The 56,030-nt window shown below is 71.0% G+C and carries 53 protein-coding genes (2 of these 53 running past the window's edge); 9 read left to right on the top strand and 44 right to left on the bottom strand.

Annotated elements, in window-relative coordinates; genetic code table 11:
* Positions 1–94, top strand: partial view of a dynamin family protein gene (locus ACQP0P_RS19245; RefSeq protein ID WP_433378628.1) — the 3' portion only. Its footprint begins 1,832 nt before the window's first position; only the last 94 of its 1,926 coding nucleotides appear in the window; its start codon lies beyond the left edge, outside the window; the stop codon is at positions 92–94.
* A 120-nt stretch (positions 95–214) separates the two neighbouring features.
* Here ACQP0P_RS19245 and ACQP0P_RS19240 read toward each other — a convergent pair whose 3' ends face one another.
* The 3 genes from ACQP0P_RS19240 to ACQP0P_RS19230 form a co-directional block, all read right to left on the bottom strand.
* Positions 215–2,923, bottom strand: a complete 2,709-nt coding sequence (locus ACQP0P_RS19240; protein ID WP_433378626.1) for an Hsp70 family protein — start codon at positions 2,921–2,923, stop codon at positions 215–217.
* A 207-nt stretch (positions 2,924–3,130) separates the two neighbouring features.
* Positions 3,131–4,075, bottom strand: a complete 945-nt coding sequence (locus ACQP0P_RS19235) for a hypothetical protein (RefSeq protein ID WP_433378623.1) — start codon at positions 4,073–4,075, stop codon at positions 3,131–3,133.
* 39 nt (positions 4,076–4,114) lie between these two features.
* On the bottom strand, positions 4,115–5,038 hold the full coding sequence (locus ACQP0P_RS19230) for a S66 peptidase family protein (RefSeq protein WP_433378620.1): 924 nt from the start codon (positions 5,036–5,038) through the stop codon (positions 4,115–4,117).
* Positions 5,039–5,068: 30 nt separating this feature from the next.
* Here ACQP0P_RS19230 and ACQP0P_RS19225 point away from each other — a divergent pair, with 30 nt between their 5' ends.
* Complete coding sequence (locus ACQP0P_RS19225) at positions 5,069–5,959, top strand: sulfotransferase family protein (RefSeq protein WP_433378617.1); 891 nt, start codon at positions 5,069–5,071, stop codon at positions 5,957–5,959.
* Positions 5,960–5,992: 33 nt separating this feature from the next.
* Here the strand turns inward: ACQP0P_RS19225 and ACQP0P_RS19220 are convergent, their stop codons facing one another.
* From ACQP0P_RS19220 to ACQP0P_RS19195, 6 genes are all read right to left on the bottom strand, one after another.
* Complete coding sequence (locus tag ACQP0P_RS19220; protein WP_433378614.1) at positions 5,993–6,322, bottom strand: transposase; 330 nt, start codon at positions 6,320–6,322, stop codon at positions 5,993–5,995.
* A 70-nt stretch (positions 6,323–6,392) separates the two neighbouring features.
* Positions 6,393–8,267 carry an ABC transporter ATP-binding protein gene (locus ACQP0P_RS19215; protein ID WP_433378611.1) on the bottom strand — a complete coding sequence of 625 codons (1,875 nt, stop codon included), beginning with the start codon at positions 8,265–8,267 and terminating at the stop codon, positions 6,393–6,395.
* Between the two features lie 217 nt (positions 8,268–8,484).
* Positions 8,485–9,288 (bottom strand): enoyl-CoA hydratase/isomerase family protein, encoded by an 804-nt coding sequence (locus ACQP0P_RS19210; RefSeq protein ID WP_433378608.1) that lies wholly within the window; start codon positions 9,286–9,288, stop codon positions 8,485–8,487.
* A gap of 135 nt (positions 9,289–9,423) precedes the next feature.
* Positions 9,424–9,639 (bottom strand): helix-turn-helix domain-containing protein, encoded by a 216-nt coding sequence (locus tag ACQP0P_RS19205; RefSeq protein WP_030904785.1) that lies wholly within the window; start codon positions 9,637–9,639, stop codon positions 9,424–9,426.
* A 114-nt stretch (positions 9,640–9,753) separates the two neighbouring features.
* Positions 9,754–11,352: an ABC-F family ATP-binding cassette domain-containing protein gene (locus ACQP0P_RS19200; protein WP_433378605.1), complete on the bottom strand. Its 1,599-nt coding sequence runs from the start codon at positions 11,350–11,352 to the stop codon at positions 9,754–9,756.
* Positions 11,353–11,528: 176 nt separating this feature from the next.
* A complete protein-coding gene (locus ACQP0P_RS19195; protein ID WP_433378602.1) occupies positions 11,529–12,185 on the bottom strand; it encodes an acVLRF1 family peptidyl-tRNA hydrolase in 657 nt (218 codons plus the stop codon).
* A gap of 132 nt (positions 12,186–12,317) precedes the next feature.
* Here ACQP0P_RS19195 and ACQP0P_RS19190 point away from each other — a divergent pair, with 132 nt between their 5' ends.
* Positions 12,318–13,418: an EAL domain-containing protein gene (locus ACQP0P_RS19190; protein ID WP_433378599.1), complete on the top strand. Its 1,101-nt coding sequence runs from the start codon at positions 12,318–12,320 to the stop codon at positions 13,416–13,418.
* Between the two features lie 213 nt (positions 13,419–13,631).
* The gene (locus tag ACQP0P_RS19185; protein WP_433378597.1) at positions 13,632–14,474 is read left to right on the top strand and encodes a siderophore-interacting protein; all 843 of its coding nucleotides are present in this window, start codon (positions 13,632–13,634) and stop codon (positions 14,472–14,474) included.
* A 7-nt stretch (positions 14,475–14,481) separates the two neighbouring features.
* Here the strand turns inward: ACQP0P_RS19185 and ACQP0P_RS19180 are convergent, their stop codons facing one another.
* The 12 genes from ACQP0P_RS19180 to ACQP0P_RS19125 all read right to left on the bottom strand — a co-directional run bounded on the left by ACQP0P_RS19180 (position 14,482) and on the right by ACQP0P_RS19125 (position 27,248).
* A complete protein-coding gene (locus ACQP0P_RS19180; RefSeq protein WP_433378594.1) occupies positions 14,482–15,087 on the bottom strand; it encodes a response regulator transcription factor in 606 nt (201 codons plus the stop codon).
* The gene (locus tag ACQP0P_RS19175) at positions 15,084–16,244 is read right to left on the bottom strand and encodes a sensor histidine kinase (protein ID WP_433378591.1); all 1,161 of its coding nucleotides are present in this window, start codon (positions 16,242–16,244) and stop codon (positions 15,084–15,086) included. The genes ACQP0P_RS19180 and ACQP0P_RS19175 overlap by 4 nt, the downstream gene beginning before the upstream one ends.
* A complete protein-coding gene (locus tag ACQP0P_RS19170; RefSeq protein WP_433378588.1) occupies positions 16,241–16,975 on the bottom strand; it encodes an ABC transporter permease in 735 nt (244 codons plus the stop codon). The genes ACQP0P_RS19175 and ACQP0P_RS19170 overlap by 4 nt, the downstream gene beginning before the upstream one ends.
* Entirely contained in the window at positions 16,975–17,859 is an 885-nt protein-coding gene (locus tag ACQP0P_RS19165; RefSeq protein ID WP_350954464.1) for an ABC transporter ATP-binding protein, read from the bottom strand. The genes ACQP0P_RS19170 and ACQP0P_RS19165 overlap by 1 nt, the downstream gene beginning before the upstream one ends.
* 128 nt (positions 17,860–17,987) lie before the next feature.
* The gene (hisG, locus tag ACQP0P_RS19160; RefSeq protein WP_433378584.1) at positions 17,988–18,833 is read right to left on the bottom strand and encodes an ATP phosphoribosyltransferase; all 846 of its coding nucleotides are present in this window, start codon (positions 18,831–18,833) and stop codon (positions 17,988–17,990) included.
* Positions 18,834–18,894: 61 nt separating this feature from the next.
* On the bottom strand, positions 18,895–19,158 hold the full coding sequence (locus tag ACQP0P_RS19155; RefSeq protein ID WP_030904803.1) for a phosphoribosyl-ATP diphosphatase: 264 nt from the start codon (positions 19,156–19,158) through the stop codon (positions 18,895–18,897).
* A gap of 170 nt (positions 19,159–19,328) precedes the next feature.
* The gene (locus tag ACQP0P_RS19150; protein ID WP_433378580.1) at positions 19,329–21,695 is read right to left on the bottom strand and encodes a glycoside hydrolase family 2 protein; all 2,367 of its coding nucleotides are present in this window, start codon (positions 21,693–21,695) and stop codon (positions 19,329–19,331) included.
* Complete coding sequence (locus tag ACQP0P_RS19145) at positions 21,692–22,576, bottom strand: ATP-binding cassette domain-containing protein (RefSeq protein ID WP_433378577.1); 885 nt, start codon at positions 22,574–22,576, stop codon at positions 21,692–21,694. Before ACQP0P_RS19145 ends, ACQP0P_RS19150 begins: the two co-directional genes overlap by 4 nt.
* Entirely contained in the window at positions 22,576–23,517 is a 942-nt protein-coding gene (locus ACQP0P_RS19140) for an ABC transporter ATP-binding protein (protein WP_433378574.1), read from the bottom strand. The genes ACQP0P_RS19145 and ACQP0P_RS19140 overlap by 1 nt, the downstream gene beginning before the upstream one ends.
* Entirely contained in the window at positions 23,518–24,378 is an 861-nt protein-coding gene (locus tag ACQP0P_RS19135) for an ABC transporter permease (protein ID WP_433378571.1), read from the bottom strand.
* Between the two features lie 28 nt (positions 24,379–24,406).
* Positions 24,407–25,402: an ABC transporter permease gene (locus ACQP0P_RS19130; protein WP_433378568.1), complete on the bottom strand. Its 996-nt coding sequence runs from the start codon at positions 25,400–25,402 to the stop codon at positions 24,407–24,409.
* Between the two features lie 73 nt (positions 25,403–25,475).
* Positions 25,476–27,248 (bottom strand): ABC transporter substrate-binding protein, encoded by a 1,773-nt coding sequence (locus ACQP0P_RS19125; protein WP_433378565.1) that lies wholly within the window; start codon positions 27,246–27,248, stop codon positions 25,476–25,478.
* 154 nt (positions 27,249–27,402) lie between these two features.
* Between ACQP0P_RS19125 and ACQP0P_RS19120 the strand changes: the two genes are divergently transcribed.
* A complete protein-coding gene (locus ACQP0P_RS19120) occupies positions 27,403–28,422 on the top strand; it encodes a LacI family DNA-binding transcriptional regulator (protein ID WP_433378562.1) in 1,020 nt (339 codons plus the stop codon).
* Between the two features lie 126 nt (positions 28,423–28,548).
* On the opposite strand, the gene ACQP0P_RS19115 is transcribed toward ACQP0P_RS19120, so the two are convergent.
* The 10 genes from ACQP0P_RS19115 to ACQP0P_RS19070 all read right to left on the bottom strand — a co-directional run bounded on the left by ACQP0P_RS19115 (position 28,549) and on the right by ACQP0P_RS19070 (position 38,588).
* Positions 28,549–30,282: a DEAD/DEAH box helicase gene (locus ACQP0P_RS19115; RefSeq protein WP_433381974.1), complete on the bottom strand. Its 1,734-nt coding sequence runs from the start codon at positions 30,280–30,282 to the stop codon at positions 28,549–28,551.
* 368 nt (positions 30,283–30,650) lie between these two features.
* Complete coding sequence (locus tag ACQP0P_RS19110; protein WP_355553292.1) at positions 30,651–31,025, bottom strand: metal-sulfur cluster assembly factor; 375 nt, start codon at positions 31,023–31,025, stop codon at positions 30,651–30,653.
* The gene (gene sufU, locus ACQP0P_RS19105; protein ID WP_433378559.1) at positions 31,022–31,459 is read right to left on the bottom strand and encodes a Fe-S cluster assembly sulfur transfer protein SufU; all 438 of its coding nucleotides are present in this window, start codon (positions 31,457–31,459) and stop codon (positions 31,022–31,024) included. The genes ACQP0P_RS19110 and sufU overlap by 4 nt, the downstream gene beginning before the upstream one ends.
* A 118-nt stretch (positions 31,460–31,577) precedes the next feature.
* Complete coding sequence (locus ACQP0P_RS19100) at positions 31,578–32,840, bottom strand: cysteine desulfurase (protein WP_433378556.1); 1,263 nt, start codon at positions 32,838–32,840, stop codon at positions 31,578–31,580.
* The gene (gene sufC, locus ACQP0P_RS19095; protein ID WP_030904847.1) at positions 32,840–33,613 is read right to left on the bottom strand and encodes a Fe-S cluster assembly ATPase SufC; all 774 of its coding nucleotides are present in this window, start codon (positions 33,611–33,613) and stop codon (positions 32,840–32,842) included. The genes ACQP0P_RS19100 and sufC overlap by 1 nt, the downstream gene beginning before the upstream one ends.
* Positions 33,614–33,615: 2 nt before the next feature.
* Positions 33,616–33,933 (bottom strand): Rieske (2Fe-2S) protein, encoded by a 318-nt coding sequence (locus tag ACQP0P_RS19090; protein WP_326639038.1) that lies wholly within the window; start codon positions 33,931–33,933, stop codon positions 33,616–33,618.
* The gene (gene sufD, locus ACQP0P_RS19085; protein WP_433378551.1) at positions 33,930–35,051 is read right to left on the bottom strand and encodes a Fe-S cluster assembly protein SufD; all 1,122 of its coding nucleotides are present in this window, start codon (positions 35,049–35,051) and stop codon (positions 33,930–33,932) included. The genes ACQP0P_RS19090 and sufD overlap by 4 nt, the downstream gene beginning before the upstream one ends.
* Positions 35,051–36,463: a Fe-S cluster assembly protein SufB gene (gene sufB, locus ACQP0P_RS19080; protein ID WP_433378549.1), complete on the bottom strand. Its 1,413-nt coding sequence runs from the start codon at positions 36,461–36,463 to the stop codon at positions 35,051–35,053. The genes sufD and sufB overlap by 1 nt, the downstream gene beginning before the upstream one ends.
* Positions 36,460–37,269: a helix-turn-helix transcriptional regulator gene (locus ACQP0P_RS19075; protein ID WP_433378546.1), complete on the bottom strand. Its 810-nt coding sequence runs from the start codon at positions 37,267–37,269 to the stop codon at positions 36,460–36,462. Before ACQP0P_RS19075 ends, sufB begins: the two co-directional genes overlap by 4 nt.
* Before the next feature lie 86 nt (positions 37,270–37,355).
* Positions 37,356–38,588, bottom strand: coding sequence for a multidrug effflux MFS transporter (locus ACQP0P_RS19070; protein WP_433378543.1), 1,233 nt, complete (start codon positions 38,586–38,588; stop codon positions 37,356–37,358).
* A 246-nt stretch (positions 38,589–38,834) separates the two neighbouring features.
* Here ACQP0P_RS19070 and ACQP0P_RS19065 point away from each other — a divergent pair, with 246 nt between their 5' ends.
* The 3 genes from ACQP0P_RS19065 (at position 38,835) to ACQP0P_RS19055 (ending at position 41,629) form a co-directional block, all read left to right on the top strand.
* On the top strand, positions 38,835–39,743 hold the full coding sequence (locus ACQP0P_RS19065) for an ABC transporter ATP-binding protein (RefSeq protein ID WP_433378540.1): 909 nt from the start codon (positions 38,835–38,837) through the stop codon (positions 39,741–39,743).
* Between the two features lie 122 nt (positions 39,744–39,865).
* Positions 39,866–40,582 carry an ABC transporter permease gene (locus tag ACQP0P_RS19060; protein WP_433381972.1) on the top strand — a complete coding sequence of 239 codons (717 nt, stop codon included), beginning with the start codon at positions 39,866–39,868 and terminating at the stop codon, positions 40,580–40,582.
* Between the two features lie 144 nt (positions 40,583–40,726).
* Entirely contained in the window at positions 40,727–41,629 is a 903-nt protein-coding gene (locus ACQP0P_RS19055; RefSeq protein WP_433378537.1) for an EamA family transporter, read from the top strand.
* An 18-nt stretch (positions 41,630–41,647) separates the two neighbouring features.
* Here the strand turns inward: ACQP0P_RS19055 and ACQP0P_RS19050 are convergent, their stop codons facing one another.
* The 11 genes from ACQP0P_RS19050 to ACQP0P_RS19000 form a co-directional block, all read right to left on the bottom strand.
* Positions 41,648–42,340: a GntR family transcriptional regulator gene (locus ACQP0P_RS19050; protein WP_433378534.1), complete on the bottom strand. Its 693-nt coding sequence runs from the start codon at positions 42,338–42,340 to the stop codon at positions 41,648–41,650.
* A 141-nt stretch (positions 42,341–42,481) separates the two neighbouring features.
* Positions 42,482–43,189, bottom strand: coding sequence for an ABC transporter ATP-binding protein (locus ACQP0P_RS19045; protein ID WP_433378531.1), 708 nt, complete (start codon positions 43,187–43,189; stop codon positions 42,482–42,484).
* Entirely contained in the window at positions 43,182–44,045 is an 864-nt protein-coding gene (locus ACQP0P_RS19040; protein WP_433378528.1) for an ABC transporter ATP-binding protein, read from the bottom strand. Before ACQP0P_RS19040 ends, ACQP0P_RS19045 begins: the two co-directional genes overlap by 8 nt.
* Positions 44,042–45,004: a branched-chain amino acid ABC transporter permease gene (locus ACQP0P_RS19035; protein ID WP_433378525.1), complete on the bottom strand. Its 963-nt coding sequence runs from the start codon at positions 45,002–45,004 to the stop codon at positions 44,042–44,044. Before ACQP0P_RS19035 ends, ACQP0P_RS19040 begins: the two co-directional genes overlap by 4 nt.
* Positions 45,001–45,894: a branched-chain amino acid ABC transporter permease gene (locus tag ACQP0P_RS19030; protein ID WP_433378522.1), complete on the bottom strand. Its 894-nt coding sequence runs from the start codon at positions 45,892–45,894 to the stop codon at positions 45,001–45,003. The genes ACQP0P_RS19035 and ACQP0P_RS19030 overlap by 4 nt, the downstream gene beginning before the upstream one ends.
* Complete coding sequence (locus tag ACQP0P_RS19025) at positions 45,891–47,066, bottom strand: branched-chain amino acid ABC transporter substrate-binding protein (protein ID WP_433378520.1); 1,176 nt, start codon at positions 47,064–47,066, stop codon at positions 45,891–45,893. Before ACQP0P_RS19025 ends, ACQP0P_RS19030 begins: the two co-directional genes overlap by 4 nt.
* 273 nt (positions 47,067–47,339) lie before the next feature.
* Positions 47,340–48,341 carry a proline racemase family protein gene (locus ACQP0P_RS19020; RefSeq protein ID WP_433378517.1) on the bottom strand — a complete coding sequence of 334 codons (1,002 nt, stop codon included), beginning with the start codon at positions 48,339–48,341 and terminating at the stop codon, positions 47,340–47,342.
* Positions 48,342–48,377: 36 nt separating this feature from the next.
* Positions 48,378–49,271, bottom strand: coding sequence for a dihydrodipicolinate synthase family protein (locus ACQP0P_RS19015; protein ID WP_433378514.1), 894 nt, complete (start codon positions 49,269–49,271; stop codon positions 48,378–48,380).
* Positions 49,268–50,683: an FAD-dependent oxidoreductase gene (locus tag ACQP0P_RS19010; protein WP_433378512.1), complete on the bottom strand. Its 1,416-nt coding sequence runs from the start codon at positions 50,681–50,683 to the stop codon at positions 49,268–49,270. The genes ACQP0P_RS19015 and ACQP0P_RS19010 overlap by 4 nt, the downstream gene beginning before the upstream one ends.
* Entirely contained in the window at positions 50,680–50,982 is a 303-nt protein-coding gene (locus ACQP0P_RS19005; protein WP_433378510.1) for a (2Fe-2S)-binding protein, read from the bottom strand. The genes ACQP0P_RS19010 and ACQP0P_RS19005 overlap by 4 nt, the downstream gene beginning before the upstream one ends.
* A gap of 13 nt (positions 50,983–50,995) precedes the next feature.
* Entirely contained in the window at positions 50,996–52,159 is a 1,164-nt protein-coding gene (locus ACQP0P_RS19000) for an NAD(P)/FAD-dependent oxidoreductase (protein WP_433378507.1), read from the bottom strand.
* Between the two features lie 258 nt (positions 52,160–52,417).
* Between ACQP0P_RS19000 and ACQP0P_RS18995 the strand changes: the two genes are divergently transcribed.
* Positions 52,418–53,410: a COX15/CtaA family protein gene (locus tag ACQP0P_RS18995; protein WP_433378504.1), complete on the top strand. Its 993-nt coding sequence runs from the start codon at positions 52,418–52,420 to the stop codon at positions 53,408–53,410.
* Positions 53,411–53,781: 371 nt separating this feature from the next.
* Here ACQP0P_RS18995 and ACQP0P_RS18990 read toward each other — a convergent pair whose 3' ends face one another.
* Entirely contained in the window at positions 53,782–55,071 is a 1,290-nt protein-coding gene (locus ACQP0P_RS18990) for a PrsW family intramembrane metalloprotease (RefSeq protein WP_433378502.1), read from the bottom strand.
* Positions 55,072–55,383: 312 nt separating this feature from the next.
* Positions 55,384–56,030 carry the 3' portion of a heme o synthase gene (locus tag ACQP0P_RS18985; RefSeq protein ID WP_433378500.1) on the bottom strand. 307 nt of this gene lie beyond the right edge of the window, so the window shows 647 of its 954 coding nt (coding positions 308–954); its start codon lies off the right edge, out of view; the stop codon is at positions 55,384–55,386.

Here is a 56,030-nt window from a genome sequence, read left to right as displayed (position 1 = left end):
CACCCTCACCAGGCGCGGCCACGAACTCCGCAAGGAACTGGCCGGCGCGGTGGCCGCCCTGGGCACCGAGCAGCCGGTCCCCGCGGGAACCTGACCAGGCGGCCGCCCCCCTGCGGCAGCGCCGGTCATCCGAGTCCGGCGCTCTCATGGCCGGAACGACGACCGTTCTCGCCCCCGGCCGAGGCCAGGGGCGAGAACGGGGTGCGAGAACAGGTCAGAGCGGCAGGTGCACCAGGGTCGCGGGCCGGTCGCGGGTGGCGCCGGTGGCGTCGTCGGGGCGGTGCAGGCAGAGCAGGCCCGTGGCGACCCGGACGACCGGCTCGAACATCCCCGGCGTGCGATGCACCTCCCTCGCTCCGCCCGGGGTGATGTGCAGCAACCTGCTGCGGCCCGCGTCCTGCATGGTCATCCACATCGAGTCACCGTCGGCGACCAGCCTCGGCCGCTCCCAGTGGTGGCGGGAGGTGAGGTGGCCGGCCAGGGTCGCCGACTGCTTGCCCATCAGGAACTCCAGCGTCTGGGAGCGCTGGTCGAAGATCCCGACCGACCAGCCCCTGACGGGGCTCACCTGGTCGGTGCCGACCGCGTAGATCTCGTTGCCCGCGGAGAACCAGCGCAGCGCGCCGCCCCGGGGACGCGGCATGACCAGCCTGGTCCTGCCGTCCGCGGTGTCGGCCTCCAGCCCCGCCGAGCCGGAGGTGAACCACCTGCCCCGGTGCAGGACCACCTGGTGCAGCCAGCCGCGCCCCGGCTCGCGCACCGTCGGGCGCACCACGCCGCCGGGGTCGACCAGGCACAGCACCTGCCACGGCCGAAAGTCCTGGTGCCGATTCTGGAACATCGGCTTGTTGGTGCTGAACTGCCCGAGCACCACGGTGCAGCCCGGCGCGCCCACCGAGGAGGACGGCTCGGTGCCGCTGGGCGCCTCCTGGTCGAGCAGCCGGCGCAGCCTGTTGTCCTCGTTCAGGAACCACTGGGCGTAGGGGCCCAGATCGCGCGGCTGGGGGGCCTGGAAGGCGAAACCGCCGCCCAGGTCGAGCTCGATCATTGCCAGCTGGCCGGTCTCCCCCCAGGGCAGGCCCATCGAGGTGTCGACACCGACGACCTGGCGGGAGTGGAAGAAGACCCACGCCGTACGGCCGTGGGCGATCACGGTGGGGTTGCCCCACATCTGCAGCGGGTGGGTGGCGCGGATGGCGAGGTCGCGGGTGAGGGCGCGAACCAGCACCTGCGCGGGCCCGACCTGCTCCACCGCCACGACGCCCTCGCTGGAGGCGGCCCACTCCACGAGCCTGCCGAAGCCGAGCTCCCGGTCGTAGCGGCCCTCGATCCCGTCGAGTCTGCGCAGCAGGTGGCCGTGCTCGAAGGCCTGGTGGACGAAGACCTGGCCCGCCTCGATGCGCGCCTCCAGCACGCCGTCCATCACCTTCTCGATCCCCTGGACGCTGGGCCCGTCCCCGCCCGCCGCGCCCCCTCGGCCCGCGGGCCGGCCGCCGAGCCCCCGGTGCCCTCCGGTGGCGCCGTCGCCGGGACCGGTGAGCACCCGGTGGCCGCCGGTGGCACCGCCCTCGGGACCGGTGAAGGCCCGGTGCCCACCGGTCGGAACGGCCACCGGCGCACCGGGCACACCGGGCGTGTGGTGGCCCACCGCCGGTCCGGCCGCCACCGGGCCCGGAGGATTCGCCACCGGGCCGGTGAAGGCCCGCTGCCCCGTGCCGGCGACGCCGGGAGCACTGGGAGCCTGTCCCGTGCCGGAAACACCCGCCGCACCGGTGGGGATGCGGCTCGCACCGGGCTCGTGGTGCTCGACCTTGAGCTTCCAGGCCAGCTGCGCGGCGCCGTAGGCGACCACGATCTTCGGGTCGTCGTAGGTCCGCACCCGGTCGCCGAAGCGCTCGCGTACGGCCTTCTGGACCAGCGGCATCCGGCTGGGGCCGCCGGTCATGAACACCGCGGCCAGTTCGCCGGGCTCGACCCCCGCGCCGCGGATCGTCTCGTCCAGGATGTCGACCGTCCTGACGATCTCCTCACCGATGAGATCCTCCAGGTCGGCCCTGGTGATGTGCACGTCCTCGTTGATGCCGACCACGTAGTGCGAGGAGGTGTCGAACTTCGACAGCGTCTCCTTGGCCTCCCTGGCCATCTTGAGCAGGTCGGCGGCGTAGCTGACGTAGCGGCGCTCGGGGTTGGTGGTCACCTGCTGCCACCAGTCGGCGTCGAGCCGCTCGATCTGGGCTCCGAGGAACGCGAAGACCTGCTCGTCGAACCCCTCGCCGCCGATCTCGTCGCTGCCGCCCGGCTCGCCGACGACCGCGAAGTCACCGCCGTCCACGGTGAGCACCGCGGCGTCGAACGTACCGCCGCCGAGGTCGTAGACGGCCAGCCGCGACCCGCCGTCCGCCCGCCCGGCGGAGGCGAAGTAGCGGGCCGAGGCGACGGGCTCGTCGATGAGCACGATCCGCACGCCGCTGACGACCTTCCTGGCCGCCGCCAGCAGCACCGCCTTACGGTCGGCGTCCCAGGCCACCGGGTGGGTCAGCGCGATGCAGTCGGGATCGGCGCCGTCGAAACGCCGCCGTCCCTCGCTGACGAACAGCTCCAGCAGCGCCGCCATGGTGTCGGCCACGTCCACCGGGACACCGCCGAGCAGCATCCGGCCCCGGCCGACGTAGCGCTTGGGGTTACGCTCGACCCGCTCGGGGCTGATCGCGATGCCCCGCTGGGCGATCCTGCCCGCCACGAGCGTCCCCCGCTCGTCCAGCATGACGGCGGAGGGGATGCGCCGCTCTCCCTCGACCTCCAGGACGTCGAAGCGCCCTTCGGCCGCCATCACCCCGGCGGAGAAACTCGTCCCCAGATCGACACCGAGGCACCACTGCGCCATGTCCCACTCCTCGTAGATCCAGACCTCATCATGCCCCATCTCGCGACCACGGCCAGGGCGCGGGCGGGGGCGCCGGCCGATCCGGGAGGGGAGCGGCGGCCACCGAGGTGGGCGTGGAGGGGCGGGACACATCCTCTCGCGTCCGTGGTCGCCATGGCGAACGGTCGGCGGTTGACATCGTCCCCACGCCGGAACTCCCGGTGCCAAGGTGTGCTCACGCCACCTCGGCTTCGGGTGGCCGGCGGATCAGCCGGCGCCGGACTCGCCGTCGGGGTGGCTCTCCGGGCGGGCGGCCATGGCCGCCAGGACGCGCGCGAAGTCCGGCGGTGGCGCGACCACCAGCCGGGTCTGTCCGTCCTGGCTGACCAGGTCGGCCCTGATCAGGGAGAGGCGGCCACCGTGCCACCAGTAGACCTGCGGGCTGAGCGCCTCGGCGCGCAGATCGAACTCCCGCTGGGCGAACAGCCGGAGCCGCTCGATCGCGCGGACCACGCCGATGCCCTCGACCGGATGGACGATCAGCGTCGCCGGATCGGGCAGCGCGACGAGGACCCCGTCGGAGGGGACGGGCAGGTAGTCGCCCAGCCTGCGCAGGTGGGCGGCGGCACCGGCGGTGGGTCCGGTCAGCCTGCGGACCGCCACGCCACCGAGGTCGCCCTCCGTCACCGAGAGCCGCTCGTCCTGACGGGCGTTCTCCAGGGCCACATCGAGCGCCTGGGCGGCGGTGATCGGCCAGCAGCCGACCTCCTCGGGGCGGACCGGGCGGCCGGCGGGGCCGTAGCCGATGGTGAGCACCTCGACCAGGTCGGCGGTGAGATGACGGCCGACCACGCGGGCCGAGTCGAGGTCGTCGTCGAGCTGGATGCGGGTCCGCAACATCGGGCGCACCTGCTCCAGGTCGCAGGCGTCGAGCGGCTCGTCCGCCGTGGCCAGGACGTGGGCCAGGTGCTCGGAGACGAGCACCGGCCAGTCCTCGCGGGAGCGCCTCAGCGCCTCGGCGCGCAGCCCCGCCAGTCGCACCACGACCCGGCGCGGGCCGGTGAGCGTCAGGACGGCGCCGCCGGGGTCGAAGGCGCAGGCATAACCGAGACTGTCCGCGACCAGGGCGAGCAAGGAGTCGAGATCGACCTCTTCGATCGGGCGCGGCAGCGCCTCGATTCGCCGGTCACGGTGCCGCCGGAACAGTCTCACGCGTGCGCCCCCTCTGCCGGTTTCCTCCTAGGTTCGCACCTAGAGTGCCTTGTCGACGCCCCCTGTTGAGTAGGTCAGAGAGCACGATTTTGCATCAATAGCACCAAGTGCCCCAAGCAATACTGAAAATTGTGGCGCTCCATGCCCTACCGGCAGCCCCGCGATGACGGGTACCCCCAGTGGTGCGAGCAGCTCCTCCAGCACCGGATAGGGGTCACCGCAGTCGACCCAGGAGCCCAGGACGAACCCGGCCGCTCCGTCGAGCGCCCCCGCCTGCAGCAGCTGGGTGAGCATCCTGTCGATCCGGTACGGCGCCTCGTCGACGTCCTCGAGCAGGACGATCCGCCCCCGGGCCGACAGCGCGTACGGCGTGCCGCAGAGCGCGGCCAGCAGGCTGAGGTTACCGCCGGTGACCGGCGCCGTGACCTCACCGGGAACGATCACCCGGTCACCGGTGATCGGCGGCGGCGTCCCGGCGAGGGCGGCCGTGAAGTTCTCGAAGGTGCGCGGCTCGGGCCCCTCCGGGTCGCTGATCGTGGCACAGGCCGGCATCGGCCCGAACCAGGAGGCGACGCCCAGCTCCACGGCGAACGCGCTGTGCAGCGCGGTGACGTCGCTGGAGCCGACGAGCGCCTTGGGGCCGGCGGCCCGCATCGCCTCCCAGTCCAGCAGGCCGAGGAGCCGGGTGGCACCGTAGCCGCCACGGGCGCAGAACACCGCGCTCACCGCGGGGTCGCACCAGGCGTCCTGCAGGTCGCGGGCGCGATCGGCGTCGGAGCCCGCCAGGTAGCGGTCCCTGTCGAGGACGTGGGCCCCGGTGACGACCTTCAGGCCGAGCCCCTCCAGGACGCGGACGCCACGCGCCAGCCTTCCGGAATCGGGAGGTCCTGACGGGGCGACCACCGCCACGGTGTCACCCGGGCGTGGCGAGGGCGGGACCGGTGTGCCGGCCGGTTCGTTCACTCCCCAAACGGTGCCACACTGGGCTTTCATATGCGACCTCCGCCTCACATCCTGGTGGTCAACGGCATCAAGGTCCGTCACCCGGTGTTCGTGCTCGCCGCCCCGCACTCCGGCGCGGACCTGCTGGCCCGTGCCCTGAAACGCTCCCCCGGGTTCCACGTCACCATGGGACGTGCGGCGGTGGCGCACGTCGTCTACGCCTTCGCCCGGCGCCCCTCGATCGCGGGGCGGGGCATGGGCGCGACCCGCGTGCTCCGCGACGCCATGGCCGAGTCCTGGCAGATCGTCCCCGGCGCCTGCGAGGAGTGCACGGCCCCGTGCCGGGAAGCGGGCGGTGTGACCGGAGCAGGCCCCTGCGTGGCCTCGGGTTCGGTGGCCCGCTTCGGCGATGCCAGCCCCGACCTGCTCTACAGCGCCTCGGTGCTGTTGCAGGCCTTTCCGGACGCCCGTTTCGTCCAGTTGATCAGGGACGGCCGGGATGTGGCCGCCGACATGCTGGCCGACCCCGCCTCCCTGACGTGGTTCAAGCCGGCCATGCTGAGCGACGAGACGGAGTTCCCCAACCCCTTCCTCGGCGTCAGCTCCGGCGAGCACCGCGAACGCTGGAAGGCGATGCCCACGGCGGGAAAGTGCGCGCTGCGCTGGCGCAGCGCGGTCCGGCTCGCGGCCTCGCTCCACCAGGAGCTGCCCCGCGAACAGTTGCTGACCCTGCGCTACGAGGACCTGGTCTCCTCCCCGGCCGAGGCCACGGGCGAGCTCTCCCGCTTTCTGGAGACGCGGGTCCCCAAGATCGCCCTGCTGGGCCGGAACATGCCGAGGGTCGGCGTCTGGCGCACCCGCCTGCGCGGCCAGGACGCCGAACTGGTGGCCAAGGTCGCCCGCGAGGAGCTCACCCGCCTGGGCTACGTCCCCTCATCCTGACACCGGCCCGCGCTCCCCTCCGTCAACCGGTCATCAGTTGGCGACCTCGAACATCGCACCTGGACGGATGTCCCCGGGCGGGACCGGCCGCCGGGCGGGAGCGCTCGGCAGCGCGTCCAGGATCGCCTCCCAGGTGCCGTCCTGGCACCAGCGGCGATGCCGGTTGTAGATCGTCTTCCACTTGCCGTAGGCCTCGGGCAGCTTCCGCCAGGGGCAGCCGGTCCTGGTCCGGAAGAACACTCCGTCGATGATCGCGCGGTGATCGGCCCACCGGTTCCCCTGCCTGGCGTGAGCGGGCAGCAACGGCGCCAGCCGTGTCCACTCGTCGTCGGTCAGGTCATCACGTCTAAGCCGGTCTTCCACGCCCCCATGATCTACACCATCCGCGCTGGAAGAGCCACTCGAAGACGCGCCGCCGGCACCGCGGACGCGGTCAGGACGCCTGACTGAACTGAGTCCGGTAGAGCTCGGCGTAGACCGCCCCCCTGCTCAGCAGTTCCTCGTGCCTACCCCGCTCGACGATGCGGCCGTCCTGGACCACCAGGATCTGGTCGGCCTCGCGGATCGTGGACAGCCGGTGGGCGATGACCAGCGAGGTGCGCCCGGCCAGCGCGACCTTCAGCGCCTGCTGGACGGCGGCCTCGGACTCGGAGTCCAGATGCGCGGTGGCCTCGTCGAGGACGACCACCCGGGGCGCCTTGAGCAGCAACCTCGCCAGGGCCAGCCGCTGCTTCTCACCGCCGGACAGCCGGTGACCCCGGTCGCCCACCACGGTCTCCAGCCCCTCGGGCAGGTCCAGCACCAACTCTGCGATCTGGGCGGCCCGCAGCGCCTCCCAGATCTCCTCCTCACTCGCCTCGGGCCTGGCGTAGCGGAGGTTGGCCCCGATGGTGTCGTGGAACAGGTGGGCGTCCTGCATGACGACCCCCACGGTGTCGCGCAGCGAGGCCAGGGTGGCGTCGCGCACGTCCAGGCCGTCGATCCGTACCGCACCCTCGCTGACGTCGTAGAGGCGCGAGACCAGGCCCGTGATGGTGGTCTTTCCCGCTCCCGAGGGGCCGACCAGGGCGACCATCTGGCCGGGGCGGGCGGTGAAGGTGACGCCGCGCAGCACCTCGTGGCCCGGCCCGGTGTCAGGGCGGGCCACCGCCTCCAGCGAGGCCAGCGACACCTCCGAGGCCGTGGGGTACCTGAACCGGACGTCGTCGAACTCCACGGAGACCGGCCCCTCGGGAAGGGGCCTGGCGCCGGGCCGCTCGGCGACCATGGGCCGCAGGTCGAGCACCTCGAAGACCCTGTCGAAGCTGACCAGCGCGGTCATCACGTCCACGTGCACGTTCGACAGGCTCGTCAGCGGGCCGTACAGGCGCATCAGGAGGGCGGCGAGGGCCACCAGGGTGCCGAGCTCGAAGACGCCGGAGACGGCCAGCAGGCCGCCCAGGCCGTACACCAGGGCGGTGGCCAGCGCCGCCACCAGGCCGAGCGCGACCCGGAAGACCGTCCCGTACATGCCCACGGTGACGCCGACGTCGCGCACCCGCCCCGCCTTGCCGCCGAAGGTGGCCGCCTCGTCGGCCGGGCGGCCGTACAGCTTGGCGACCATCGCGCCGGCGACGTTGAACCGCTCGGTCATCATGGAGCTCATCTCGGCGTCGAGCTGCATCTGCTCACGGGTGAGCCCGGACATCTTCCTGCCGACCCACTTGGCGGGGAGGACGAAGATCGGCAGCAGCACGAGGGCGACGAGGGTGATCTGCCACGAGAGCACCAGCATGGCACCGAGAACCAGCACCAGCATGACCACGTTGGCCACGACCGACGACAGCGTGCTGGTCAGGGCACGCTGGGCTCCGATGACGTCGGTGTTGAGCCGGGAGACCAGGGCACCGGTCTGGGTGCGGGTGAAGAAGGCCACGGGCATGCGCTGGACGTGGTCGAAGACCTCGGTGCGCAGGTTGTAGATGAGACCCTCGCCGATCCGCGCGGAGAACCAGCGCTGGGCCAGGGTGAGCACCGCGTCCGCGACCGCCAGGCCCGCGATGACCAGCGCGAGGGCGATCACCACCCCCTGGCGCCTGGCGACGATGCCGTCGTCGATGATCGCCTTCATCAGCAGCGGGTTGGCGATCACGATGACCGAGCCGACCACGACCAGCGCGAGGAAGGCGGCGATATACCGCGAGAAGGGCCTGGCGTAGCGGGCGATGCGCCGGACCGTGCCCGGTGTCAGACGTTCCTTGGTCACCGAGCTGTCCCGCCGGAGCGAACGCATCATCTGGGGGCCGAAGCCCCCACCCATCATCGCCATCTGGCCTCCTCTCCCGATGCGAGCACCGGGAGAGGCGCGCTCATTCCCCCGTCAGCTTGAGGCGAACACCGCCGGCTCGCCCGAGAGAAGGGCGGCTTCTCGCCCCCCTGCCGAGACAGGCGACGGCCGGGCCCCGGCCGTTTCGCAGCGGGGAGGCGATTCACCTGCCCGGCGGTCTTCTCGCCGAACATGACGGATCGTCTGAAAGCTCGGTGACCTACCCGAAAACCGCCTTGATGCGCGCCTCCTGCTCGCGCGCCTCGGCCGCGGCCTGCTCCTCCAGCGTGCGCCCCGAAGCACCCTGAAGCAGCCGCTTGGTCGCCGTCGCGGCGTCGCGGTTGGTCGCCAGCAGCGCGGCGGTCAGGTCGCGCACGGCCTCCGTCAACTCCCCCGGTGCGACGACCAGTTCGGCCAGGCCGATCCTGGCCGCCTCCTGCGCCCCCACGACGCGGGCGGTCAGACAGATCTCGATGGCCCGGGACAGGCCCACCAGCTCGACCAGCGGCTTGGTGCCGGTCAGGTCGGGAACCAGCCCGAGAGCCGGCTCCTTCATGCACAGTTCGGCGTCGTCCGCCAGGACCCGCAGGTCACAGGCGAGCGCCAGCTGGAACCCCGCACCGACCGCATGGCCCTGCACGGCCGCCACGGAGACGATGTCGGGACGTCTCAGCCAGAGAAAACCCCGCTGGGCCGCCGCCACCCGGTCGACGAAAGCCGTCTCGTCGAGCGTCGCCAGGGACGTGAACGCCCCCTGCCCTGGCACCCCCTCCGGGGTGAACATCCTCAGATCGATCCCCGCCGAGAAGGACGGCCCCTCACCTCTGATCACGACGACCCTCACCTGCTGCGGCAGGTTGTCACCGATATGAGCCAGAGCCGACCAGGTAGCGAACGTCTGAGCGTTTCGCTTCTCCGGACGGTCCAGCGTGATCGTCGCGATCTCGCCGTCCACCTCGTAGCGCAGACCGACCTCCTTCAGAGAGATCTCCTCCGCACTCCCCCCGAACGCCACTTCCACCATCGCCCGTTCTCCCACCTTCCGTTTCCGCCTCGCCCGAGCCTATCGACTCTCCAGAATGAGGTTCTATAGGCTCGGGCGGGAACGGCTTCGGCGTGTGGGGGACGAGCGGCTGCGGTCGCGCGTTCCGAGGCGGAGTCAGCGCTTGGACTTGCCTCGGGTGGCGCCACCACGCCCGCGCAGAGTCACACCGGACTCGCTCAGGATGCGGTGGATGAACCCGTACGACCTGCCGGTCGAAGCGGCCAGAGCGCGGATGCTTTCACCCGCGCTGTAGCGCTTCTTGAGATCGGAGGCCAGTTTTTCACGGTCGGCCCCGGTAACCCGGGTGCCCTTCTTGAGAGTCTCGGCCACGAGTACCTCCTGTAGTGCCAGACTTCCGCAGCGTTACACACGCCATGATCAGTCATTTCAGCGAGATCGGCTACCTACTCCACGGGAAAAGATCCGTACCCGCTCAAATTAAGATCAGGCAAGTGCCACAAGATCGGAAAATTCGTCGCTCCATGCGTCTTCAACTCCGTCAGGTAGCAAGATCACCCTATCGGGTCGTAGAGCCTCTACAGCACCCTCATCATGCGTGACGAGCACAATCGCCCCAGAATAGGACTTTAGCGCCGAAAGAACCTGTTCCCGACTGGCCGGATCGAGGTTGTTCGTGGGCTCGTCGAGGAGGAGGACATTGGCCGCCGACAGCACCAGCGTGGCCAGCGCCAACCGCGTCTTCTCCCCGCCCGACAGCACCCCCGCGGGCTTGTCCACGTCGTCGCCGGTGAACAGGAACGAGCCCAGAACCTTGCGCAACTCCACGTCGGGGAGCTCTCCCCCGGCCGAGCGCATGTTCTCCAGCACGCTACGGCCGGGGTCGATCGTCTCGTGCTCCTGCGCGTAGTAGCCCAGCTTGAGCCCGTGGCCGGCCTTGACCGCCCCGGTGTCGGGCTCCTCGACACCCCCCAGAATGCGCAGCAGGGTGGTCTTCCCCGCGCCGTTCAGACCCAGGATCACGACCCTGCTGCCCCTGTCCACGGCGGCGTCGACGTCCGTGAAGACCTCCAGGGAGCCGTACGACTTCGACAGCCCCTCCGCCATGATCGGGGTGCGCCCGCACGGAGCCGGCTGGGGGAAGCGCAGCTTGGCGACCTTGTCGCCGCGCCGCTCCACCTCCAGGCCGGAGAGCAGGCGCTCGGCACGGCGCTGCATGTCCTGCGCGGCCTTGGCCTTGGTGGCCTTGGCACGCATCTTGTCGGCCTGCGACATCAGGGCGGAGGCCTGCTTCTCGGCGTTGGCGCGCTCGCGCCTACGGCGCTTCTCGTCGGTCTCCCGCTGGGCCAGATAGGCCTTCCAGCCGACGTTGTAGGTGTCGATCACCGCACGGTTGGCGTCGAGGTGCAGGACGCGGTTTACCGTCGCTTCAAGAAGCCCCACGTCGTGGCTAATAATGATCAAGCCGCCCTGGTGAGATCGTAAAAAATCACGAAGCCACCCGATTGAGTCAGCATCTAGGTGGTTTGTCGGCTCGTCAAGAAGGAGAGTCTCTGCCCCGCTGAAGAGAATTCGAGCCAGCTCCACCCGCCTGCGCTGCCCGCCGGAGAGCGTCTCCAGCGGCTGGCCGAGCACCCGGTCCGGCAGCCCCAGACTGGAGGCGATGGAGGCGGCCTCCGACTCGGCGGCGTACCCGCCCAGCACGTGCAGCCGGTCCTCCAGGCGCCCGTAGGCGCGCACGGCGCGGTCTCTGGTGCGATCGTCCGCCGAGGACATGCCCAGCTCGGCCTCGCGCAGCTCACGCAGCACCCCGTCGAGCCCGCGGGCCGACAGGATACGGTCGCGGGCGAGCACGTGCAGGTCACCGGTGCGCGGATCCTGCGGCAGGTAACCCACCTCCCCGCTGATGGAGACCGTGCCCGAGGCCGCCGCCCCCTCTCCCGCGAGCACCCGGGTCAGCGTGGTCTTCCCGGCCCCGTTGCGGCCGACGAGCCCGATCTTGTCGCCGGGGTTCACCCGGAACGACGCGCCCTCGATGAGCAGGCGGGCCCCGGCCCGCAGTTCGATGTCAGAAGCTACGATCATGGTTGGAGAACACTCCCAGCAGGAAATACACAGGCTCACTTCACTGTGGCCGAACCCGCCGCGCCCTGTGTCTCCCGGCTCTCGGCTCGGCCGTCTCGCCTTCATCGGGACGACGGTCAATCGGGAGTGCGCATACCGATCAGTGTACGGCGCGGCAAGGGCCCGGCTCTCCTCGATTACGTGGGATCGCTCACCCTGATGCGGACCGCGCGGAACTGGGCGGGGGTGTCCCGCAGGACCACCAGCCTCGGATCGGGAACCGTCAGGAAGGGCTCGGCCTCCAGCGCGAAGACCGGGGCGAGCCTGCGATCCGAGCGCAATGCGTCGACCGCGCGCCGGTCTCCACCGAGCACGACCGCCTCCAGCTCGTCCACCCGCGGCCCCAGGACGCGCAGCGCCACCTCGGCCGCCGCCTCGTGCGCCTGGTCCACCTGCTTCTCCCTGCGCCGGGCGAAGCGCCGCTGTGACCAGCCGCCCGCCGCGCTGCGCCCGTGCACCGGCCGCGAGCCGACCTTGGAGGAGAGCAGTTCCGCTCCCTGGAAGATCCCCGCCGCGTGTCCCCCCAGCCGCACCAGCAGCACCCCGACCCTGCGCTCGGTGCGCACGTGGGTGACCAGACGCGCCAGCGGACCGCCCCCGGCCTGGACGAGCGGCGGAAACGGCACCTGGCACTCGGCGACCGCGCCGTCCGCGCCCTCAAGGCGTACGGCGGAGGCCGAGGCCGTCACCCGCGGCGGCCCGTGCCTGTCGACGAAACCGTCGATCCAGCGGTTCAGGCGGTCGGGCGCCACCGAGACCCAGCGGCCTCCCCCTTTGGCCGGTCGCGACGTCATGAAACGCGACACTACCGGCTGACCTCGCGGAACACACGATCACGCTGGACAAATCCAACGGATGGCGAAATATCAGTGAACATCGCTGCACGTTGCTTCTATGGCGCCAAAGGAGCCCCCATCCTTTTGAACGTGACGACCAGAGCGCACGTCAACCCGCAGGACCCCACAGCGGCCCCCGCGGGCCTCACGCCTGTCGTCGACCTCGACACCGGAGGCGTCATCGCGCTCCAGGCAGGAGGCGAGGGCCGGGGGAACATCTCCACCACGATCCAGACCGTGCACGACGCCGCCGCCGGCGAGACCCTGCTGCCGCTGGTGCTGACCCTGCCGACGGCCGCGGTGATCGGCGGCACGGCCGCGCTCGCGCCGCTCCACGAGGCCCTCCGCGCCTCCGGGCGGCGTCCCCGCGAGGTGATCCTCACCGTGCGGGGTGACTTCGCCCAGTTCGAGCGCCGCTCCCTGGTAGTCGGCCTGGACGGCCTGCGCGCCATCGGCTACCTCATCGCGGTGGGCGACCTGGGCACCGGGCACATCCCGCTGGACCTTCTCGCCGACGCGGCGCCGTACCTGGCGGTGATCTCCCCGGACCTGATCGCCCAGGTGCCCCGCGACCCGCGCCGCACCGCCATCGGCGAGGGGCTGGCCCGGCTCGCCCGGGAAGCGGGCGCGCACGTGCTGGCCCCCGGCGTGCGCGACGAGGCGCAGCTCTCCGCGCTCCGCGGCTGGGGGGTCCGGCTCGCGCAGGGCCCGCTGCTGGCCCCCGGCCCGTCCGGCCGGGTGCACGTACCACTCCCGGTCGTCGAACAGGAGCCGTCCCGGTTCACGCTCGGTCCACGCGTCCAGGAGTTCCTGCTGCCCGCGGTGACCCTCCCCTACGAGGCCACCGCCGAAGCCGCGATCGACGCCTTCGGCGGTGAGCCGTCCATCACCAGCGTGGTCCTCGTCGACGAGTACCAGCGCCCCAAGGGCAGCCTCGACCGCAGCCGTTTCCTGCTGTCGATCTCCGGCCGGTTCGGCCACGCCCTGCACGGCAGGAAACCCGCCGGGCGGCTGGCCGACCCCGCCCGCGCGGTCCCCAGGACGACCACCGCCATCGCGGCCATGCAGGTCGCGGGCCGCGACGCCGAGCGCGTCTACGACGACCTGGTGGTCACCGACGAGGTCGGCCGCTGCATGGGCATCGTGCGGGTCTCCGACCTGATCCGCCAGGTCGCGTCCATGCGGCACTGAGGCACGGACACCCGAGGCCGGAGGGTCTTCACACCGGCGCCATCGCCTTTACAATGTAGATTCATAACGGCGGCCACCGGCTCCGCGACGGCGGGCCACAGGATCATCGCCACCCCCGGAACGGGCAGACCGGGTGGCGAACCCCATCACTACGCTTCGGTGACGTATGGTACGAGTTAGGTTCACCTAACTTTGACTCCCCCGGAGTGGCATATGGCAGACGAGAAAACCGCACGCAAGGTGACGAGCGGCCGGGTCCAGCGGGTCGAGCGGCTCACCCCGCACATGATCCGGGTGGTGCTCGGTGGCCCGGGGCTCGCCGGTTTCCGCGCGGACGAGTACACGGACCACTACGTGAAGCTGCTGTTCGCCCCGGCGGGGGTGAGCTACCCACAGCCGTTCGACATGGAGGCGATCCGCCGCGACCTGCCCCGCGAGCAGTGGCCCACCACCCGCACCTACACCGTCCGCCGCTGGGACGCCGACGCGGGCGAGTTGACGATCGACTTCGTCCACCACGGCGACAGCGGCCTCGCCGGGCCGTGGGCCGACCGGGTCCAGCCGGGTGAGGAGATCTGTTTCTTCGGCCCGGGCGGAGCCTACGCCCCCGACCCGGAGGCCGGCTGGCACCTGTTCGCGGGGGACGAGAGCGCGCTGCCGGCCATCGCCGCCTCCCTGGAACGCCTCCCCGCCGGGGCGCGAGCCTGGGCCTTCATCGAGGTCGAGGACGCCCGGGAGGAGCAGCGACTCGACTCATCGGGCGACGTGAAGGTCGTCTGGCTGCACCGCACGGGTGGCCCGTACGGTGAGCGGCTCGTCCAAGCGGTCCGCGAGCTGAACTTCCCCGACGACGCCGTGCACGCCTTCGTCCACGGCGAGGCGGGCTTCGTCCGCGAGCTCAGGCGCCACCTGCGCGCCGAGCGCGGCATCCCGCTGTCTCAGCTGTCCATCTCGGGCTACTGGCGCCTGGGCCGCGACGACGAGGCCTGGCGCTCCACCAAGCGCGAGTGGAACGAGCAGATCGAGGCCGAGGAGGCCGCGGCGCTCTCCTCGTGAACCCGGCTCAGAGCCAGCCCTGGGTGCGGGCGCGCTCGACGGCCTCGATGCGGTTGCGGGCGTGCGTCTTGCGGATGGCCGAGGAGAGGTAGTTGCGGACCGTCCCCTCCGACAGGTGCAGGCGCGCGGCGATGTCGGCGATGCTGGAGCCGCCCGAGGCGGCGACCAGGACGTCACGCTCGCGGGGCGACAGCGGGTTGGGACCGGCACTGAGCGCGGCGGCGGCCAGGCCCGGATCGATGACGCGCTCGCCGCCGCGGACCCGCCGGACGGCGGCGGCCAGTTCCCGGGCCGGGCTGTCCTTCACCAGGAAGGCCATCGCGCCCGCCTCCATCGCCCTGCGCAGATAGCCGGGGCGGCCGAAGGTGGTCAGGATCATGATCCGGCAACCGGGCAGCGCCTCGCGGATCCGCGAGGCGGCGGTGATGCCGTCGTCACCGGGCATCTCGACGTCGAGCAGCGCGACATCCGGCCGGGTCCGCAGGGCCACGGCGAGCGCCTCCCCGGCGTCGGCGGCCTCTCCCACCACCTCGATGTCGGGCTCCAGGCCGAGGAGCGAGGCCAGGGCGCCCCGCACCATCGCCTGGTCCTCCACCAGCAGCACCCGGATCATCGAACCCCTCTCGTCGCCGGCGGGCGAAGGGTCTCAGCATGCGGCACCGTGACCCTGAGGGCGAAGCCGGTCGGCTGCGGCCCGGCGGACACCGTGCCGCCGGCCGCCCGCACCCGCTCGGTGAGCCCGGTCAGCCCGCTGCCCGGCCCGTACGAGGCCGCGCCGCGCCCGTCGTCCACGATCCTCAGGGCCGCGACCTCCTCGTCCATGGTCACCTCGATCTCGCACCGGGTCGCCCGCGCGTGCCGGATGACGTTGGTGACGCCCTCCCGCACCGCCCAGCCCAGCAGTTCGTCCAGCGCGTCCGGCAGCGGGGTGCCCGCGAGCCGGATCGTCAGCCTCGTCCCGGCGGCCTCCAGAGCGGCGCGGGCACCGTCCAGCTCGCCGGACAGGCCACGCTGGCGGTAGCCGGTGACGGCGTCGCGCACCTCGACCAGCGCCTGCCTGGCCACCGACTCGATGTCGCGGATCTCCGCCACGGTCCGTTCCGAGCCGCTCTCCGCCAGCCGCCCGGCCAGCTCGCTCTTCAGCACGATCAGCGACAGGCTGTGGCCGAGCAGGTCGTGCAGGTCCCTGGCGATGCGCAGCCGCTCCTCGCTCGCGGCCAGCCGCGCCACCTCCTCCTGTGCCTGGCGGAGCCTCGCCACCAGCATCCGGGTGTTGCGCACCCCCATGAACAGCACGCCGAGCGTGATGACCTGGAAGACGAGCACCAGGGTGACACCGAGGTCGTGCTCCTTCAGCAGGCCGATCAGCGCGACGGCGAGGCCCATCGCGAGGACACCGGCCACCGAGAACCGAGGACGCAGCGCCATGCCGTAGACCACCGCCAGGTAGATCGGCAGGGTCAGCCAGCCGCCGCCGAAGGCCACCGCCAGGCCGACCCCCAGAAGCGTGGTCACCCCCAGCAGCCAGTACGTCAGGCGGGTCGGGTCGCCGAAGTTCCTCGGGCTCAGCACCGTGGCGACGTAGAGGGCGACGAAGGCGGCCAGGCCGGCGCCTCCCCAGACGGCCCTGTCCCCGGACACCTCGCCGGTGACGATCTCCAGGACCGGGAAGCACAGGTAGACCAGGCCGACGGAGATCCCCGACAGCCGCCGGAGGCGGGCCGGGCGCTCGCCCGTCCCGCCGAAGGTGAGCGCGGAGACGCGCATCATGCGCGCGCGAGTGCCCTGCGGTAGGCGAACACCGCGGCGGTGCCGAGCGCCGCGGCCCAGGCCACGACGGTCACCACGGCGGACGTCGGTACCGCGTCACCGGCGACGAGGCGCTGGCCGATGTCGGCGTAGGAGAAGGAGGGCATCGCGTGCACGACGCTCTTCATGGCCTCGGGCATGATCTCCACAGGGAACCACAGCCCGCCCAGGATCGCCAGCCCGAACGTGCTGATGATCGCGGCCGACTGCGCGGCGTCCGCGGGCAGCAGCGAACCGAGGAGCAGGCCGAGCGCGGCGAACGGCACGGCGCCGATCCACAGGGCCGGGATCAGCGCGAGCCACTCCCCCACCGGCAGCCGGACGCCCTGGGTGAGGACCGCGGCCAGGCAGACCAGCACCATGGACGGCAGCACCAGCAGCAGCGCGGCGATCAGCTTGGTGACGATGATCGCCCAGCCGGGCAGCGGGGTGATCTGGAGCTGGCGGAGCCAGCCGGACTGCCGCTCCTGCGCCCACGGCACGGCGGTGCTCATCAGACAGGCCGCGATCGCCCCGTAGGCGGCCATGGAGACCATGAGGACGACGCCGGCCCGTACCCCGCCGGAATCCGTCTGGGCGCCCCAGATGCCGGAGAAGATCAGGTAGAACACCACGGGGAAGCCCACCACGAAGATGATGTAGCGCTTGTTGCGCAACATCCTCAGGACCTCGATTTTGACGTAGTTCGGCATCAGGACTCCCGGGTGAGGGCGAGGAAGGCGTCTTCAAGGTCGGCGCCGATGATCCTGAGGTCGCGGATCTCCAGCGAGGTGCCCCGGTACAGGGCCGCCACGGTGGCATCGGGGTCGGCGGTGCGCAGCGTGGCGACGCCCTGGGAGATCTCCGCGGCGGAGACGCCCGGCAGGCCGTCCAGCCCCGCGACCGGCTGCCCGCCCAGGGTGAAGCGGACGACGTGGTCGCCGATCCCCGACTTGATCTGGGCGGCGGTGCCGTCGGCCACGACCCTGCCCCGGGTGATCACGATGACCCGGTCGGAGTTCTCGTCGGCCTCCTCCAGGTAGTGGGTGGCGAACAGGACCGTCCGGCCCTCGGCGGCGTAGTCGCGCATGCTCTTCCAGAACCGCAGCCGCGACTCCACGTCCATGGCCGCGGTGGGCTCGTCCAGCACCAGCAGTTTGGGCGCGCCCGCGATGGCCAGGGCGAACCTGACCCGCTGCGCCTGCCCGCCGGACAGCTTGTCGGCGCGCCGCCGCGCCAGTTCGGTGAGGTCGGCCACCCGCAGGATCTCGTCGAGACCGAGCGGCTCCGGGTAGAGCCGCCGGACGAAGTCGACCAGTTCCCTGACCGTGAGCTCACCGATGAGCTCACCGCTCTGCAGCATGGCCCCGATCTCACCCCGGGCGACGGCCGCCTCGGGGGAGCCTCCCAGGATCTCGACACGACCCCCGCTCGGGCGGATCAGGCCGAGCATCATGTTGATCGAGGTTGACTTGCCGGCCCCGTTGGGGCCGAGCAGGGCGACGGTCCGGCCCGCCTCGACGGCGAGGTTCAGGCCGTCGACGGCGAGCACGTTGCCGTAGCTCTTGCTCACGTCTGTGAGGGCGATGGCGTCCATGCCCCAACGCTAGGAGCGCCCGGCGGGAATCCTCAGTGCCGCTTCTCCGGGTTTGGAGATGACATTTGTCAGATATGCGGACACCACCGCAAGCCGGACCGGTGGCGCGGAGGGGCGCGGACGGCGGGTCAGATCCGGCAGGCGAAGATGGCGGTCACCAGGATGGCCTTGGCGCCGATCTCCCAGAGCTGGTCCATGACCTGCTGGTGCCCTTTGCGCGGGACCATGGCCCGGACCGCGACCCAGCCCTCCCGGTGCAGCGGAGAGACCGTGGGGCCCTCCATTCCGGGGGTGAGGGCGATGGCCTCCTCGATCCGCTCGGCGCGGATGTCGTAGTCCATCATCACGTAGTCACGTGCCATCAGCACGCCCTGCAGGCGGCGGACGAGCTGCTGCAGGCCCGGGGCCTCCACGGAGCCGAGCCGCTTGATCAGCACACCCTCGGAGTCGGCGATCGGCTCGCCGAACACCTCCAGGCCGATGTTGCGCAGCGTGGTGCCGGTCTCCACCACGTCGGCCACGGCGTCGGCCACGCCCAGCCGGATGGCGGTCTCGACGGCGCCGTCCAGCTTGATCACCCGGGCGTCGACGCCCTGCTCGGCCAGGTAGGACTCCAGCAGGCCCGCGTAGGAGGTGGCGACGCGCCTGCCCTTGAGGTCGGCGACGGAGTCGAAGTCCCCCGGATTGGCGGCGAAGCGGAAGGTGGAGCGGCCGAAGCCGAGCGGGATGATCTCCTCGACCTGCGCCCCGGAGTCGTGGAGCATGTCGCGGCCGGTGATCCCGGCGTCCAGGGTGCCCTCGCCGACGTAGACGGCGATGTCCTTGGGCCGCAGGAAGAACAGCTCGCAGGAGTTCTCCGGGTCGACGACCACGAGCTCCTTGCTGTCCTTGCGGGCACGGTATCCGGCTTCCTTGAGTATCGTCTGGGCGGCCTCGGTGAGGGCGCCCTTGTTGGGTACGGCGAGACGGAGCATGGCTGGGTTCCTTACGTGTGGACGGGATCTGCCTACCAGACCGGGAGCCGGGCGCACCGGCTCACAGATGCTTGTAGACCTCGTCCAGTCCGATCCCCCTGGCGATCATGAGGACCTGCACGTGGTAGAGGAGCTGGGAGATCTCCTCGGCCGCCCGCTCCTTCGACTCGTGCTCGGCCGCCATCCAGCTCTCGGCGGCCTCCTCCACGACCTTCTTGCCGATGGCATGGACTCCGGCGTCCAGCGCGGCCACGGTGCCCGAGCCCGCGGGCCGGGTACGCGCCTTGTCGGACAGCTCGGCGTACAGCTCTTCGAAGGTCTTCATGATCTCTCTCGGCGTCGTCGGATGTGCGCGTCAAGCCTAACGGGCTCACCGACCCCGGCGTGTGCGGGTCCGCCCTCGCCGGACGCGAACCGCCGGGTGATCTCCGGAGCTCACCACTCCGTTTGACCGTCTCGTGACCGGGCCGCCCATGCGGGCGGCCCGGGGGACGTTCAGTCGTTGAGGCAGCGAAGCACCGGGCGGGTGACCAGGGCGGCCGGGTCGGGCGAGCCCGTCACGTGCAGGGTGACGCTCTCGCCGGGGAGCAGGGTCAGCAGCATGTCGTCCACCGAGGAGGCCGGGTCGAGGCGGTCGGGGAACAGGGCCAGCTCGCGCAGGAGGGTGCGGGCGGTGACGGTGACGTCCAGGCCGTCCCCCGCCGAGATGACCTCGGTGTCGTAGGCGGCCACCGGGAAGGCGACCCGCGGGTCCTCGGCGAAGAAGCGGAGCACACGGTGCTCGCCCAGCCGTACCGAGAGCAGCTCGGCGGTCGGGTCCTCGGGGACGGCCACCGAGTCCGGGAGCCCGACCCTGGCCACCGAGCGGGGTGCCACCTCGACCGCGACCCTCTCCTTGGCCAGCGGTTCCCCGCCCAGGCCGAGCCGCAGCAGCTCCAGCTCGCCCGCCCAGGGCTCCGGGCCGTCGTTGACCACGGCCACGGCGCCGTCGCAGACGGTGAGCAGGCGGTCGGCGTAGACGCGGCGCAGCGCGTACCACAGGGGCTTGCGCCGCCCGGCGCCGTCGACGGCCGACCAGGAGGTGACCGGCCAGCAGTCGTTGAGCTGCCAGACGATCGTGCCCGCGCAGTGCGGCGCCAGCGCCCGGAAGCGCTCGATGCCGAAGGCCATCGCCCTGGCCTGGTTGAGCTGGGTCAGGTAGTGCCAGTCGTCGAAGGTCTCCGGCCGGGGCAGGTGGTCACCGAGGCCGCGCAGCAGCTTGGCGTTGCCCTCGTGCGCCTTCTGGTGATGCAGCACGCCGGGCGAGGTGGGGGTGAGCGGGTCGTCGGAGACCGCCCCGCGCAGTGTGGCGTGGGCAGGCGGCCCCTGGAAGCCGAACTCGGCGACGAAGCGGGGGCGGTAGTCGCCATAGCGGGTGTAGTCCTCGCGGTTCCAGACGTCCCAGATGTGGATGGTGCCGCGCGCGGGGTCGTTGGGCGGCAGGTCGGGGTCGCCGGAGTACGGGCTGCCCGGCCAGTAGGGGCGGGTGGGATCGAGTTCGGCCAGCACCGAGGGCAGCAGATCGTAGTAGAAGCCCGCCCCCCAGCTCCGCTCCCCCAGCTCCTCGCGCCAGCCCCAGTCGGCCTGGCCCTCGATGTTCTCGTTGTTGCCGCACCACAGCACCAGCGAGGGGCGCCAGGACAGCCGGGTGACGTTCTCCCGGGCCTCGGCCGCCACCTCGCTCGCGAACGGCTCCTCCTCGGGGTAGGCGGCGCAGGCGAACGGGAAGTCCTGCCAGACGAGCAGGCCCAGCTCGTCGGCCAGGTCGTAGAAGTCCTCGCTCTCGTACAGGCCGCCGCCCCAGACCCGCAGCAGGTTGACGCCCGCCCCGGCCGCCTGGCCGAAGCGCTCGGCCAGCCGCTCGCGGGTGACCCTGGCCGGGAAGCAGTCGTCGGGGATCCAGTTGACGCCGCGCACGAAGACCGGCACGTCGTTGACGACGACGGTGAACCCCTCGCCGGTGCGGTCCAGGCGGACGTCGCGAAAACCGATCCGGCCCGTCCACGCCTCCTCGCCGAGGCGTACGACCAGCTCGTAGCGGTCCTGCGCGCCGTAGCCGCGCGGCCACCACAGCCGGGGGTTCTCCACCCGCAGCTCCAGGACCGCCTCGCGGTCGCCGGCGGCCAGCCGCACCTCGTGCTCGACGCCCGCGACCAAGGCCGTCACGGTCACCGGGACGTCCGTGGCGCGCTCGACCGTGACGTGCACCTCGACGCGCCCGTCCCCGCTCACCAGCGGCCGCACCGACGCCAGCCTGGCCCCGCTCCAGGAGTGCAGCCCGATCGGCCGCCAGATGCCGGAGGTGACCACGGCCGGGCCCCAGTCCCAGCCGAAGTTGCAGGCCATCTTGCGGATGAACTGGTAGGGCGCCGCATAGGCGCCGGGCCGCGCGCCCAGCTCGGCCCGGCGCGCCTCGGCGTAGGCCTGCGGGGAGGCGAAACGGACCCGCAGCGTGTTCTCGCCCTCGCGCAGCAGCTCCCGTACGGCGAAGCGGTAGGAGCGGTGCTGGTTGGCGACGCTGGCGACCCGCACGCCGTTGAGCTCGACCGTGGCGACCGTGTCGAGGCCCTCGCAGACCAGGTCGGCGCGGTCGTGGGAGTCGGCGTTCCAGGTGAAGACCGTCTCGTAGTCCCAGTCGGAGCGGCCTATCCAGGTCAGCCGGTTCTCGTTGTCGTCCAGGTACGGGTCCTCGATGAGCCCGGCGGCCAGCAGGTCGGTGTGCACGCACCCCGGCACCGTGGCGGGGACGCCGGAGATCCCGCCCCCCACCTGGCGCAGGGTCCAGCCCTCGTGTAGCGCCCTTACCGCCCCAACCGTCGTCAATTCACGCTCCTTGTCAGTGTGGTGTCGCCCCGCCGGACGAGGTGCCCCGGTTCCTCCTCCACCAGCGTGGAGGGCCCTGCCGAAACGTCCTCGGCGGGGACGGCGGGATCGCCGCCGTCCCACCGGGCGGTGAGCCTCGGCACCGACGACAGCAGCTTGATCGTGTACGGGTGGAGGGGGTTGCCGAACACCGCGGCGGTGGGACCGGACTCCACCACCTGCCCCCGGTACAGGACCACGGCCCGCTCGCTGATGTAGTTGCCCAGCGACAGGTCGTGGGTGACGAACAGCACCCCGAGACCGCGCGACTTCAGGTCGGCGAGCAGGTTGAGGACGTCGATCCTGGTGGAGGCGTCGAGCATGCTGGTGATCTCGTCGGCGACGAGGTACCTGAGGTCGAGCAGCAGCGCCCTGGAGATCAGCAGGCGCTGCAGCTGTCCACCGCTGAGCTGGTGCGGATACCGGCCCAGGACCTGCCCGGGGTCGAGGCCGACGTCCTTGAGCGACTTCTCGATCCTGCCCTCCCAGTCGGAGGCCGCGACGCCGGGAAAGTACTCGTCCTTGATCATCCTAAGTACCCGGTCGGCCTTGAAGACCGGGTTGTAGCAGCTGAACGGGTCCTGGAAGACGCCCTGCACGTGCCGGTAGTACGCCTTTCCCGGCCGCGCGGGGGCTCCGTCGAGGGTGATCCTGCCCCGCGTCGGGGTGAGCAGCCCGAGCACCGTCTTGCCGAGGGTCGTCTTGCCGCTGCCGCTCTCGCCGATGAGGGAGACCACCTCCCCCGGCGCGAGGTCGAGGCTCACGTCGTCGACGGCGGTGAGGGTCGCGGTGCCGAAGGCACCCACCCGGTAGGTCTTGGTGACCCCTTCGAGACTCAGCATTACGCCTTCCAACAAGCGACGTGGTGGCCGGGGGCGACCTCGATGGGCGGGGGGTCCTCGGCGCACCTGTCGAAGGCCAGCGGGCAGCGGTCCCTGAACCGGCAGCCCCGCGGCGGATCGAGCAGCGAGGGCGGCCGCCCGGGGATGCCGGAGAGCCTGCGCTCCGCGTGGCGGACCCCGACCTCGGGCAGCGAGGAGATCAGCATCCGGGTGTACGGGTGGCGCGGCTCGCTGACGATCACGCTCGCGGGGGCCTTCTCGGCCAGCTTGCCCGCGTACATGACCATGATCGTGTCGGCGATCTGGTAGGTCAGCGAGATGTCGTGGGTGACGAAGATCATGCTGCGCACGAAGCCCCGGTCCCGAAACTCCACGAGGGTCCTGGCCACGGCCTTCTGGGTCGACACGTCCAGCGCGGAGGTGATCTCGTCGGCGATGAGCAGGGAGGGGTCGAGCAGCGTGGAGATGACCATCACCATCCGCTGCTTCATCCCGCCGGACAGCTCGATCGGGTAGCGCCCCAGGATGTCCCTGGGCAGCTCCACCAGGTCCAGCCGGCGTTCCAGCTCGGCTGTGTCCACGCTCTCGCCCCGGGAGGCGAGCAGCTCGGTGATCATCCTGCCGATCCTGCGGGTGGGGTTCATCGCGCTCATGGAGTACTGCGGGATGAGCGACACCCGCTTGAAGCGGAAGGGGTTCATCCGCCGGTCGTCGCCGATGGGCAGTTCCTCGCCGTCCAGCGAGACGGTTCCCCCGGCCAGCCGCATCCGGCCGTCCATCCTGATCAGGCTCTTGCCGAGGGTGGTCTTGCCGCAGCCGGACTCGCCGGCCAGGCCGAGGATCTCGCCGTCGCCGACGCCGAAGCTGACGCCGTCCAGCGCCTTCACCTCGCCGCGCAGAGTCCTGTAGTGGACCCTGAGGTCGTCCACACGCAGAGTCATCTACAGCTCCCGCAGTTTCGGGTTGAAGACCTCGTCCAGGCCGACGTTCATCACGTACAGGGCGCCGACGACGGCGGTTATCCCGGCTCCCGGCGGGATGAACCACCACCACATGCCCAGGTGCAGGGCGTTCCAGCGGGCCGCGTTGTTGAGCATCAGGCCGAGCGAGACACCCTCGCTGGGGCCGAGCCCGATGAAGTCCAGCGAGGCGGCGATCAGGATGGACCCGCCGAACAGCAGGATGAAGGTCATGAAGAGGTACGAGCTCATGTTGGGCGCGATCTCCCTGGCGATGATCTTCCAGGTGCGCACGCCGCTGAGCTTGGCCAGGTCCACGAAGTCGCGCGAGCGCAGCGAGAACGTCTGGGCCCTGATGGCCCTGGCCGCCCAGGGCCAGGAGGTGAGCCCGATGAAGAGCGCCTGCGCGCCGACGCTGCGGACCCCGAGGTAGGCGTTGACGATCAGTAGCACCGCCAGCGCGGGCAGGACCAGGACGATGTTGGTGAGCATGTTCAGCACCTCGTCGACCAGGCCGCCCCGGTATCCGGCGGTGAAGCCGATCGCCATCCCGATGATCGCGGCCAGCCCGCCGCCGAGCAGCCCCACGACGAAGGTGGCGCGCAGGCCGTAGGCGAACTGGGCGAAGATGTCCTGGCCGAACATGGTGGTGCCGAACCAGCGCTCGGCCGAGGGCGGCGAGGCCGGGGTGGCGACGTAGGTGTTCGGGTCGCCCCCCGCGATCAGCGGGGCGGCGGCGGCCAGGACGAGCAGCGGGACCAGCACGACCAGTCCGGCCAGCAGCTTCCCGTTGCGCAGCGCGAAGTACAGACCCTCGTTGCGCCTGACGGGCACGGCCGTCATGACGCCCCGCCCTCTGCGGAGATGGCCGTCATGCCGCCTCCCCTCCTATCCCGGTCCTGGTACGCGGGTCGACCAGGACGTAGACGATGTCGATGATGAAGTTGGCGACCAGCACGCCCACCACGATGAACAGGAAGGTCCCCTGCAGCAGGAAGAAGTCCTGGTTCTGGATCGCCTTGAGGATCAGGTGGCCGAGCCCCGGATAGGAGAAGACGATCTCGGTGACCAGGGCTCCGGCCACGAGCACGCCGAGCTGCAGGGCCAGGCCGGTGATCTGCGGCAGTACCGCGTTCCTGAAGGCGTAGCGCCGGATGAGCCGCCGCGAGGCCCCCAGCGAGGACAGGTAGGTGGAGTAGTCGGCCTCCAGCTCATAGATGATCATGTTGCGCATGCCGATCGCCCAGCCCCCGAACGCGACGAGGAAGAGCGAGACGAACGGCAGGAACCAGTGCAGCGCCAGGTCGCCGACGAACTCCCACGACCAGTTGGGCCGCATGGCGAAGCTGTAGCCGCCGGAGACGGGGAAGATCCCCGCCACGATGCCCAGCCCCCAGGCCAGCAGGATCGCCAGCCACATGTAGGGCGTCGCGGTGAGCACGTACCCGATCGGCAGCGCGGTGTTGTCCAGCCACTTGCGCCTGGCGGCGAAGGCGCCGAACCTGTTGCCCGCCCACCAGCTGAGCAGGATGGACGGGATGAGCAGTGCCAGCGTGTACGGCACCGCCCGGATGATGATGTCGGTCACCGGGGTGGGGAACAGCCAGATGCTGGTCCCCAGGTCACCCCGGAACAGCGCGGCCCAGAAGTTGCCGTACTGCTCCCAGAGCGGCAGGTCGAGCCCGAACAGGCTCGTGTAGTGGGCGCGCATCGCCTCAACGGCGGCGGGCTGTGACACGTTGGCCCTGGCCAGCATGCTCTGGACCGGGTCTCCCGGCATGAAGCGCGGGATCATCCAGTTGATCGTGACGGCCACGAGGAAGGTGAGCCCGTACACGAGCAGCTTCCGGCCGAAATAGCGTCGCACGCGATCCTCCCGAATCGGCGAGATGAACCCCTCCCCGCGCCGCGCGCGGGGAGGGGGCGAGAATCGCGGGGGATCAGCCGCCGGCGGGCTTCAGCTCGGTCAGGGTCAGCACCCCGCCCAGCTCCAGCCAGTTACGCCACATGGTCGGCGGGCTCTTGGGCGTCGCGGGGTCGGAGGAGGGCCAGTTGGTCCAGACCGCGTTGCTGGTCTGCGCCCACAGGCCGTTGTACCAGAGCGGGATCACCGGCAGATCGTCGAGCTGGATCTTCTGGATCTCCGAGGCGACCTGCTTCATGCCCTCGACGTCGTCGGCCTTCCTGCCGTCGAGGTCCTGGACCAGGTCCCAGACCTTCTTGTTCTCGTAGCGGCCGAAGTTGACGGTGTTCTGCTGCTTGTTGATCGGCAGCCGGAACATGTAGTCGTAGTACATCCAGGGGGTGTTGGACAGCTGCCGCTCGTTGTTGAGCAGCAGGTCGAACGTGCCGGACCCGCGCTGGTCGACCAGCGCGTTGTAGTCGGGGAACTCGGGGGTGAGGTCGATCCCGGCCGCCTTGGCGCCCTCGGCGATGACCCGGCTCGCCTCCATCCAGTCGGTCCAGCCGGCCGGAACGATGATCTTCAACGAGGCCTTGGAGCCGTCCTTGTTCTCCACGAACCCGTCGCCGTCGCCGTCCTTGTATCCGGCGTCGGCCAGCAGCTTCTTCGCCTTCTTGGTGTCGAAGGAGAAGCCCTTCTCGCTCACCACGGCCTGGTCGACGTACTTGTCCCACTGGGGCAGCAGCCCGGTGGGGCCGGCCGCCTTGACCAGGTTGCCGTAGACACCCTCGACGATCTTCTTGGTGTCGATGGAGTTGGCGATCGCCTTGCGGAAGGCGGGGTCGTCCAGCGGCTTCTTCGCGGTGTTGGGCACCAGGAAGGCCGTGTTGGCCGAGAGCATGTACGGCGGCTCTGGATAGTAGGTCTTGATACCGAAGTCGCCCTGGACCAGGTTGGCCACGCCGGGCAGGAAGTTGTTGCTGAGGTCCAGGCCCTTCTGCAGCAGCAGGCCCATCGCCACCTCATTGCTGGAGTTGACGATGTCGACGACGTACTTGGGCTTGACGTCCTTGCCCAGCGCCGCGGTGGCCCACCAGCCGTCGCGCTTGACCCAGGCCATCCGGTCCTGGTCGTGGCTGTGGTAGGCGTACGGCCCGGTGCCGACCGGCTTCTCGTTGACGCCGTTCAGCACCTCGTCCTCGGAGAGACCTTCCCAGATGTGCTTGGGGACGATCGCGTTGCTGTAGACCCAGTTGGCCCACTGCTGGTAGTTGGCCTTGGAGAAGGTGAACCTGACGGTGCCCGGGTCGACCGCCTCGACCTTCTCCAGCCAGTCCCACAGGTTGGCGTAGGGAACGGTCTTCATCTTGCCGAGCTCGACGGTGAAGACCACGTCGTCGGCGGTGAAGGGCTTGCCGTCGGCCCAGGTGACCCCCTGCCTGAGCTTGAGGTCGTAGGTCTTGTCGTCCGTCCAGGTGCCGCTCTCGGCCAGCCAGGGCGTGAACTTGTCGGTCTGGGGGTCGTACAGGAAGAGCGTCTCGTAGACGAGCCCCTTGGTGCCGGTGGCCGAGTCCCAGGTCCGCAGCGGATTCCAGTTGGCCGGCGGGCCCCACTGGGTGCCGCTGGTGTACAGGGTCTCGTTGCGGGGGAACGCGGCGTTCGCCGCCCCCGCCCCCGCCGAGGGGGCCGCGGCGCCCGAACCCTGCGGCGCCTCGCTCGGGGCGGACGGCGTCGTCGACCCTCCCGTGCACCCGGCCGCGACCATGCAGGCCGCCACCCCGAGGATCGCGAACCTTCGTCGAATCCGCATCTATGTTCTCCTCTCCAACATGGGAGCGCTCCCAAACAACTAAACGCGACCGCATGCGCTTGCTGAGCCGGATAAGTATCGTGACCGTAAAGTCCATGTGTCGGCACTGTCAATAGGCGACTGGACCGGTTCAGCTGAAATCGCGGAGGAGATCATGAAACGACCGACGATCGCGGACGTCGCCAGACGGGCCGGGGTGTCCAAGGGGGCCGTCTCGTACGCGCTCAACGGGCAGCCCGGCGTGTCGGAGAGCACCCGGGCCAGGATCCTGGCGATCGCCGAGGAGATCGGCTGGCGGCCCAACAGCGCGGCCCGCGCCCTGAACGGCGCGCGGTCCCACACCGTCGGCCTGGCCATGTGCCGCCCGGCGCGCACGCTCGGCGTGGAACCGTTCTTCATGGAACTCATCAGCGGCATCGAGAGCGAGCTCTCGGCCCGCTCGTACGCGCTCATGTTGCAGGTGGTCTCCGACCACGGGCAGGAGGTCGCGGTCTACCGCCGCTGGTGGGGTGAGGGCCGCGTCGACGGCGCCATCCTGGTCGACCTGCACGTGGGCGACCCCCGCATCCCCGAGTTCGAGTCACTCGGCCTGCCGGTCGTGGTGATCGGCCACCCGTCGGAGGCCGGGTCGCTGCTGCCCGTCTGGTCCGACGACGGCGGCGCCGTCCACGAGACCGTGGAGTATCTCGTCGCACTCGGCCACCGCAGGATCGCCAGGATCGCCGGGCTGCCGCGCCTGGCCCACACCGTGCTGCGCGACCACGCCTTCGCCGAGGCCTGCGACGGCGTCGCCGAGCACGTGACCGTGCACACCGACTACACCGGTGAGGAGGGCGCCCGCGCCACCCGGCGCCTGCTGAGCTCGCCCTCCCGGCCCACCGCGATCGTCTACGACAACGACATCATGGCCGTCGCCGGGCTGTCCGCCGCCCAGGACCTGTGCCTGGAGGTGCCCCGCGACCTGTCCATCGTCGCCTGGGACGACTCACCCCTCTCCCGGGTCGTCCGCCCCCCGCTCACCGCCCTGAGCCGCGACATCTCCGCCTACGGCGCCCACGCCACCCGCCATCTCCTCGCCCTCGTCTCCGGCGAGAGCCCCGGGCCCTACCAGGACGAGGCCGCCCGCCTCACCCCCAGAGGAAGCACCGCTCCCCCGCCCGGGCGAGTCCGGTGACGGCGGGCCCTTCCGGGGGACCGGGCCGGAACGCGGAGCGACGGCGGTCCCGGTGGGTCGGGCCGCTCCAGACGAAGGGCCGGCACGGCGGATGCCGTACCGGCCCTTCAGGGTGCTACGAGATGATCAGCGGCCGTAGCGGCTGCCGCCGCGCGGGGCGGAGCCGCGGCCGTCGGCGCGGAACTCGCCGCCGCGGAAACCGCCGCCCTGGCGGTCACCGCGGAAGGGCTCGCGCTCGCCCGCGGGACGCTCGGAGCGGTAACCGCCACCGGTCGAGGCCGGACGGTCGGCGCGGAACGGCTCGCGCCGCTCGCCACCGCGGTAGCCACCGCCGGTGGAACGCTCGGAGCGGAAGCCGCCACCGGCCGGGCGCTCACCGCGGTCGGAGCGGTAGCCACCGCCCGCGGGACGCTCGGAGCGGTAACCGCCACCGGTCGGGCGCTCGGAACGGTACTGGCCGCCGCCACGGGAGTCGTCACCGAAGGAACGCTCACGGGGCTGCTGGCCCTCACCGTGGGCGGGACGCTCGGAGCGGAAACGACGCGGGCCACGCCCGCCACCGTTGCCGCCGAAGCCGCCACGCCCCTGGCGCTGCCTGCTGGCCGGAGCCGAGGGCTCCCAGACCGGGATCGGCTCGCCGCTGGGGGTACGCGCACCGGCGACCTCCTCCAGGCGCGGGTGGCCCGGGGTGACCCTGGCACGGAACGGCTTGATGCCCGCGCGGCGGGTCATCGCGTCGGTGGAGCGGCGCTCGTTGGGGAGCACCAGCGTCATGACGGTGCCCTTCTCCCCGGCCCGGGCGGTGCGGCCGCCGCGGTGCAGGTAGCTCTTGTGGTCCTGGGGCGGGTCGACGTGCAGCACGAGGCTGATGTTGTCGACGTGGATGCCGCGGGCCGCGACGTCCGTGCAGACCAGGACGTTGATCGTGCCTTCCTTGAACTCGGCCAGGATGCGGGTGCGCTGGTTCTGGCGCTTGCCGCCGTGCAGGCCGCCGGCCTTGATCCCGACCTGGGCGAGCTGCTTGCACAGCCGGTCCACGCCGTGCTGGGTGCGCACGAAGATGATGGTCCGGCCCTCACGGTTGGCGATCTCGGCGGTCACCGGGAACTTGTCGTCGCGGTGCACCTCCAGCAGGTGGTGCTCCATGGTGTCGACCGAGGAGGCGGCCGGGGCCATGGAGTGGGTCACCGGGTTGGTGAGGAAGCGGCGGACGAGCTTGTCCACGTCACCGTCGAGGGTCGCGGAGAAGAGCAGGCGCTGGCTGTCGGCCGGGGTCTGCTGCAGGATCGCGCTGACGACCGGGAAGAAGCCGAGGTCGCACATGTGGTCGGCCTCGTCGAGGATCGTCACCTGGACCTCGTCCAGCATGCACTCACCCTGCTGCATGAGGTCGGTCAGGCGGCCGGGGGTGGCCACGACGACCTCGACACCGCGGCGCAGCGCCTCGATCTGGCGGCCCATGGACATGCCGCCGACGACGGTCTTCATCCGCAGCGACAGGCCGCGGCCGAGGGGCTCCAGCGCGTCGGTCACCTGCATGGCGAGCTCGCGGGTCGGCACCAGCACGACGGCCAGCGGGTGGCCGGGACGCGCCTTGGCTCCGGCGATGCGGGTCATCATGGGCAGGCCGAAGGCGAGCGTCTTACCCGAGCCGGTCTGGCCGCGGCCGAGAACGTCGTGGCCCGCGAGGATGTCGGGGATCGTGGCCCGCTGGATGGGGAAGGGACTGTCGATGCCCGCACGGGAGAGACCGGTCACCAGCGGCTTCGGCAGGCCGAGAAGGGTGAACTCGGACGTGCCTGCGGGGGCCTGGGAGATTTCGGTGATTTCGGTGATTTCGGGCAGAACAGCGTCAAGCATGGTCACGAAGACTCGTGCCTTTCGATAGAAGAACGGGGCACGTCACTTCTGCGAAAGGACGAGCCTGGAACGCGCGGCCTGAGGCCGCGCTCGATCAACACCCACATGGGGGGCGGTGGTGCGGTGCAAGTCGAGGCGCACCGCACGGAGCGGGTCTAGTTTACCCGCACGCAGTCAAACCACGATCAAGCATACCCGGCGTTCGCAGTGCCGAGTTCGGTCGGGGCGTCCAGCATGAGCCGATCGCTTGTCCGTCGATTGGAGCCAACACTCCCGGCCGGGCTTTTCTTCCCAGCCTCCGTGATCCTCTCACACAATTGGGTACGGCCCGAACCCGGGGGGGTGCGAGCCGTACCGGCGATCGCGTCTCAGACGTTGAAGCCGAGCATCCGGAGCTGCTCGCGCCCCTCGTCGGTGATCTTGTCCGGGCCCCACGGCGGGAGCCAGACCCAGTTGATCTTCACGTCGGAGACCATGCCGTCCAGGGCCGAGTGCGCCTGGTCCTCGATGACGTCGGTCAGCGGGCAGGCCGCGCTGGTCAGCGTCATGTCGATGGTGGCCACCGGCAGGGCGTCCCCCTCGCCCCCCTCCGCGGGGTCGAGGTGGAGCCCGTAGATCAGGCCCAGGTCGACGACGTTGATGCCGAGTTCGGGGTCCACGACGTCCTTGAGGGCCTCCATGACCTCGTCATGGGTGGTGTCCCCGTCATACGCCGTGGTCGGCGTCTCAACAGCCTTGCTCATTTCGTGCTCCTCACGACCGCGTCCTTGTAGGCCATCCAGGCCAGTAGCGCGCACTTCACCCGGGCGGGGAACTTCGCGACCCCGGCGAAGGCCACGGCATCGCCCAGCAGGTCCTCGTCCGCCTCGATCTTTCCTCTGCCCTGCATGAGCCGGGTGAACTCATCCACGACGCCGAGCGAGTCGTCGACGGTCGAGCCGGTGGCCAGCTCATGCAGCACCGAGGCCGCGGCCTGGCTGATGGAGCAGCCCTGCCCGTCGTAGGAGACGTCTTCGACCTTGCCGCCGTCGCCCAGCTTCACCCGCATGGTGATCTCGTCGCCGCACGTCGGGTTCACATGGTGGACCTCGGCGTCGTACGGGTCGCGAAGACCCCTCCCCTGCGGGTGTTTGTAGTGCTCCAGGATCAGCTCCTGGTACATGGACTCGGCGATCATAGGGTCGTGCTCACCTTCTCGTTCGCTGCGCCGTACGCTCGCGCGTCGCCGGGCGCCGTGCCGTGGGCGTGTGGCGCCCGCCGTCCGCTCGCCCGCCGGCTCGACTGCTCGGGCATGACTAGGCGAACACCTTCCGCACGTGGTGGAGGCCGCGGACCAGAGCATCGATCTCGGCCGTTGTGTTGTACAGGTAGAAGGACGCCCGCGTGGTCGCGGGAATTCCGAATCGCAGGTGGAGCGGACGGGCGCAGTGGTGTCCCACGCGCACCGCCACGCCGAAGTTGTCATCCAGGATCTGCCCGACGTCGTGCGGGTGAATCCCCTCCAGCGTGAACGAGACGGTGCCACCGCGGTCGGCGAGGTCCAGCGGGCCGATCACCCTCAGGCCCGGGATCTCTCCCAGCGCACCGAGCGCGTAGGCGGTGAGCTCGTGCTCGTGCCGGACGACGGCGTCCATCCCGACCTCGGACAGGTAGTCGACCGCGGCGCCGAGGCCGACCGCCTCGACGATCGGCGGCGTACCCGCCTCGAACTTGTGCGGCGCGGGCGCGTAGGTCGAGTGGTCCATCCAGACCGCCTCGATCATCTCGCCGCCGCCCAGGAACGGGGGCATGGCCGCAAGCAGCTCACCACGGGCCCACAGCACGCCGATCCCCGAGGGGCCGACGACCTTGTGGCCGGTGAAGGCCAGGAAGTCGACGCCCAGCGCGGCCACGTCCACCTGCTGGTGGGGCACCGACTGCGAGGCGTCGAGCATCATCAGCGCGCCGACCTCACGGACCCTGGCGAGCACCGGGGCGACCGGGTTGACCGTGCCCAGCACATTCGACTGGTGCACGATCGAGACGATCTTCGTGCGCTCGGTGACGAGCTCGTCGAGGTTCGACAGGTCCAGGCGGCCGGAGTCGGTGACGGAGAACCAGCGCAGCGTCGCGCCCGTGCGCTGCGCGAGCATCTGCCACGGCACGATGTTGGAGTGGTGCTCCATCTCGGAGATGACGATCTCGTCTCCGGGGCCGAGCCGGAAGCGCGGGTCCTCGCCGACGGGGTTGCCGAAGGCGTACGCCACCAGGTTGAGCGCCTCGGAGGCGTTCTTGGTGAAGACGATCTCGTCGCGGTCGGGCGCGCCGACGAAGGCGGCGACCTTGTCCCTGGCGTTCTCGTACGCCTCGGTGGACTCGGCGCCCAGCGCGTGCATGGCGCGGCCGACGTTGGCGTAGTGCATCGCCATGTGCTCGCGCATCGCCTCGACCACCTGGGTCGGCTTCTGCGCGGAGTTGCCCGAGTCGAGATAGATCAGCGGCCTGCCGCCGGGAAGCTCTCGGGAGAGGACCGGGAAGTCCTTCCTGATCCTCTCCACGTCAAGGCCGGTGTCCACCATCAGGCCGACGCCTTCGTGTAGGCCTCGTAACCCTCGTTCTCAAGCCGCTCTGCGAGCTCGGGGCCGCCCTGCTCCACGATCCGCCCCGCGGAGAAGACGTGGACGAAGTCCGGCTTCACGTAACGCAGGATGCGGGTGTAGTGGGTGATGAGCAGCACGCCGGTCTCGCCGTTCGAGCGGAAGCGGTTGATCCCCTCGGAGACCACGCGCAGCGCGTCGACGTCGAGGCCGGAGTCGGTCTCGTCGAGAACCGCGATCTTCGGCTTGAGCAGCTCCAGCTGGAGGATCTCGTGGCGCTTCTTCTCACCGCCGGAGAAGCCCTCGTTGACATTGCGCTGAGCGAAGGCCGCGTCGATGGACAGGGCGTCCATGCCGGACTTGAGGTCCTTGGCGAACTGGCGGAGCTTGGGGGCCTCGCCACGGACGGAGGTGACCGCGGTGCGCAGGAAGTTGGAGACGCTGACACCGGGGACCTCGACCGGGTACTGCATGGCGAGGAACAGCCCGGCGCGGGCGCGCTCGTCGACGGTCAGCTCCAGCAGGTCGACCCCGTCGAGCAGGACCTGGCCGCCGGTGACCGTGTACTTGGGGTGACCGGCGATCGCGTACGCGAGCGTGGACTTGCCCGAGCCGTTGGGGCCCATGATGGCGTGGGTCTCGCCGGCCCGCACGGTCAGGTTGACGCCGCGCAGGATCTCCTTGTCGGCGACGTTGACGTGCAGGTCGCGGATCTCCAGGGTGGAACCCGAGGGAACTCGGCTCGTGTCAGACACTTTTATGACTCCTTCGAGAGCGAGACGAGGACGTCATCGCCGTCGATCTTGACTCGGTAGACGGGGACGGGCTTGATGGCGGGCGGACCGGTGGGCTTGCCCGACCGCAGGTCGAAGCACGAACCGTGCAGCCAGCACTCCAGGGTGCCGTCGTAGACCTCACCCTCGCTGAGTTTCACCTCCGCGTGGGAGCACACGTCGTGCAGCGCGTAGACCTCATCGCCCCGGCGGACCAGGGCAACGGGGGTCTCGCCCACCTCAATGCCGATCACGCCCTCGTCGGGGATGTCGGCGAGCTTGCAGACCTTCTCGAACGTCACTTCTCAAGCTCCGCCTCGACCCGGGCGAGCACCCGCTCGCGAAGCTCGGAGATCTCGATCTTCTCCACCAGCTGTGCGAAGAAGCCCCTGATGACGAGGCGACGCGCGTCCTCGTAGGGGATCCCCCGGGCCTGCAGGTAGAAGAGGTGCTCGTCGTCGAGGCGGCCGGAGGTGCTGGCGTGGCCGGCACCGGTGACCTCTCCGGTGAGGATCTCCAGGTTGGGCACCGAGTCGGCGCGGGCGCCGTCGGTGAGCAGCAGGTTGCGGTTGAGCTCGTAGGTGTCGGTGCCCTCGGCCTCGACCCGGATGATGACGTCGCCGATCCAGACCGCGTGGGCGTCCTGCCCCTGCAGCGCTCCACGGTAGTCGACGTTGCTCCGGCAGCCGGGCCGGGAGTGGTCGACGAGCAGGCGGTGCTCCAGGTGCTGGCCGGCGTCGACGAAGTAGAGGCCGCTCAGCTCGGCGTCGCCGCCGGGCCCGGAGTAGGAGACCGAGGGGGAGAGCCGGACCAGGTCGCCTCCGAGGGTGACCACGAAGCTGCGGAAGGTCGCGTCCTTGGCGAGCAGGGCGTGGTGGTGGGAGACGTGCACGGCGTCGTCCGCCCAGTCCTGCAGGCTGATGACCTTGAGCGTGGCGCCCTCGCCCACGACGAACTCGACGTTGTCGGCGTAGAGCGCGCTGCCCTGATGGTCGAGGACGACCACGGCCTCGGCCATCGGCTCCAGCTTCACGACCGTGTGGCCGTAGGCTGCGCCCCGGCCGGACCCGGTGAGGGTGACCACCGTCGGGGTGGAGGCGACGGCCTCGCGCGCCACCGTGATCACGGTGGCCTTCTCGAAGGAGGCGTAGGCCTGGGCGCTGACCCGGTCGGCGGGCACATAGGCCCGGCCGAGCCGCGCGTCGTCACGGCCGACGGTCTCCACGGTGACCTCGGGGGCGGCGTCGACGTGCACGACCACGTTCGCGGAGGCCGCGACGCCCTCGTGCAGGCCCTTGAGCCGGGAGAGCGGGGTGAAGCGCCACTCCTCCTCCCGGCCGGTCGGGACCGCGAAGTCCGCCACGTCGTACGAGGCCTTCTCGTGGAGCGTCGACAGGGGTTTGGCGGTGTCGAGACCCATCAGCCGACGGCTCCTTCCATCTGCAGTTCGATCAGGCGGTTCAGCTCCAGGGCGTACTCCATCGGGAGCTCGCGGGCGATCGGCTCGACGAAGCCCCGGACGATCATCGCCATGGCCTCGTCCTCGCCCATGCCGCGGCTCATCAGGTAGAAGAGCTGGTCGTCGGAGACCTTGGAGACGGTGGCCTCGTGCCCCATGGAGACGTCGTCCTCGCGCACGTCCACGTAGGGGTAGGTGTCGGAGCGGCTGATCTGGTCAACGAGCAGCGCGTCGCACTTGACGGTGCTGGCACTGCCGTACGCGCCCTCCTCGATCTGGACCAGACCGCGGTAGGAGGTGCGGCCGCCGCCCCTGGCGACGGACTTGGAGATCACCGAGGAGCTGGTGTTCGGTGCGAGGTGCACCATCTTGGAACCGGCGTCCTGGTGCTGCCCCTCACCGGCGAAGGCGACGCTGAGGGTCTCGCCCTTGGCGTGCTCGCCCATGAGGTAGACGGCCGGGTACTTCATGGTGACCTTGGAACCGATGTTGCCGTCGATCCACTCCATGGTCGCGCCCTCGTACGCCACGGCGCGCTTGGTGACCAGGTTGTAGACGTTGTTCGACCAGTTCTGGATGGTCGTGTAGCGGCAGCGCGCGCCCTTCTTCACGACGATCTCCACGACCGCGCTGTGTAGCGAGTCAGAGGAGTAGATCGGCGCGGTGCAGCCCTCGACGTAGTGGACGTAGGAGTTCTCGTCCACGATGATCAGGGTCCGCTCGAACTGGCCCATGTTCTCGGTGTTGATCCGGAAGTAGGCCTGGAGCGGGATCTCCACGTTGACGTTCGGCGGCACGTAGATGAAGCTGCCGCCGCTCCAGGTCGCCGTGTTCAGCGCGGCGAACTTGTTGTCGCCGACGGGGATCACGGTCCCGAAGTACTCCTTGAAGATCTCCTCGTGCTCCTTGAGGGCGGTGTCGGTGTCGACGAAGATGACACCCTTCTCCTCAAGGTCCTCACGGATCTTGTGGTAGACCACCTCGGACTCGTACTGGGCGGCGACGCCGGCGACCAGGCGCTGCTTCTCCGCCTCGGGGATGCCGAGCTTGTCGTAGGTGCTCTTGATGTCGTCGGGCAGGTCCTCCCACGAGGTGGCCTGCTTCTCGGTCGAGCGCACGAAGTACTTGATGTTGTCGAAGTCGATCCCGCTGAGGTCGGAGCCCCAGTTCGGCATGGGCTTCTTGCCGAACAGGCGCAGCCCCTTCAGGCGAAGGTCCAGCATCCACTCCGGCTCGTTCTTCAGCGCGGAGATATTGCGGACGACCTCTTCGGACAGGCCGCGTCGGGCCGTCGCTCCCGCGGCGTCCGAGTCGGCCCAGCCGAACTTGTAATTCCCGAGGCCTTCCAGCTCCGGGCGGTCGGTGACAGTCACCTTCCGGTCTCCTTGCTCGATATGTCGATCGTTTCGTGGGTTGCTGGTGATTGCACCGGCGTGGATGCCGGGGCGTTCGTCGCGCGCTCCCTCGCGCCCGGCCCGGAATCCCGGCGGGGACTCACGTGCGTGGTGCACACGCCGTCACCGTGGGCGATGGTCGCGAGCCGCTGCACGGGAGTGTCGAGGATGCGCGCGAACGCCTCCGTCTCGGCCTCGCACAGCTGCGGAAACTCCGCGGCCACGTGCGCCACCGGGCAGTGGTGCTGACACAGCTGTTCACCGCCGAGGCTGGCCCTGCTCGCCGAGGCGGCGTAGCCGTCGGCCGACAGCGCCTCGGCAAGGACGCGCACCCGCTGGTCGGCGGGGACCTCGCGCATCTCCGGCCGCAGGCGGGCGACCAGGCCGGCCACCTGTGATCGGGCGAACTCCGCGACGGCCTCCTCGCCCACGCGCTCGGCCAGGAAACGCAGCGCGCTCCCGGCGAGCCCGTCGTAGGCGTGCTCGAAGGCGCTCCGGCCGGCGTCCGTTATGGCGAACAACTTGGCAGGCCGGCCACGCCCGCGCTGGCCTCGCGGCCTGGCGGTGCGCGTCTCGGCCATTCCCTCGGCCAGCAGTGCGTCCAGGTGCCTGCGGACCGCTGCGGGGGTGAGGCCCAGCCGCTCACCGAGAGCGGCGGCGGTGACGGGCCCGTGCTCCAGGATGAGCCGGGCGACACGCGCTCGCGTGCTGCGCTCGGCGGACACGGCGGAAGGCCGCACGATGGCGGCTCCCTCGGTGCCCTGCGTCCCGGTCACGTATTTCACAACATCAGTGTGCCGTAATTGCTTCCCGAGTTACAAACCAATGTTCAGCCGCCTCAAATGCGATTTGTCACGCAGGCAAGGCTTACCTAACCTGCGGAAACATTCCGCGCGCCTCCTCGCAGCCCGGTGAAGGCCAGGAGCGAGACGAGGGTGAAACCGGCCAGCACGACGGCCATCGGCAGCGCGGAGCCCTCGCCCCCCAGGCCCACCAGCGGTGCGGCGAGCGCGCCGAGCGCGAACTGCAGCACACCCGTCAGCGCGGCGGCACTTCCGGCGATCTGCGGGGGCTGGCCGGCCAGGGCGAGCGCGGCGCTGCCGGGCATGACGAAGCCCGCACCACACATGATCACGAACAGCGCGGCGACCAGCACCGGCAGGGGCAGGTGGAACAGCGCCGTGGCGAGCAGCGTCACGGCTCCGGCCGCGCTCGTGAACAGTCCGATCAGGATCAGCCGGGCCGGGTCGATCCGGCGCCCCGCGAGGCGCCCGCCGATCTGCGCGGTGACGGTCAGCCCCAGGGCGTTCAGCCCGAACACCAGGGAGAAGGTCTGCGCCGAGGTGTCGTAGACCTCCTGGAGCACGAAGGGCGATCCGGAGATGTAGGCGAACATGCCCGCGAAGCCCAGCCCTCCGGCCAGGGCGGGGGCCGTGAAGGACCGATCGCCGAGCAGGTGCCGGAAGGTGACGAGGGTGTGCCGCAGCCCCCCGCCCTCACGCTGGTCCGCGGGGAGCGTCTCGTGCACCCCGGACAGCGCGGCGGCCAGCAGCAGCAGGCCGGCGACGCTCAGCGCGACGAAGACGCCCCGCCAGGAGGTGTGGTTGAGCAGCTGCGCGCCCGCGAGCGGGGCCAGGATCGGCGCGAGGCCGGTCACCAGCATGAGGGTGGCGAAGATGCGGGCGATGGCCGCCCCCTCGTACAGGTCCCGGACGACCGCGCGGACGATCACCAGTGCGGCGCCGCCCGCGATGCCCTGGAGCAGGCGCAACCCGACCAGCCCGTACACCGAGGGCGAGAAGGCGCACAGCAGCGAGGCGACGGCGTAGGCGAGGATGCCGAGCAGCAGCGGCCCCCGCCGGCCGCGCACATCGCTGAGCGGGCCGGCGACGACCTGCCCGGCGGAGACCCCGATGAGGCAGGCGGTGAGGGTGAGCTGCACCTGTGCCTGCCCGGTGCCCAGGTCGGCGGCGATGGCCGGGAAGGCCGGCAGATACATGTCGATCGACAGGGGACCGATCGCGGAGAGCGCACCCAGGATGATCAGCAACAGTCTGCGCCGCGTGCCCGGCACCACGTCCGACTCGCCGACGACGGCGGTCATATCCGTACTCCCCTTTTGATCGCAGGCCACGATGGGCCCGCAGGGGCCGAAGCGTCCCAACCATCAACAGGTCATCCGAATTCCTGGATTTAGGAAATTTCCCAGAAAGAACCTAAAAGCACTGACCGGCAAAAGCCCTCTGGGAGCACCCGGCGCCTCAGGGCCGGAACTCCTGGCCGGTATGGAGCGGCCCGGACGCGTGGTCCGGGAACATGACCGGCGGCCGCGGTCCCTAAACTCGTGGCCATGGAATCCCCAGCCGTCGAGATCGTCGACCTGGTCAAGAGATACGGCGGAACGACCGCTATCGACGGCCTGACCTTCAACGCCGCCCGAGGCGCGGTCACCGCCGTGCTGGGCCCCAACGGGGCCGGCAAGACCTCCACGCTGGAGATCTGCGAGGGATTCCGCCGGGCCGACGGCGGCAGGGTGAAGGTGCTCGGACTCGATCCGTCCAGGCCGGAGCTGCGGGCCAGGGTCGGGGTGATGCTCCAGGCGGGCGGCGTTCCCCCGGCGACCCGCTGTGGGCAGTGGCTGCGGCTGATGGCCCGCTTCCACGCCCACCCGCTCGATCCCGCGGCGCTGCTGGAACGGCTGGGGCTGACCGAGCACGCCCGCACCCCGTACCGGAGGCTCTCCGGCGGCCAGCAGCAGCGCGTGTCGCTGGCCGGAGCGGTCATCGGCCGCCCCGAGCTGGTCTTTCTCGACGAGCCGACCGCGGGCCTGGACCCGCAGGCCAGGCACGCCTGCTGGGAGCTGGTACGCGAGCTGCGCGCGAGCGGGGTCTCGGTGGTGCTCACCACCCACCACATGGACGAGGCGGAGAGGCTCTCCGACCAGATCGTGATCATCGACCGCGGCCGGGTGGTCGCCGAGGGCACCCCCTCCTCCCTCACCGGCGCTGAGCGGCAGCTGCGCTTCCGTGCCCGCCCCGGGCTCTGCCTGGACGAGTTGCTCGCCGCGCTGCCCGCCGGCAGCTCGGCCAAGGAGTCACCGGCGGGGCACTACATCATCGAGGGTCAGGTCGCGCCCGGCCTGCTGGCCACCGTGACGACCTGGTGCGCCGCCGAGGGCGTGAGCACCGACGACCTCAGCATCGAGCGGCGTACCCTGGAAGACGTCTTCCTGGAGCTGACCGGGCGCGAGCTCCGGTGACGCTCCCGGCACCCACCCCTTCAGCACGCACGGATCCGGGCGCGGCCCGAGCCAGACCACAGGAGAGCCGCTTGACCACCCTGGACCTCACCCCGGCCCCCGGAGCCGCGCCGCTGCACCGGATGGTGGCGGCCCAGGCGGGCGCGGAGATCCAGGCGATGCTCCGCAACGGCGAGCAGCTACTGCTCACGATGATCATCCCGGTGCTGCTGCTCGTCGGCCTCTCGGTCGCCCCGATCATCGACGTGGGCGGCGGTTCCCGCATCGACTTCATGGCCCCCGGAGTGCTCGCGCTGGCCGTGATGTCCACCGCCTTCACCGGGCAGGCCATCGCGACGGGCTTCGAACGCCGCTACGGCGTGCTGAAGCGGCTGGGCGCGACCCCGCTGTCGCGGACCGGGCTGATGCTGGCCAAGACGCTCGCGGTGATCGCCGTGGAGGTCATCCAGGTCACGGTCATCTGCGGGGTGGCGCTCGCCCTGGGCTGGCGCCCGGCGGGCTCGCCGCTCGCGGTGCTGCTGCTCGTCGTGCTGGGCACCGCCGCGTTCAGCGGGCTCGGCCTGCTGATGGCCGGCACGCTGCGCGCCGAGGCCACGCTCGCCGCGGCGAACCTGGTCTACCTGGTCCTGCTCGCCTGCGGCGGGATCGCCTTCCCGCTGACCAGGTTCCCCGAGTCGGTACGGCCGGTGCTGGAGTCGCTGCCGATCTCCGCGCTGAGCGGAGGGCTCCGCGCGGTCCTGAGCGAGGGGGCGGGACCGCCTCTCGCCGCGCTGGCGGTCCTCGCGGCGTGGGCCGCGGTGTCGCTCTTCCTGACCTCGCGAACCTTCCGCTGGGAATGAGGTGACCCCTCCGGTTCGTGGTGGCCCGCCCCATGGCGGCCGGCCTCTTTCCCGGGCCCGTCTCGCATCGCGGACGTCGCTGAAAACGGGAGCCCCGACAAGTAAGGTGCCATTAACTATTTTGCACCTGGCACAAGGAGTGTCGTGACCGCCGAAGCCCTGCCCGGGCCCGCCGAACCCCGCAGACCGGGAGCGCTGCTGAGGGCCGCCTCCGACGCCATCCCGCCCTCCGGGCTGGTGCTGCTGGCCATCCTGTCGGTACAGGTGGGCGCGGGTTTCGCCAAGGACCTGTTCTCCCAGCTGCCACCGAGCGCGGTGGTGTTCCTGCGGATCGGGACGGGTGCGCTGATCATGGGGATGATCGCCAGACCCCGGCTGAAGGGATTGACCCGGGCGGACCTCGCGGCGGGCGCGGCCTTCGGCCTGACGCTTGGCCTGATGAACCTGTCGTTCTACGAGGCGCTGGCCCGGCTGCCCATGGGCATCGCGGTGGCGATCGAGTTCCTCGGACCGCTCGGTGTCGCGGTGGCGGCCTCGCGCCGCCGCCTCGACCTGCTCTGGGTCGTGCTCGCCGCCTCCGGCGTGGTGCTGCTGGCCCCGTGGGGCACGTCGGCCTCCAGGATCAGCTGGGCCGGAATCGCCTTCGCCCTGGTCGCGGGGGCCTGCTGGGCCGGCTACATCCTGCTGGCGGCCTCGGTCGGCCGGCGCTTCCCCGGGGCCAGCGGCCTCTCCCTGGCGCTGATCATCTCCTTCGTGCTGATCGCCCCCTTCGGGATCACCTCGGGCGGCGCCGACCTGCTCCGGCCCGAACTGCTGCTGATCGGTGTCGGGGTGGGCCTGCTGTCGTCGGTCATCCCCTACTCGATAGAGCTGGAGGCGCTGCGCAGGATGCCCAAGCGGGTCTTCGGCATCCTGATGAGCCTGGAGCCCGCGGCGGCCGCGCTGGTCGGCCTGCTGGTACTGGGCGAGGTGCTCCAGGTACGCGAGTGGGCCGCCATCGGCTGCGTGGTCATCGCCAGCGTCGGCGCCACCCGCGGCTCGCGCTGACCCGTGCCGGCCGCGCCGCTACTCGGGGCGGCTGGCCCAGATGCCGCGTACGTGCCGGATGTGCTCGCGCATCAACCGCTCGGCACCGCTCACGTCTCCTGCCGAGAGCAGGTCGAGCAGCGTGAGGTGCTCGCGGGCGGAGTCGACCAGGCCGCCCCTTTGGTGCAGGGCGGACAGGCCGTACAGACGGGCCCGGTTGCGCAGGTCGCGGACCACCTCCACGAGGTGGGAGTTGCCCGCCAGAGCGAGCAGGTCCAGGTGGAAGCGGATGTCGGCGTCGACGTAACCGAGCAGGTCGCCGCGCTCGGCCGCGTCGACGATCGCCTGGGCCTGCGGGCGGAGCGCCTCGAAGTTCGGCGCGCCCACGGTGCCGGCCGGTCTGCCGGCCAGTTGCGACACCGTGGGCACCTCGATCAGCCTGCGGAGCTCGGTCAGCTCGTCCAGGTCGCGCTCGGACAGCTCGGTGACCCGGAAACCCTTGTTGCGCACCGCCTCGACCAGGCCCTCCTTGGCCAGGTCGAGCATCGCCTCGCGCACCGGGGTCGCCGAGACGCCGAACTGGGCGGCGAGGGCCGGGGCGGAGTAGACCATGCCGGGTCTCATCTCACCGGTGATCAGTGCCGCCCGGAGCGCGTGCGCCACCTGCTCCCGCAGGCTCTGCCGCTCACTCACAGCCGGCAGGTCGAGCCGGCCGTCCGCCCTAGGAGCCATACCCAACCCTCTCGTGTCGCTCGTGTGCACACCCGGTGGGCCGAGCCCGCCACCTTCACATCCTCCCAGGCCATGCGCGTGCCCCCGGACACCCGGTGCCCTCGTCCGGAAGGCACGGCACCGGCGGCGGTCCCGCCTCCCTCAGCCCCCGCCGAGGTAGGCCTCGGCCACCCGGGGGTCCCGGCGGAGCTCGGCGGCGAGCCCGTCGAGGACGCACTCGCCGTTCTCGATCACGTAACCGCGGTGGGCGATCCCGAGGGCGGCGACGGCGTTCTGCTCGACGAGCAGCACCGAGGTGCCCTCGGCGTTGATGCCCGCGATGAGTTTCATGACCGAGGCGACGACCAGCGGCGCCAGGCCCATGGACGGCTCGTCCAGCAGCAGCAGCCGGGGCCCGGTGACCAGCGCCCGGCCGATGGCGAGCATCTGCTGCTCGCCGCCCGACAGCGTGCCCCCCTGCTGGGCGCGCCGCTCGGCCAGGCGGGGCAGCAGCTCGTACACGTGCTCGATCCGCCTGCGGATCTCCGCCTGGTCGCGGACCAGGTAGCCGCCCAGTTGGAGATTCTCGTGGACGCTGAGCGTGCTGAAGATCCTGCGGCCCTCGGGGACGTGCACCAGGCCGCGGGCGGTGATCCTGTGCGGCTTCCGGCCGGTGATCTCGTGGCCGTCGAAGAGCACCCTGCCGCCGCTGGGGCGCAGCAGCCCCGAGACCGCGGCCAGCGTGGTGGTCTTGCCCGCGCCGTTGTTGCCCAGCAGGGCGACGATCTCGCCCTCGGCGACGCCGAGGGACAGGCCGCGCAGAGCGTGCACGCCGCCGTAGTGAACGTCCAGCCCGTCGATGTCAAGCATGCGCGTCGCTCCCGGCCGAGTCCTCTTTCCCCGAGTCGTCCTGCCCCGGGGCGTCCTGCCCCGCGATCTCCCCCAGCGCGGTCTCCTCCAGGGCCGCGGGGTCGCCGCCGAGGTATGCCTCGATGACCGCCGGGTCGCGCCGGACGTCCTCGGGGCGGCCGTCGGCGATCTCCCTGCCGAAGTTGAGCACGACCACGCGCTCGGAGACCTCCATGACCAGCCCCATGTCGTGCTCGATGAGCACGATGGCCACGCCGAGCGCCTGGATGCGCCGGATCAGGTCGAGCATCTCGGCCTTCTCACCGTGGTTGAGCCCGGCCGCGGGCTCGTCGAGCAGCAGCAGGTCGGGCCGGCGGGCCAGGGCGCGGGCGATCTCGGTGCGGCGCTGCTCACCGTAGGGCAGGGCTCTGGCCTGCCCGTACCGGTCGCCGCGCAGGCCGACGAAGTCCAGCCAGTGGTGTGCCTGCTCGGTGCACTCGCGCTCGGAGCGCCGGTAGCGCGGGGTGTGCAGCAGGGCGTCCAGAACGCTCTGGCGCAACCACAGGTGCGATCCGGCGCGCACGTTGTCCAGGACCGACAGCTCGCCGAACAGGCGCAGGTTCTGGAAGGTCCGCGCGACGCCCAGGCCCGCGATGGCCGAGGGCCGCAGTCCGGGCAGGTCCCTTCCGCGCAGGGTGATCCGGCCCGAGGTGGGCCGGTAGAAGCCGGTGACACAGTTGAAAGCCGACGTCTTGCCCGCCCCGTTGGGCCCGATCACCGAGACGATCTCCGCCTCGCCCACCGAGAACGACAGGCCGTCGATGGCCACCAGCCCGCCGAAGGACAGGCGCAGGTCGGTCACGCTCAGCAGGCTCAAGGGACCTCCTTGGAACGGGCCGGCCAGAGCCCCTGCGGGCGCAGCAGCATGAAGGCGATGAGCAGGACGCCGAAAAGGAAGAACCGGTAGTCGGCGAGGTCGCGCAGGATCTCCGGCAGGATGCTGATCACGACGGCCCCGACGACGACGCCGGGCATCGAGCCCATGCCGCCGAGGACCACGGCCATCAGCACCAGCGCCGACGACAGGAAGGTGAAGCTGCCCGGCGAGATGGCCGACAGGTGCGCGGCGAACAGCACCCCGGCCAGGCCGCCCCAGACCGCCCCCGCCACGTAGGCGGCGAGCTTGACCCGGTAGGTGTGCACGCCCATCGCCTCGGCCGCGTCCTCGTCCTCCCGGACGAAGCGCCAGGCCCGGCCCAGGCGGGAGCGGCCCAGCCTGGCCGCGCCGAGGACGGCCAGCGAGACGACGACCACGGTGAGGTAGTAGAAGGCCACCGGACCTTCGACCAGGTGCGGGATACCGTAGATGCCCGAGGGGCCGCCGGTGACGTCCAGGTTGTTGGCGGTGATCCGGATGATCTCACCGAAGCCGAGCGTCACGATGGCGAGGTAGTCACTGCGCAGCCGCAGCGTCGGCGCGCCGATGACGATCCCGGCGACGACCGTGACCACGATCACGGCGGGCACCGTGGCGAGCAGCGGCAACTCCAGGCGGGTGGCCAGCACCCCGCTGGTGTAGGCGCCGACCGCGAAGAAGGCGACGTAGCCCAGGTCGAGCAGGCCGCAGTAGCCGACCACGATGTTCAGCCCGGCGGCGAGCATCACCGCGATGGCCGCGCTGGTCATGACCGACAGCGCGTACGGCGTGGCGTCGACGAAGGGGGCCAGCAGCGCGACCAGCAGCCCCGCGAGCCCGGCCCAGCGGTTCTGCAGCAGCTTCGAGGCCCTGCTGGGCGGCGAGTCCGTGCCGAGGCGGCGGACCTTGGTCGCGCTCACACCCGCTCCGTCACACGCTCGCCGAGCAGGCCGGTGGGCCGCACCGTCAAAAACAGGATCAGCACCCCGAAGGCGAACACGTCCCGCCACTCGCCGCCCAGCCAGAACGTGCCGAACGACTCCAGCAGCCCGAGGAGCAGGCCGCCGAGCATGGTGCCGGGGATGTTGCCGATGCCGCCGATGACCGCCGCCGTGAAGGCCTTGAGGCCGATCAGGAAGCCCATCATGAAGTCGATCTTCCCGTAGTAGGCCCCCGCCATCACGCCCGCGGCCCCCGCCAGGGCCGAGCCGACGAAGAAGGCGCGGGAGATCACCGCGTTGACGTCGATGCCCATCAGCGCGCTGGTACGCGGATCCAGCGCGATGGCCCGCATCGCCCTGCCCTCCCGGGTCCGGGTGACCAGCAGGTTGAGCCCGGCCATCAGCAGCACCGCCACGCCGATCAGGACGAGTTGCTGCGGGATGATCCTGACGCCAAGGACCTCCAGCGAGGTACCGCCCAGCCGCACCGGGTAGACCCGGGGGTCTGCCCCGGCCACCGCGCGCATCCCGTACTCCAGGGCGAAGGAGGCGCCGACGGCGGTGATCAGCAGGGACAGCCGCGGGGCGCGGCGTAGCGGACGGTAGGCGATCCGCTCCAGCGCCACCCCGGCCAGGCCGGTGAGGACCATGGTCGCCAGGAGCACCGCGAGCAGCAGCGGCAGGGCCATGGCTGAGGACACGCCGCCGACCGCGCCGAGGATGGCGAAGCCGGCGAACGCGCCGAGCATGTACAGATCGCCGTGGGCGAAGTTGAGCAGCTTGATGATCCCGTAGACCATGCTGTACCCCAGGGCCACCAGGGCGTAGAACGAGCCGACGAACAGCCCGTTCCAGATGAGTTGCGTCACTTCAGGGAGTCCTGCAGGGCGAATTTGTCGCTCTTGACGACGAGGATCTGGAAGCCTCCGTTTGCCAGGGTGTGTTCGGGGGTGAACTTCAGCGGCCCGGAGAACATCGGGAAGCCGTCGATCGCCTCAAGCGCCGCGATGACCTTGGTTCCGTCGGTGCCGCCCGCCTTGGTGACCGCCTCCGCGGCCAGTCGCACCGCGTCGTAGGCCTGGTTGGAGTACGGGCCCGGCTCGGCGCCGTACTTCTTCTTGTAGGCGTCGATCCAGCCCTCGGCGCCCTCCAGGGTGTCGGGGGTCTGGGTCATCGTGGCGTAGAGGCCCTCGGCGGCCTCGGCTCCGGCGATCTCGACCAGCTTGGGAGAGACCGAGCCGTCGCCGACCATGATGGAACCCTTGTACCCGGCCTGCCGGAGCTGGCGCGCGATCAGGCCGCCCTCCTGGAAGTACCCGGTCCAGTAGATGAAGTCGGGCTTCTTGGCCAGCACGTTGGTGATGTTGGCGCTGTAGTCGCTCTCCTTCGGGGTGACCGCCTCGGTGATCGCGGCCTCGGCCCCGCCGGGGGCCTCCAGCAGTGCCTGAGTGCGCAGCGCGATGTCCTTGGAGTAACTGGTGTTGTCGTGCATCAGCGCGACGCTCCCGGCCCCCTGCTTGGTGATCCACTTCTCCGCGGCCGCGGCCTGCTGGGAGCCGGTGCCGTTGATCAGGAAGACGTGCTTGAGCTTCTGGTCGACCAGCTCCTGGGAGTTGGCAGCCGGAATGATCATGGGAATGCCGGCCTTGCCGAAGATCGGCAGGGTGGGGAGCGTCGCTCCGGAGCAGTAGCCGCCCACCGAGACGTCGATTCCCTCGGTGACCAGCTTGTTGGCGCCGGCGGCGGCCGACTGGGCGTCACAGGCGTCGTCGGCGGTCTTCAGTTCCAGCGTGCGGCCGAGCACGCCGCCCTTGGCGTTGATCTCGTCGATCGCGAGCTGCGCCGCGTTGCTCATGTAGGGACCGATGGCGGCCTCGCTGCCCGACTGCGGGATCAGCATGCCGAGGACGATCGGCTCGTCCTTCCCGGCCGCGGTCTGCCCGGCGCCGTCACCACCGCCGAGCAGTCCCTGGCCACACCCGGTGACCAGGAGGCCGAGAACGGCCAGCGACGTGAAGGATTTCAGGGGGATGGCACGCATGTGCTGCTCCTCACATCTGGCGATGTGTGACATTGCACGTGCATTTCGAAGGACGCGTCAAGGCCCGAAACAAGATCGTTAGCGTTAGGACACCGCTTCTTCCGCAAGCTGCGACCCACCGGGACACAGACCGCCACCGGAGCCGGGAACGGTGACGTCTCCGCTGGTCAGACCGAGTGCGACCGAGCCCGGGCCGGCCGGGGCCCGACCGGCCGCAGAGCGGCCGGCCGGGCCCGGTCAATCCAGATGTCAGCAGGTCGGCGGGGTAGCGGGTCAGAGGAGGAAACCCTCGGGAAACGGGTCGCGGGGGTCGAGGAAGTACTGGGCGGTGCCGGTGACCCACGCCCGCCCGGTGATGGCGGGGACCACCGCGGGCAGGCCTGCCACCTCCGTCTCCCCGACGAGCCGCCCGACGAACCGGGTGCCGATGAACGACTCGTTCACGAAATCGGTGTCCATCGGAAGCTCGCCCCTGGCGTGCAGCTGGGCCATCCTGGCACTGGTGCCGGTGCCGCAGGGCGAGCGGTCGAACCAGCCGGGATGGATCGCCATCGCGTGCCGCGAGTGCCTGGCGTCGGAGCCCGGCGCCGTGAACTGCACGTGATGGCAGCCCCTGATACCGGGGGCCAGCGGGTGCACCGGCTCGTCCTGCTCGTTGATCGCCCCCATGACGGCCAGCCCCGCGTCGAGGATCCGCCGGCCGTGCGAGCGCTCGAACAGCAGGCCCACGGACTCGATCGGCAGGATCGCGTAGTAGTTGCCGCCGTAGGCGAGGTCATAGGCGACCTCACCGATGCCGGGCACCTTGACGACGCGGTCCAGCCCCGCGCTGAAGGAGGGCACGTTGGTGATGGTCACCTCGGTGGCGGCCCCGTCCTCGACCTTGACCTCGGCGACGACCAGCCCGGCCGGGGTGTCCAGCCTGATGGTGGTGACCGGCTCGGCGACCTCCACCATCCCGGTCTCGACGAGGACCGTGGCGACGCCGATGGTGCCGTGCCCACACATGGGCAGGCAGCCCGACACCTCGATGTAGAGCACGCCGTAGTCGGCGTCGGGCCGGGTGGGCGGCTGCAGGATGGCCCCGCTCATCGCCGAGTGGCCGCGGGGCTCGTACATGAGCAGGGTCCGCAGGTGATCCATCTCGGCCAGGAAGTGCTCGCGCCGCTCGGCCATGGTCACACCGGGGATGACCCCCACTCCCCCGGTGATCACCCGGGTGGGCATGCCCTCGGTGTGGGAGTCCACCGCGTGGAAGATCCTCTTCGTCCTCATCGACTCTCCTCGCGAGAAAGGGAAAACGGGACCGGCCTACCGCAGTCCCTCGGCCAGGGCCTTCTCGGTGGCCGCGCGGACCGCGGCCTCCTGCTCGCCGGGGAGCCCGAGCCTGGGCGGCCGGCACGGGCCGCCGTGGCGTCCGGCCAGGTCCATGGAGAGCTTGATGGCCTGTACGAACACCGGTTTGGAGTCCCAGCGGAGCAGCGGGTGCAGCGCGCGGTAGAGCGGCAGAGCGGTGGCCGTGTCCCCGGCGGCGGCCGCCCGGTAGAGGGCGACCGTCGAGGCGGGCAGCGCGTTGGGGAAACCGGCCACCCAGCCGACCGCTCCGGCGGTGACCAGTTCGAGCAGCACGTCGTCGGCTCCGGCCAGCACGTCCAGCCCCGGGGCCAGCTCGGCGATCTCGTAGATCCGGCGGACGTCGCCGCTGAACTCCTTGACGCCCGCGATCAGGCCCTCGGAGTGCAGGGCGGCCAGCAGGCGTGGGGTGAGGTCCACCCGGGTGTCGAAGGGGTTGTTGTAGGCCACCACCGGCAGACCGGCCCTGGCCACCTCGCGGTAGTGCTCCAGCACCGTCCTGTCGTCGGCGCGATAGGCGTTCGGCGGGAGCAGCATCACCGCGCGGCACCCGGCCTCACCGGCCTGCTCGGCCCAGCGTCGGGCCTCCAGGGCGCCGTAGGCCGCGACGCCCGGCATGACGCGGTCGCCGCCGACGGCCGCGACCGCGCTCTCCACCACCGAGGCTCGTTCCTGGGAGGTCAGCGTCTGGTACTCCCCCAGCGACCCGTTCGGCACGACGCCGTCACAGCCGGAGGCGACCAGCCACCGGCAGTGCTCGGCGTAGCCGTCCAGATCGACCGAGAGGTCCACGCGCAGGGGCAGCGCGGTGGCCACCGTCACGCCGTGCCAGGGTTTCACGCGGGTTGTCATGCCTCATCCTTCCGAGGGGGTACGAAGCCGGGGGGCTTTGGCCGGTCCGGGGAGACCGGGGTCCGCGCGGCGAGGTCGCCGAGTCTGACGGGCTGGGCGATCGGGCGCCGGGGCGGCGCGGGGTCCTCGCCGACGAGGCAGGCGACCGCGTAGCCGCACATCCGGCCCTGGCACCACCCCATCCCCGGGCGCGCCAGCAGCTTGACCGAGCGCGCGTCGACGGCGCCCATGGCCTGGGCCTCGCGCACCGCCGACAGGGGGACCTCCTCGCAGCGGCACACCAGCGTGTCGTCGCGGAGCCAGTCCTGCCAGCCCGGCCGCAGCGGGTAGGCGCCCTGCAGGGCTCGCGCGAAGGCGGCGAGCCGGTCCCTGCGCCGGGACAGGGCGGGGTCGGGCGGCGTGGGGCGGCCCAGGTCGGCGGCCGCGGCCCGGCCCGCGATCCGGCCCTCCACCTCGGCGAGCGCGGCCCCGCCGACACCGGTGGTCTCCCCCGCCGCGTAGACGCTGGGCACGCTGGTGCGCATGCCCGCGTCCACCGCGACGACCGGACCGCCGTCGGGGTCGCGGCGGGTGGCGCAGTCCAGCTGGAGGGGCAGGTCGAGCTGGGGGACGAAACCGTAGCCGCAGGCGAGGGTGTCGCACTCGACGGTTCTCGTCGAGAGCGGCCGCCAGCTGGGATCCAGGCTCGCCACGGTGACGTGGGTCAGCGCGCTCTCACCGTGCGCGGCGATCACCGCCTCGCGGCCACGGTAGGGAACCCGGTGGCGGGCCAGGCGCGCCACGTACCCGAGGGCCTCCGCCGCCCGGCCGGCGGCGAGCAGCGGATGCCTGGCGAGCCCGAGCCTGCGGTTGGCCTCGTGCACGCCGAGCACCTCGGCCCCCGCGTCCGCCAGGCCCGCGGCGACCGGGAGCAGGAAGGGGCCGGTACCCGCGACCACGATCCTGCGGCCCGCGAGGACCAGATCACCCTTGAGCAGTGCCTGCGCACCGCCCGCGGTGAGCACGCCCGGCAGGTCCCAGCCGGGGAACGGCAGCGGCCTGTCGTGGGCGCCGGTGGCGATCAGCAGCCCGCGCGCGGTCACCCTGCGAGGCCGTTCCTCGCGGTCTCCCTCCAGGCAGCGCACGGTGATCGCCCCGTCCGCGCGCTCGACGGCCCAGACCCGCGTGCCCAGCAGTACCTCGGCGCGCTCGCGGAGCGTCTCCCACTGGCGGGTGAACCTGTCGAGGCCGTGGTGGAGCGCGCCGGGCCTGGCGGCGTGGAACCCCTCGGCGGGGCGCCGGAAGTACTGGCCGCCCGGTCGCCCGGCCCCGTCGACCAGCACGACGTCCAGCCCGGCCAGGGCGGCGGTGAGCGCGCCCGCGACCCCGGCGGGACCCGCGCCGACGACGGCCAGGTCGTGGATCCGCGTCATCGGCCGCTCACCGGAGCGTCTCCGGTGGTGACCAGGTCTCCCGGACGGGCCTCGGTCAGGCAGGCACGCAGGGAGGGGACCCCGTTCACCGTGACCAGGCAGTCGAAGCAGACCCCGATGCCGCAGAAGAGCCCGCGCGGGCGCCCGCCGAACCTGGTGGTGCGCCACGAGCGGATGCCCGCGCCGTGCATGGCGGCACCGACACTCTGGCCTGGGATCACCGCGACGGGGACGCCGTCCACGCTGATCTCGAACTCCGGCTCCGGCCGCGCCCGCACCAGGCGGTACGGCCCTCTCATCGGACACCTCGGGTCATGACGCCTCCTGCGGGAAACGGTCCGGGCGGAAGGGGGCGAGGTCCACCTCGGGGCGGAGTCCTGCCAGGAGCCGGGCGATCAGGTGGCCGGTGGCCGGGGCCAGGCCGACACCCGCGCCCTCGTGGCCACAGGCGTGGTAGAGACCGGGGACCCGGGGATCCTCGCCGATCACCGGCAGGTGGTCGGGGCAGTAGGGGCGGAAACCGCAGTAGGCCCGGATCACCCGGTAGGCCGCCAGGGCGGGGAACAGCTCGACGGCCTGGCGGGCGAGGCGTTCGAGCACCGGAACGGAGACCGTACGGTCGAAGCCGACCCGCTCTCGACTGGCGCCGATGAGCACCGGCCCCGACGGGGTGCTCTCCACCACCGCGGACGTCTCCAGCCCCTCGGAGTCGCTGGCCACCGCGGTGACGTAGGCGGCGGTGTAGACCTTGTGCCTGATGAGCGGCCCGGCGAGTGGCTCGGTGACCAGGATGAAACCGCGCCTGGGCAGGATGGGGACGCGCACCCCGGCCAGCGCGGCGATCTCGCCGCCCCAGGTGCCCGCGGCGTTGACGACGGCTCCGGCGAGGATGTCGCCGCGGGAGGTGGTGACGCCGGTGACCCGGTCGCCGTCGCGGAGGAAGCCGGTCACCGTGACACCGGTGCGCAGCATCAGGGCGCCGTGCCCGAACCGTTCCGCGCCCCGCCGGATGAGCCCGGCCGCCGCCAGCATCGGCTGCACCTGGGCGTCGTGCGGGTAGAACACGCCGCCGGCGAGCCCTTTCGCCAGGTGGGGCTCGTAGTCGCCGAGTTCTCCGGCGGCGACGGCGACGCACTCGACGCCCTGCCTGCCCGCCAGGCCGGTGAGCGCCTCAAGCACCTCGTCCGTCTCGGCGACCACCAGGCCGCCCTTGGCCTCGAACTCGAACCCGCCATCGGGCCCATCGACGGGCCCGTCGGCGGCCAGGTCACGCCAGAGCCGGTTGGAGAGCAGCGCCAGGTCGAGTTCGGGGCCCGGCTCCTTGTCGGAGACCAGCACGTTGCCCTCGCCCGCACCCGTCGTGCCGCCCGCCACCGCCCCCCGGTCGACGACCACCACGTCCAGCCCCGCACGGGCGGCGTAGTAGGCACAGGCTGCGCCGACGACCCCGGCTCCGACGACCACGACGTCCGGCATGACTCACCTCGCTCCCGGGCTCGCCAGTAATATGTCACATACCTTTGTGTGGATCAATGCACCGGACCGGACGTCACGGGCGTGCCACCGGCTCAGCCCACCCCTACCCGTGGACCCGTGAGGCACGCCGTCCGAGGTGAGCGGCCCCTGCCCGAGATGCCGGCAGGCGCGAAACGACCGGGGCCGAAGCCTCCGTACCGGCCCCGGCGCCAGGGGTCCGCAGCGGGACCGCTCCCCTCGCCGCCTAGCATGTGAGCCGTGAAGCACCTCCTTGACCAGTCCCGTCTGCAGACCGCGAAACTGACCTGGATCGTGGGGCCGCCGACCTTCCGCACCCTGCGCCGCTGGGCGCTGGCGTCGGTGGCGGTCAACGTCGGGATCACGGTGACGGGTGCCGCGGTGCGGGTCACCGGCTCCGGCCTGGGCTGCCCCACCTGGCCCAGGTGCACGCCGGACAGCTTCATCCCGGTGGCCCACGACGACATCTCGCCGATCAACATGGCGATCGAGTTCGGCAACCGGCTGCTGACCTTCCTGGTGCTGGCCGTCGGCCTGGCCTGCCTGCTCGCCGCCCTGCGGCTGCTGCCCCGCCGCCCCGATCTGGTCAGGCTGGCCTGGCTGCAGCCGATCGGCGTGGCCGTGCAGGGACTCTGGGGCGGCCTGGTCGTGCGCACCGCGCTCAACCCGGTCACCGTGAGCGTGCACTTCCTGGTCTCCGTCGGCATGATCGCCGCGGCGTACGCGCTGTACGCCCGGGCCGGCGAGGGCGCGGGCCCGCCGCGGCGCCTGGTCGACCAGCACGTCCGCACACTCGGTTTCGTGCTCACCGCCGCCGTGTTCGTCCTGCTCGTCGTGGGCGTGGTGGTGACCGGCACCGGGCCGCACTCCGGGGACGTGATGGCCTCCCGGTTCGACTTCGACATCGAGACCGTGGCGAGGATCCACGCCGACGTCGCCTACGTGGTGGTCGGCCTCACCTTCGCGCTGGCGTTCGCGCTGCACATCACCGACGCACCCGGGCCCGCCCGGCGGGCCGCCTGGACGCTGCTCGGGGTGGAGGCGGCACAGGGCGGAATCGGATACGTCCAGTACTTCCTGGGCGTACCCGCGGCCCTGGTCAACCTCCACGTGCTCGGCTCGACCCTGGTCTGGGTCTGCGCGCTGCGGGTGGTGTTCACGATGCGCTCGCGCGGCCCGGCGGGCGCGACGGCCGCCGAGAGCGCGGACGAACTCGACCGGGTCCCGGCCTGACCGCCGGCTCCGCTCCCGCCGTGAAAGGCCCGCGACGGCCGGGTGGAAACCGGTCCGGAAGATCCTGACCCACCGGACGCGTTCGACTCGGCCGTCACCTGACCGCGACAATGGCCGGATGCCGCTGTCGCGAAGGTTCTTCCGGCTCTCCTACCAGGGCGCGGTGCTGCTGAGCGTCCTGGCCGTCGCACCGCTGACCTGGGTCTGGCTGGCCAGCTCCGGCCAGACGACTCCTCCCAGCGGTGGGCCTCCACCTACGCCTACGCGGCCCGCGAGTTCGCCGCCTCCGCGAAGGGCCTCCTCGACGCCGCGGTCCTCGACTCCGCTCCCGTCTTCCCCGGGCCGCGCGAGACCACCCTGGAGGCCGCGCTTCAGTCGGGGTGAACGCCGTGCCCGGGGGGCGGACGCCACTGAGCGGCGTCGGGGCGCCCCGAGGTCCCGGGGGCACCGCCCCACGGATACGGCGAGCCGCCCGGTGGCCGTGCGCCGGGCCCATACCCCGGCGGGACGTTGCCGCCGCCAGGGGGCTGCGGTGGCGGCTGCGGGGGGAACTGGGCGCGGGAGGCGGCCATGCACTCCAGCAACGCCCGCTGCTCCTCGTTGAACGTACGCTCGTCGATCACGTGCCCCCTGGCCCGCTCGTGGAGCAGGCCCAGCTCGGTGGCCGCGAGCTGGTAGTCGCTCATCGCCCGCAGGCCCGTCCTGCCGCCGTTGTTCCTGGCCCACTGCCTGGCATGGCGGCGCCCTGGCAGGGAGGAGAGCATCGCGATGTCGTACGAGGAGACCAGCCCCGTCGCCCAGTAGGCGGGCAGGTAGGTCTGGATGAGCCCGATGATCCGCTTGCGGTCACGGAAGATGATCCAGATCAGCACGAACAGCACGATCATCAGCAGCAGGTAGGCGATGGCCAGGCCGGCGATGCCGACGTAGGAGGCGAAGCCGTTCCAGATGCCGTGCAGCAGCATCGCGCCGATCCACCCGGCGGCGATGACGAAGATCCGGCCAGGCCCCCGGCGCTGCGCCGCGTAGGCCACCGCGACACCGATCATGGAGGTGAACAGCGGATGGGCGAACGGTGAGAGGATGCCGCGCAGCACGACGGTCACCGCCAGGCCCTGCGCGCCCATGTCGTCGAGCGCGGCCACGTAGTAGCTGACGTTCTCGCTCATGGCGAAGCCGAGGCCGACCATACTGGCGTAGATGATGCCGTCGGTGGGCCCGTCGAGCTCCGCGCGCCTGAACTTGAGCAGACCCAGCAGCACCAGGCCCTTCATCGTCTCCTCGACCACCGGGGCGCCGAACGTGGCGGCGATGTTGCGCGCGTAGTCGTAGCCGAGCCCGGCGGCGTTCTCGATGTAGACGAGGCCGAGGGAGTTGACGACCCCGGCGACCAGGACCGCCACACCCGCTCCCCAGGCGAACGCGAAGATCAGGTTGCCTCGCGGCTCGGGCTCGATCCGGTCGAGCGCCAGCACCGCGGCCAGCAGCACGGGAACGGGCGCCAGCGCGAGGAGCAGGGCGATGAAGAAATAGACGGGATCGCCGTTCAGCACGTCGAAGGAGAGCGACACCAGGCCGCACAGTCCCGTCAGGACGAGTCCGATGATCAGCGCGAGCGACGGGCGGTCCCTGAGCACCCACCGGGGGTCACGGCTGGCCATGAGGTAACCGTAACCGTTGACTTCCACCCCACGAATCAAACCGGGATATCCCAGCGTGAAGGTCTACGATCGGCGCCTGGCGGCCGGCCCTCCACGCCCCGGATACGGAAACCATGCCGAGCGCTGGAAGGCTCCCGGGGCTGGAGCGGTGATCCGGCTCCCGAGGTTTTCCGACGACCATGAGTTGCCCTCCCCACGACCAGGCCCGGCCCGGGCCGGCCAAGAAAACGTGTTCCCCACCCGGGAGACGTCTCCCCCTCGAACGGGACGCGGAAACGGGCAGATGGCAGGAGAGCGTACCGGTGAGAGGGCTCAGACGAACATCGAGTCGATGGCGACGGCGAGGAACAGCAGCGCCAGGTAGGCGTTGGACCAGTGGAAGAAGCGCATCGGGCGCAGATCGACCCCTGTCTTGCCCGCGTTGACCCGGCCGAGGAGGCGGTGAACCTCCCACAGGCAGGCGGCGCCGAGGACGACGGCGACGGCGGGGTAGAACAGGGTGGTTCCGGCCACCGGCCACAGCAGCAGCGAGCAGAGCACCGTTGCCCAGGTGTAGACGATGCTCTCCAGCACCACCCGGCGCTCGGTGGCGACCACCGGGAGCATGGGGACCTTCGCCGCGGCGTAGTCCTCCTTGTAGCGCATGGCGAGGGTCCAGGTGTGCGGAGGCGTCCAGAAGAACACCACGCCGAAGAGCACCACGGGGGCCCAGTCGAGACTGCCGGTGACGCCGGCCCAGCCGATCAGCACCGGCATGCAGCCCGCGATCCCCCCCCACACCACGTTCTGCGAGGTCCGCCGCTTGAGGATCATCGAGTAGACGAGCACGTAGAACAGGTTCGCGGCCAGCGACAGGCCTGCGGCGAGCCAGTTCACGGTCACCCCGAGGCCAAGGGTCGACAGCACCCCGAGAATGACTCCGAAGATCAGCGCATTGGTCGGCGGCACCAGGTCGCGGG

The organism is Streptosporangium sp. CA-115845, assembly GCF_050943795.1.
Lineage (GTDB): Bacteria > Actinomycetota > Actinomycetes > Streptosporangiales > Streptosporangiaceae > Streptosporangium.
The sequence above is the reverse complement of the archived record's forward strand: the minus strand, read 5'-3'. Positions and strand labels throughout refer to the sequence as shown.

What these genes read in the sequence shown, in the direction of transcription:
- sufU (WP_433378559.1), bottom strand. Translation starts at nt 31,459, where the DNA reads ATGATCGCCGAGTCCATGTACCAGGAGCTGATCCTGGAGCACTACAAA.
- ACQP0P_RS19005 (WP_433378510.1), bottom strand. Translation starts at nt 50,982, where the DNA reads ATGAGAGGGCCGTACCGCCTGGTGCGGGCGCGGCCGGAGCCGGAGTTC.
- ACQP0P_RS19045 (WP_433378531.1), bottom strand. Translation starts at nt 43,189, where the DNA reads ATGCTTGACATCGACGGGCTGGACGTTCACTACGGCGGCGTGCACGCT.
- ACQP0P_RS19135 (WP_433378571.1), bottom strand. Translation starts at nt 24,378, where the DNA reads ATGACGGCCGTGCCCGTCAGGCGCAACGAGGGTCTGTACTTCGCGCTG.
- ACQP0P_RS19195 (WP_433378602.1), bottom strand. Translation starts at nt 12,185, where the DNA reads ATGACGTCGCGACCGGCCAAAGGGGGAGGCCGCTGGGTCTCGGTGGCG.
- ACQP0P_RS18990 (WP_433378502.1), bottom strand. Translation starts at nt 55,071, where the DNA reads ATGGCCAGCCGTGACCCCCGGTGGGTGCTCAGGGACCGCCCGTCGCTC.
- ACQP0P_RS19015 (WP_433378514.1), bottom strand. Translation starts at nt 49,271, where the DNA reads ATGACAACCCGCGTGAAACCCTGGCACGGCGTGACGGTGGCCACCGCG.
- ACQP0P_RS19050 (WP_433378534.1), bottom strand. Translation starts at nt 42,340, where the DNA reads ATGGCTCCTAGGGCGGACGGCCGGCTCGACCTGCCGGCTGTGAGTGAG.
- ACQP0P_RS19125 (WP_433378565.1), bottom strand. Translation starts at nt 27,248, where the DNA reads ATGCGGATTCGACGAAGGTTCGCGATCCTCGGGGTGGCGGCCTGCATG.
- ACQP0P_RS19025 (WP_433378520.1), bottom strand. Translation starts at nt 47,066, where the DNA reads ATGCGTGCCATCCCCCTGAAATCCTTCACGTCGCTGGCCGTTCTCGGC.
- ACQP0P_RS19180 (WP_433378594.1), bottom strand. Translation starts at nt 15,087, where the DNA reads ATGATCCGGGTGCTGCTGGTGGAGGACCAGGCGATGGTGCGGGGCGCC.
- ACQP0P_RS19200 (WP_433378605.1), bottom strand. Translation starts at nt 11,352, where the DNA reads ATGATCGTAGCTTCTGACATCGAACTGCGGGCCGGGGCCCGCCTGCTC.
- ACQP0P_RS19060 (WP_433381972.1), top strand. Translation starts at nt 39,866, where the DNA reads ATGGTGGCGGCCCAGGCGGGCGCGGAGATCCAGGCGATGCTCCGCAAC.
- ACQP0P_RS19115 (WP_433381974.1), bottom strand. Translation starts at nt 30,282, where the DNA reads ATGCTTGACGCTGTTCTGCCCGAAATCACCGAAATCACCGAAATCTCC.
- ACQP0P_RS19000 (WP_433378507.1), bottom strand. Translation starts at nt 52,159, where the DNA reads ATGCCGGACGTCGTGGTCGTCGGAGCCGGGGTCGTCGGCGCAGCCTGT.
- ACQP0P_RS19110 (WP_355553292.1), bottom strand. Translation starts at nt 31,025, where the DNA reads ATGAGCAAGGCTGTTGAGACGCCGACCACGGCGTATGACGGGGACACC.
- ACQP0P_RS19145 (WP_433378577.1), bottom strand. Translation starts at nt 22,576, where the DNA reads ATGCTGAGTCTCGAAGGGGTCACCAAGACCTACCGGGTGGGTGCCTTC.
- ACQP0P_RS19165 (WP_350954464.1), bottom strand. Translation starts at nt 17,859, where the DNA reads ATGGACGCCATCGCCCTCACAGACGTGAGCAAGAGCTACGGCAACGTG.
- ACQP0P_RS19240 (WP_433378626.1), bottom strand. Translation starts at nt 2,923, where the DNA reads ATGGGGCATGATGAGGTCTGGATCTACGAGGAGTGGGACATGGCGCAG.
- ACQP0P_RS19070 (WP_433378543.1), bottom strand. Translation starts at nt 38,588, where the DNA reads ATGACCGCCGTCGTCGGCGAGTCGGACGTGGTGCCGGGCACGCGGCGC.
- ACQP0P_RS19120 (WP_433378562.1), top strand. Translation starts at nt 27,403, where the DNA reads ATGAAACGACCGACGATCGCGGACGTCGCCAGACGGGCCGGGGTGTCC.
- ACQP0P_RS19010 (WP_433378512.1), bottom strand. Translation starts at nt 50,683, where the DNA reads ATGACGCGGATCCACGACCTGGCCGTCGTCGGCGCGGGTCCCGCCGGG.
- ACQP0P_RS19175 (WP_433378591.1), bottom strand. Translation starts at nt 16,244, where the DNA reads ATGATGCGCGTCTCCGCGCTCACCTTCGGCGGGACGGGCGAGCGCCCG.
- ACQP0P_RS19020 (WP_433378517.1), bottom strand. Translation starts at nt 48,341, where the DNA reads ATGAGGACGAAGAGGATCTTCCACGCGGTGGACTCCCACACCGAGGGC.
- ACQP0P_RS19225 (WP_433378617.1), top strand. Translation starts at nt 5,069, where the DNA reads ATGCGACCTCCGCCTCACATCCTGGTGGTCAACGGCATCAAGGTCCGT.
- ACQP0P_RS19155 (WP_030904803.1), bottom strand. Translation starts at nt 19,158, where the DNA reads ATGAAGACCTTCGAAGAGCTGTACGCCGAGCTGTCCGACAAGGCGCGT.
- ACQP0P_RS19065 (WP_433378540.1), top strand. Translation starts at nt 38,835, where the DNA reads ATGGAATCCCCAGCCGTCGAGATCGTCGACCTGGTCAAGAGATACGGC.
- ACQP0P_RS19100 (WP_433378556.1), bottom strand. Translation starts at nt 32,840, where the DNA reads ATGGTGGACACCGGCCTTGACGTGGAGAGGATCAGGAAGGACTTCCCG.
- ACQP0P_RS19170 (WP_433378588.1), bottom strand. Translation starts at nt 16,975, where the DNA reads ATGCCGAACTACGTCAAAATCGAGGTCCTGAGGATGTTGCGCAACAAG.
- ACQP0P_RS19210 (WP_433378608.1), bottom strand. Translation starts at nt 9,288, where the DNA reads ATGGTGGAAGTGGCGTTCGGGGGGAGTGCGGAGGAGATCTCTCTGAAG.
- ACQP0P_RS19140 (WP_433378574.1), bottom strand. Translation starts at nt 23,517, where the DNA reads ATGACTCTGCGTGTGGACGACCTCAGGGTCCACTACAGGACTCTGCGC.
- sufD (WP_433378551.1), bottom strand. Translation starts at nt 35,051, where the DNA reads ATGGGTCTCGACACCGCCAAACCCCTGTCGACGCTCCACGAGAAGGCC.
- ACQP0P_RS19215 (WP_433378611.1), bottom strand. Translation starts at nt 8,267, where the DNA reads ATGGCGATGATGGGTGGGGGCTTCGGCCCCCAGATGATGCGTTCGCTC.
- ACQP0P_RS19185 (WP_433378597.1), top strand. Translation starts at nt 13,632, where the DNA reads ATGGCAGACGAGAAAACCGCACGCAAGGTGACGAGCGGCCGGGTCCAG.
- hisG (WP_433378584.1), bottom strand. Translation starts at nt 18,833, where the DNA reads ATGCTCCGTCTCGCCGTACCCAACAAGGGCGCCCTCACCGAGGCCGCC.